The 42,303-nt window shown below is 54.4% G+C and carries 35 protein-coding genes and 1 pseudogene; 18 read left to right on the top strand and 18 right to left on the bottom strand.

What is annotated here, in order from left to right; genetic code table 11:
- Positions 1-109: 109 nt before the first annotated feature.
- Positions 110-2,110, bottom strand: coding sequence for a hypothetical protein (locus A4E33_RS04290; protein ID WP_292346450.1), 2,001 nt, complete (start codon positions 2,108-2,110; stop codon positions 110-112).
- A 343-nt stretch (positions 2,111-2,453) separates the two neighbouring features.
- Between A4E33_RS04290 and A4E33_RS04295 the strand changes: the two genes are divergently transcribed.
- The 14 genes from A4E33_RS04295 (at position 2,454) to A4E33_RS04360 (ending at position 16,603) form a co-directional block, all read left to right on the top strand.
- On the top strand, positions 2,454-3,410 hold the full coding sequence (locus A4E33_RS04295) for a hypothetical protein (RefSeq protein ID WP_292346451.1): 957 nt from the start codon (positions 2,454-2,456) through the stop codon (positions 3,408-3,410).
- 3 nt (positions 3,411-3,413) lie between these two features.
- A complete protein-coding gene (locus A4E33_RS04300; RefSeq protein ID WP_292346452.1) occupies positions 3,414-3,881 on the top strand; it encodes a flagellin in 468 nt (155 codons plus the stop codon).
- Between the two features lie 6 nt (positions 3,882-3,887).
- A complete protein-coding gene (locus tag A4E33_RS04305) occupies positions 3,888-4,376 on the top strand; it encodes a hypothetical protein (RefSeq protein WP_292346453.1) in 489 nt (162 codons plus the stop codon).
- A gap of 14 nt (positions 4,377-4,390) precedes the next feature.
- Positions 4,391-5,122 carry an ATPase domain-containing protein gene (locus A4E33_RS04310; protein ID WP_292346454.1) on the top strand — a complete coding sequence of 244 codons (732 nt, stop codon included), beginning with the start codon at positions 4,391-4,393 and terminating at the stop codon, positions 5,120-5,122.
- A gap of 1 nt (position 5,123) precedes the next feature.
- Positions 5,124-6,995 carry a type II/IV secretion system ATPase subunit gene (locus A4E33_RS04315; protein WP_292346455.1) on the top strand — a complete coding sequence of 624 codons (1,872 nt, stop codon included), beginning with the start codon at positions 5,124-5,126 and terminating at the stop codon, positions 6,993-6,995.
- Position 6,996: 1 nt separating this feature from the next.
- Positions 6,997-8,649 (top strand): archaellar assembly protein FlaJ, encoded by a 1,653-nt coding sequence (gene flaJ / locus A4E33_RS04320; protein ID WP_292346456.1) that lies wholly within the window; start codon positions 6,997-6,999, stop codon positions 8,647-8,649.
- Positions 8,646-9,932, top strand: coding sequence for a hypothetical protein (locus A4E33_RS04325; RefSeq protein WP_292346457.1), 1,287 nt, complete (start codon positions 8,646-8,648; stop codon positions 9,930-9,932). Before flaJ ends, A4E33_RS04325 begins: the two co-directional genes overlap by 4 nt.
- 57 nt (positions 9,933-9,989) lie before the next feature.
- Positions 9,990-10,805 (top strand): CheF family chemotaxis protein, encoded by an 816-nt coding sequence (locus tag A4E33_RS04330; protein WP_292346458.1) that lies wholly within the window; start codon positions 9,990-9,992, stop codon positions 10,803-10,805.
- A gap of 66 nt (positions 10,806-10,871) precedes the next feature.
- Entirely contained in the window at positions 10,872-11,234 is a 363-nt protein-coding gene (locus tag A4E33_RS04335) for a response regulator (protein ID WP_292346459.1), read from the top strand.
- Positions 11,235-11,239: 5 nt separating this feature from the next.
- Positions 11,240-12,271, top strand: coding sequence for a chemotaxis-specific protein-glutamate methyltransferase CheB (gene cheB / locus A4E33_RS04340; protein ID WP_292346460.1), 1,032 nt, complete (start codon positions 11,240-11,242; stop codon positions 12,269-12,271).
- Positions 12,268-14,229: a chemotaxis protein CheA gene (locus tag A4E33_RS04345; RefSeq protein WP_394334408.1), complete on the top strand. Its 1,962-nt coding sequence runs from the start codon at positions 12,268-12,270 to the stop codon at positions 14,227-14,229. The genes cheB and A4E33_RS04345 overlap by 4 nt, the downstream gene beginning before the upstream one ends.
- Before the next feature lie 9 nt (positions 14,230-14,238).
- The gene (locus A4E33_RS04350; protein WP_292346461.1) at positions 14,239-14,850 is read left to right on the top strand and encodes a chemotaxis protein CheC; all 612 of its coding nucleotides are present in this window, start codon (positions 14,239-14,241) and stop codon (positions 14,848-14,850) included.
- A gap of 15 nt (positions 14,851-14,865) precedes the next feature.
- Entirely contained in the window at positions 14,866-15,360 is a 495-nt protein-coding gene (locus A4E33_RS04355; RefSeq protein ID WP_292346483.1) for a chemotaxis protein CheD, read from the top strand.
- Positions 15,338-16,603 (top strand): two-component regulator propeller domain-containing protein, encoded by a 1,266-nt coding sequence (locus tag A4E33_RS04360; RefSeq protein ID WP_292346462.1) that lies wholly within the window; start codon positions 15,338-15,340, stop codon positions 16,601-16,603. The genes A4E33_RS04355 and A4E33_RS04360 overlap by 23 nt, the downstream gene beginning before the upstream one ends.
- Before the next feature lie 164 nt (positions 16,604-16,767).
- Here A4E33_RS04360 and A4E33_RS04365 read toward each other — a convergent pair whose 3' ends face one another.
- From A4E33_RS04365 to A4E33_RS04380, 4 genes are all read right to left on the bottom strand, one after another.
- Positions 16,768-17,961 carry a hypothetical protein gene (locus A4E33_RS04365; protein ID WP_292346463.1) on the bottom strand — a complete coding sequence of 398 codons (1,194 nt, stop codon included), beginning with the start codon at positions 17,959-17,961 and terminating at the stop codon, positions 16,768-16,770.
- A gap of 48 nt (positions 17,962-18,009) precedes the next feature.
- Positions 18,010-19,782: a ribosome biogenesis/translation initiation ATPase RLI gene (locus tag A4E33_RS04370; protein ID WP_292346464.1), complete on the bottom strand. Its 1,773-nt coding sequence runs from the start codon at positions 19,780-19,782 to the stop codon at positions 18,010-18,012.
- A gap of 18 nt (positions 19,783-19,800) precedes the next feature.
- Positions 19,801-20,166, bottom strand: a complete 366-nt coding sequence (locus A4E33_RS04375) for a hypothetical protein (RefSeq protein ID WP_292346465.1) — start codon at positions 20,164-20,166, stop codon at positions 19,801-19,803.
- A 219-nt stretch (positions 20,167-20,385) separates the two neighbouring features.
- Complete coding sequence (locus tag A4E33_RS04380; RefSeq protein ID WP_292346466.1) at positions 20,386-20,778, bottom strand: hypothetical protein; 393 nt, start codon at positions 20,776-20,778, stop codon at positions 20,386-20,388.
- 285 nt (positions 20,779-21,063) lie between these two features.
- Between A4E33_RS04380 and rqcH the strand changes: the two genes are divergently transcribed.
- Positions 21,064-22,956 carry a ribosome rescue protein RqcH gene (gene rqcH / locus A4E33_RS04385; RefSeq protein WP_292346467.1) on the top strand — a complete coding sequence of 631 codons (1,893 nt, stop codon included), beginning with the start codon at positions 21,064-21,066 and terminating at the stop codon, positions 22,954-22,956.
- Positions 22,953-23,981 carry an mRNA surveillance protein pelota gene (locus A4E33_RS04390; protein WP_292346468.1) on the top strand — a complete coding sequence of 343 codons (1,029 nt, stop codon included), beginning with the start codon at positions 22,953-22,955 and terminating at the stop codon, positions 23,979-23,981. The genes rqcH and A4E33_RS04390 overlap by 4 nt, the downstream gene beginning before the upstream one ends.
- Before the next feature lie 776 nt (positions 23,982-24,757).
- On the opposite strand, the gene A4E33_RS04395 is transcribed toward A4E33_RS04390, so the two are convergent.
- From A4E33_RS04395 to A4E33_RS04425, 7 genes are all read right to left on the bottom strand, one after another.
- Entirely contained in the window at positions 24,758-27,943 is a 3,186-nt protein-coding gene (locus tag A4E33_RS04395; protein ID WP_292346469.1) for a PKD domain-containing protein, read from the bottom strand.
- A gap of 53 nt (positions 27,944-27,996) precedes the next feature.
- Positions 27,997-29,382: a C2 family cysteine protease gene (locus A4E33_RS04400; RefSeq protein ID WP_292346470.1), complete on the bottom strand. Its 1,386-nt coding sequence runs from the start codon at positions 29,380-29,382 to the stop codon at positions 27,997-27,999.
- A gap of 208 nt (positions 29,383-29,590) precedes the next feature.
- Complete coding sequence (locus tag A4E33_RS04405) at positions 29,591-29,890, bottom strand: hypothetical protein (protein ID WP_292346471.1); 300 nt, start codon at positions 29,888-29,890, stop codon at positions 29,591-29,593.
- A 443-nt stretch (positions 29,891-30,333) separates the two neighbouring features.
- Positions 30,334-33,411 carry a PKD domain-containing protein gene (locus tag A4E33_RS04410; protein ID WP_292346472.1) on the bottom strand — a complete coding sequence of 1,026 codons (3,078 nt, stop codon included), beginning with the start codon at positions 33,409-33,411 and terminating at the stop codon, positions 30,334-30,336.
- Positions 33,412-33,452: 41 nt separating this feature from the next.
- On the bottom strand, positions 33,453-34,895 hold the full coding sequence (locus tag A4E33_RS04415; RefSeq protein WP_292346473.1) for a C2 family cysteine protease: 1,443 nt from the start codon (positions 34,893-34,895) through the stop codon (positions 33,453-33,455).
- Between the two features lie 208 nt (positions 34,896-35,103).
- Positions 35,104-36,066 carry a HEAT repeat domain-containing protein gene (locus A4E33_RS04420; RefSeq protein WP_292346474.1) on the bottom strand — a complete coding sequence of 321 codons (963 nt, stop codon included), beginning with the start codon at positions 36,064-36,066 and terminating at the stop codon, positions 35,104-35,106.
- A 12-nt stretch (positions 36,067-36,078) separates the two neighbouring features.
- Positions 36,079-36,471, bottom strand: a complete 393-nt coding sequence (locus A4E33_RS04425; protein ID WP_292346475.1) for a hypothetical protein — start codon at positions 36,469-36,471, stop codon at positions 36,079-36,081.
- On the opposite strand from A4E33_RS04425, the gene A4E33_RS04430 reads away from it, so the two are divergent.
- Positions 36,461-36,658, top strand: a complete 198-nt coding sequence (locus tag A4E33_RS04430) for a hypothetical protein (protein WP_292346476.1) — start codon at positions 36,461-36,463, stop codon at positions 36,656-36,658. The two genes, A4E33_RS04425 and A4E33_RS04430, sit on opposite strands and share 11 nt — an antisense overlap.
- Here the strand turns inward: A4E33_RS04430 and A4E33_RS14705 are convergent.
- From A4E33_RS14705 to A4E33_RS04440, 3 genes and pseudogenes are all read right to left on the bottom strand, one after another.
- Positions 36,640-37,059 (bottom strand): annotated as a pseudogene (locus tag A4E33_RS14705) (HEAT repeat domain-containing protein); the annotation flags it as partial. The gene A4E33_RS04430 and the pseudogene A4E33_RS14705 sit on opposite strands and share 19 nt — an antisense overlap.
- 91 nt (positions 37,060-37,150) lie before the next feature.
- The gene (locus A4E33_RS04435; protein WP_292346477.1) at positions 37,151-38,200 is read right to left on the bottom strand and encodes a hypothetical protein; all 1,050 of its coding nucleotides are present in this window, start codon (positions 38,198-38,200) and stop codon (positions 37,151-37,153) included.
- Positions 38,201-38,383: 183 nt separating this feature from the next.
- The gene (locus tag A4E33_RS04440; RefSeq protein ID WP_292346478.1) at positions 38,384-39,070 is read right to left on the bottom strand and encodes a peptidylprolyl isomerase; all 687 of its coding nucleotides are present in this window, start codon (positions 39,068-39,070) and stop codon (positions 38,384-38,386) included.
- Positions 39,071-39,126: 56 nt separating this feature from the next.
- Here A4E33_RS04440 and cyaB point away from each other — a divergent pair, with 56 nt between their 5' ends.
- A complete protein-coding gene (gene cyaB / locus A4E33_RS04445) occupies positions 39,127-39,669 on the top strand; it encodes a class IV adenylate cyclase (protein WP_292346479.1) in 543 nt (180 codons plus the stop codon).
- Positions 39,670-40,139: 470 nt separating this feature from the next.
- Here the strand turns inward: cyaB and A4E33_RS04450 are convergent, their stop codons facing one another.
- The 3 genes from A4E33_RS04450 to A4E33_RS04460 all read right to left on the bottom strand — a co-directional run.
- The gene (locus A4E33_RS04450) at positions 40,140-40,781 is read right to left on the bottom strand and encodes a metallophosphoesterase (RefSeq protein ID WP_292346480.1); all 642 of its coding nucleotides are present in this window, start codon (positions 40,779-40,781) and stop codon (positions 40,140-40,142) included.
- 6 nt (positions 40,782-40,787) lie between these two features.
- Positions 40,788-41,897, bottom strand: a complete 1,110-nt coding sequence (locus A4E33_RS04455) for a TIGR04013 family B12-binding domain/radical SAM domain-containing protein (RefSeq protein ID WP_292346481.1) — start codon at positions 41,895-41,897, stop codon at positions 40,788-40,790.
- 36 nt (positions 41,898-41,933) lie between these two features.
- Positions 41,934-42,303 (bottom strand): hypothetical protein (locus A4E33_RS04460; RefSeq protein ID WP_394334409.1); only part of this gene is annotated, 370 nt, incomplete at its 5' end.

The raw sequence follows: 42,303 nt of genomic DNA on the forward strand, positions 1-42,303 counted from the left end.
GAGACAATGTACCTTAGATCTTTCGGTCGGCTCCAGCACTCTTTTCTCTCGTTAGATAATGATTTCTACAGAGCAGGTTTTTTCAATAAAGAACAAGCATGATTATTTCTTACACCGGGGCCATATACTGAACTTCCAGAAACAGCCCCACACCTTCCCGTATGAGAGGTATCCAGAATGGATACCCGTTGGTCTTCATTAGCAGGCCATAGAGCGAGGTCAGCATGATCTGGAATGAGAAGGCCACGATAATGACGAGAACCAGGAAGAGCGGTACCATGCGGATGAAGGATCCGTCCGGGTATATTCTTGACAGGATCATCGCTCCTGCGCAGAAAGCAAGGGTAACGAGTACCGCAAGTTTAAAAAACAGTGAAAATCCTGCGTAATCCTTGGTAAACGGCTGGATAAAGATCATCACAAAGAATATGATCGGGATCAGAATGATACTTCCCCAGAAGGAATACCTGAGCAGTGCACGGGATGTCACGGCATCGTTTTTCAGGCAGGGCGTTTTGGTGAGGATGAAGACGGCGAGTATCCCGCAGGGAGCATAGGCCGGGGAGAGGTACCGCATATCCGGAAGGACGCCCAGACTGGTGTTCATGGAACTGAATTTCGTTGCGTAACTGAAAAATACTGCAAAGGTCATCAGGATGATAAATCCGATCACCTCTTTTTTTGCCTTCATCGCTGCAAGGACATTGTCCCACCAGAGAAGAAGGGCACACAGGCCGATGACGGCGAGCGGGCACATGATCAAAAATCCGATACTGTTATTCTGAGGGAATGTCAGGGTACCGGCAAGGCCACGGACAAGGTTATCATATGACAGGCCCCCGAAAATGGCCCGGGCGATCATCCCTCCAACTCGTACCAGGGTATCTGCAGGAGATAGGCTGCCGGCCTGGCTGATGATGGAAGGATCATTTATCACCTGGCTGACGGGAAGGGGTTCTGCGAGCGTTGCACCGGGTCCCTGGATATTCCTTGGCAGGTCAAATACCGGAATGAGCCAGTTGTGGCTGATGAGAATATTGTTGAGAATGAACGGAACAACGCCGATACAGATTCCTGCTGCCGGGAGTATGGATACGATGAGTTCCCTTGCTGGTATACCCATGCGCCGTGCTGCGCTGATGTGCGGGATGATGAAGGACAATCCCAGAAAGAGGGTAACGAAGAATCCCATTTCGGGCCGGATCCAGATCAGGAGCCCGGAGAAGACAAAGGCAAGCGCCGCATACCGGGATTGCCGGCCAAAGAGATAGAGAATAAACGTGTACAGGACAAGAAGGAATACCAGTGTCGTGAGGATGTGATCCTTTGCTGCCGCTGACCAGAATATGTAGGATGAGGACGAGACCGAGGCACATGTCCCGAACAGGGCCATCCAGGTGTTTTTTACCAGCAGGCGGATGATGGAAAAGATCACCGTTGCGATGAGGGCAAAAAAGATCTGGTTGGTGAGGACGAGGGCAGCGACCTCGAAGGGCGCGTCCGGGGCCGAGAAAGGGAACTGCTTGTACAGCAGGATATTCCCCATGAACAGGAACAATGCTCCTGCTAGGATAGGGAAGACCACACGTATCCCGCGAACGCGGGCATACTCCGGGTAGTATGCATCGATGATCAGGGCAATCAGTACGGGACACAGTGACCATGCGAGGATGACGATCAGGCGGAAATTATCGCCAAACAAACCGAAGAGTTTCACCATGGGAAGGGCCGAGACCGGGAACGCCAGGGAGTACATCAGGACGTTCTGCCGTGACGTGAAGTATGCGGAGACGGTCCCGTTCCAGGTTACGCCATACTTTGCCTCGGAAAAGGTCACCTGGTGGCCGATATCCAGCTGGTGGAGCTGGTTGGCCGTAATCCACTCGTCGTTCATGTAGATTGCCGGGTTGGAGATGGTTATGACAAAGAAGAATGAGAAGAGAAAGACAATAAGGGCCGGTGCAAGGCTCCTGAACATGGCGATCGTGCCGGGTCCGGTCTCGTCCCGGGAAACGGTACTCCGGCCTGTGTCCGTACAGTTTTTTGCCGGAGGATCCACCACGTCCCCTGCATGTGTTCCGGGCTGCTTGGAACGCTTTTTCCCAGCCATCGATGTACGTGTGGGAATCCCTCCTATATACTAGTACGTTTTTTGGCATCCACCTGTTCCAGGGACTCTCAGGATCTTAAATCGTCATATCGGCCGGAAAATCGACCTGAAAAAACATGGAATGCCTGGATTCACCGTAAACCCGAACGTGCCGGATGAAGCGCCCGGCACATGGTAAAGAGCGTGCATAAGATCAGCATATGGCCTGAAACGGTATTCCTGAGGCGCCGGTCTTTCATTTACCCAATTTTTTCTTTTTATTTCTCCGGACACCCTGAAATATCATTGTTTCCCGATACATACCATTATTAATAAGGAATGTAATATAACGAATAGATACTGTATGGCGGTAAACCAGTCTCAGGTCGACCATATCATTACTGCCGCATCAGAGGATGATCCGGAGGTCAAGCTCCAGAACCTTGAGCGTGAGGTGGATCTCATCAAGACATCCATCAAGCGCCTGCTCATGGATATCCGGGAGCGGATGAACGAGCTGGAGAATCCTTTCACGCTTACAGCGGTAGCCGCAGGAGCACCGGCACCGGTTTCCCCGCCCCAGCAGCCCGCTTCTTCGGATTCGGAAGCGGAAGAAGCAAAGAGATCCGCCATGGAAGCCCGGGAAGCCGCACTCGATGCCCGGGAGTCAAAGCTGGAAGCCACCGAGGCCAAAATCGAGTCGGAGAAGAAGACCGAATCTGCCAGTAGGAAAAAGGAGCCGTCACTTCAGGCCGCAGAAGACGGGTATCACCCGGTTATCGATGAACAGGTCCTTGCCCTCCTGCGATCCCAGGTCTCCCCCCAGAAAGTCCCGGCAGGTATCATGGCAGGTCCGGCTTCCCCGACAACACCCCCGGTAAACGAGAAGCTCCGGCTCCAGAAAGTGTATAAGCTCTTCAAATGGACCAGCCAGTCGGTAAAGAAATTCGGCCACGATCGTCTTGAGATCATGCTCGAATCATACCGTGCGATGGGGTACATCACCAAGGAATCCTGCGACGAGATACGGGAGATATCCCGCCTGATGCCGGCGAACCTCGGCGAGGAGCACGAGGTCGGGCCCGATGAGTTCGTGGCAGAGCTCTACGCCCTGAACCGAATCCTGTCCCCGAGCGATACATCGCTCGACCGGGATATGATTGAAGTGATGATGGAGAAGCGCCAGCAGGAACCCGCCATAAAAGAGATCAAAACCAGCGACCTGCCTGAAATCCAGAGCGCTCCCCTGCGGGATGTTCCGCCTTTAGTACGGAAGAAAGAAAAAAATGACGAATGGATGAACCTTCCGGACAGGATCTGATCGATGTCAGCCGAGACAATCACCACGGCATTATTCCTGATCACGGCAGTCATAGCTGCCGGTGTCCTGATAAATGCCGTATATCCTGTTGTCTATAATATGGCAGGGACATTCTCATCCGCAACACATGAATCGGATGTCCGGATGCGCACGGATTTCAAGGTTATTGCAACTGCAGGTTCAGGATCAGCCGCAAATATCTGGATGAAAAATATCGGATCTGAACGGATTCAGGAAGCGGAAATCCAGAACGGTGACGTTTTTTTTGGTGAAACGGGCAATTTCGATCGTATCGAATATGGTGACTGGACCTACCAGCTTTCCGATACCAACAGCAATAACATATGGGACTCTGGCGAGACGGTGAAGATCACCATCACTGGAGTATCACTTTCCAGCGGTCATGAATACTATTTCCAGTTTTCACTCCCCAATGGAGTATGGAGGTCGGACACATTCACAGCGAGCTGACAGGCTATGGCTGTATCTGAAATTATCGGGGCAGCGGTAGGAGTCATTCTCCTTATTATCGTAGCCTATGTCATCGTCAGTGGCACGCTCATTGCCGGGGAGACCATGGCAAATTCGCAGAAGGACCTTACCATTCTGCAGGAAACCCGTCTGCGAACCTCTCTGGAGCTCAGCAGTATTGAGCAGAACAAGTCGATCATCTATGCTAATATCACCAATACCGGCAGTGAGATCATCGGCGATTTTAAGCATATGGATGTACTAGTGTATGATAACGATCTGACCGACCATTACCAGATTTTCCCGTATGCTCCCGGAGGGGTGCCGGAAACCCCTCTCGCATGGGGAATCGATAACCGGTATGGCGAATTTATCCACCCGTACGAACTGGATCCCGGAGAGGTGTACCGTATACGGATAAATTCCGCTGGTGACAACCCGGGCTGGTTCCAGATCACAACAGCAAACGGGGTCTCTGCATCTGCATTTACCTGAAGGAAGAGGGTACCATGGCAAACATTTCCGACCTGATGGGAGGCGAGGACAAGCAGATCATCTCGACCGGCAACAGCGAACTGGACAAGAAGATTGCCGACGGTCTTCCGCTGGAGTCCCTCACCCTCATCGAGGGCGAGAACGATACCGGAAAGAGCGTTCTCACCCAGCAGATTATCTGGGGAGCGATGAAACAGGGCCTCTCCGTTGACCTTTTCACAACCGAGAGCACGAGCAAGAGTTTCATCAAGCAGATGGAGTCCATGAGCCTTGACATCTCTGAATACTTTGCCTGGGGCTACCTCAAGGTATTCCCCCTCCATGTTGTGGGCTTCGAATGGAAAAAGGAGGAGATGACCGGGATCCTCAACCATCTGATCGGCCATTTCCAGAAGAGCAAGGCCCAGGTCATCGTGGTCGACTCGCTCACCCTGTTTACGGAATATGCTGAAACCGATTCCATCCTGACCTTCTTTACCAACTGCAAGTCGCTCGTCGACCACGGCAAGACCATCCTTGTCACCCTCCACACCTATGCGTTTGAGGAGGACACGCTCGTCCGCGTCCGGTCCATCTGCGATGCCCACCTGAACATGAAAAAAGCCCTCGTCGGCGACAAGTACGTCATGGTCATGGAGGTCGTCAAGGTCCGCGGGGCCCGCAAGACAACGGGGAATCTCGTCAGTTTCGAGGTCCACCCGGGGTATGGCATGAAGATCATCCCGATGAGCTTTGCGAGGGTCTGACATGGGCACGCCCACGATGGCAGTCAACCTGCCGTTCAAACCGGAGCCGGTTGATTCGAACATCGACTTTTATTCCGATATCGAATCCAGCGCCCTGTACAAGATGCTCCCGGCGAATGCCAAGGAGTACGTGAAAGCCAGCCCCCACCTGCTCGAATATCTTCACGTCTTCCCGGTCAACACCTATGGCATCCCGCTCTTCATATCCGAGCTGAAAAAAGACCTGCGCTCCATGAAGAGCCCGAACATCATCTACCCGGTGAACGATACCACGTTCGTCCATATCCTCCCGGACCCGGATGATGTGAGGAACTACTATATCCCGATCGAGCCCTCGTTCCTCCATTCCGTCAGCATGATGCTCCCGACAATCGAGACGAAACTTATCGACCTTATTGACGGGCTCGAGGACGATCCGATCAGCGACAAGGAGCGTGCGGAAGTCATCAAGAAGATGCTTGCTACGGTTGCCGTGATCCGGCCCAAAGGCACTGACCTTGCTGTCATGACCGGGTCCAGCGGGCAGGGATCTCAGGACCTCAAGACAAAGATCGTTACGTTCCTGAACACCGACTTCACCGCCCAGAAGAAGATGAAGGATACCAAGAAGAAGCACCAGGTCCCCCTGACACCGGACGGCAAGGTCATCCTGACCGACGAGGAGTACCGGGCAATCGAGTACCTGCTCATCCGCGACAAGATCGACATGGGCGTGCTCAAACCTTTCCTTTCGGACCAGTACATCGAGGATATCTCCTGCGACGGCGTCGGCCCGATCTTCATCGAGCACAAGATCTTCAAGGGACTGAAATCCGTTATCGAGTTCAAGGTCTCGAGCGAACTCGACGAGTTCGTTGTCAAGATGGCAGAAAGAATCAAGCGCCCGATCACCTACCGCAACCCGGTCGTGGATGCGACGCTCCTTGACGGCTCGCGTATCAACATCGTATACGGAACTGCCATCTCCCGCCATGGCAGCAACTTTACTATCCGTAAGGTGAACGAGGTCCCACTCTCCATCCTCAACATCGTCGAAAGCAACGGTATCGACTACACGGCGGCCGCGTATCTCTGGATCTGCGTTGAATATGGTATGTCGCTTTTCGTTTCCGGCGAGACAGCGAGCGGGAAGACAACCCTCCTGAATGCAATCACTACGTTCATCCCGCCGGAGAACAAGATCGTGACCATCGAGGACACGCCCGAGCTGAACGTGCCGCACCGGAACTGGATCCGGGAAGTTGCACTTGCCAAGGGCAAAGGGGAAGGTGGCGGCAGCGGGGGGGAAGTTTCCATGTTCGACCTCCTGAAAGCCGCGCTCCGCCAGCGGCCCAACCAGATCCTTGTCGGGGAGATTCGCGGAGTGGAAGGGGCCGTCGCTTTCGGTGCCATGCAGACCGGGCACCCGGTCATGAGCACGTTCCACGCAGCATCCGTGGAAAAACTGATCCAGCGCCTCTGCGGTGACCCGATCAATATCCCCAAAACCTATGTCGATAACCTCAACCTCGTCGTTATCCAGAGTGCCGTGAAACGCCCCGACGGTCAGCTGGTCCGGCGCATGATCAGCTGCAACGAGCTGGTCGGGTTCAACCCGGAGACGCAGGGGTTCACGTTCGTGCAGATGTTCACTTGGGAACCGGTATCGGATACCTTTGTCTGGACCGGCAAGGGCAGTTCGTTCCTTCTCGAGAATAAGATTGCGACCATGCTGGGCATGCCCGAGAGCAGGAAGGCTGAGATTTATCTCGAGGTCGAAAAACGGGCAAAGATCCTGGAACGGCTCCACAAGGCCGGGTATACCAAGTTCTGGGACCTGTTCCACATGATGACCAAGATCAAGAAACAAGGACTTCTCACTATAGGTTCCTGAAATGGCTGAAATCCCCCAGCTCCCGGCGCCACCGGTTCAGGAGAAACGGCAGGTCCCGTTTGCCGGTATGGTTGCCGACCTGAAGGCAAAGATCGCCCAGATATCCGAGGACCGGAAGATGGGTGCGGACCTCCTGTTCACCACAACCTACATGGCATCGCTCTCGCTTGCCAACGCCTCACGGCCGGAGATGTTCTCGTACGCGGCAAACCGGAAGGAGTACATCTCGTCGCGGTATATCACGAAAGTGGATACATACGTGAAAAAGTGGGGATACAGCTATGCCGAAGGACTGAGCATTGTCGCGGAACGCATCAGCAATCCCATCCTCAAGAGTTTCATGAGCCGGTATGCCAACGCGATCGACTCCAGTGTCCCTGATGATGAATACCTGAAAAACGAACTTTCCACGGTTCGGAGCGTGTACCGGAGCCAGGTCGAGCAGGGCCTCGAGATGGTGACCAAGTGGGGGGATGCCTATGTTGCCATGCTCCTGTCGGGAACGGTCATTGCCGTCACCCTGATGATCTCCATTGCCATCTACTCCCCCACCGGCATGGAGACAACCCTTGGTATGTCCTATGCCATCACCTTCGCGATCTGTTTTTTTGGCAATCTCCTCATGTTCATATCGGTCCCGGACGACTACAAGACTCACGGACTCACGACCCGTGCTTCCAAGGAGCAGCAGACCATCCATGCCATGGAGCGGGTGATCGTTCCCCTGGCCATTCTCGCTCTTATCGTCATGATCCTGCTTGGCGTGAGTGCCGGTCTGATCTTTCTCCTTATCGGTATTCTCATGGCTCCCATGGGAATCATCGGGTTCATTGACGACAGCAACATCACCCTCCGGGACACGGATTTCTCTACGTTCATCCGCAGCCTGGGGGCGGTGATGGGGGGGCAGGGGATGACTGCCGTCTATGCCCTTGCAACGATTGACAAAAAATCCCTTGTGGCCCTAGAACCCCTTGTCAATTCGGTATACTCCAAGATGAACCTCGGCCTCGATGACAAGCAGATCTGGGAAAAATTCATCGGGGAGTCGGGAAGCAATCTCATCAACAAGTACCTCAACATCTATCTCGACACCATCATGCTGGGCGGCCCGCCCGATGCCATCGGGACCGTGGTCGGGTCATCGATGCTGGAACAGACCCTCCTGCGGGAGAAGAAGGACATGCATGCCCGCAGCTTCATCATCCTCCTTGTACCAATGCATATCGCCATGGCAGGGATCTTCGTTGTCCTGTACCGGATCATGGTCGTGCTCACCAGTTCCGTCGCGGTCATGATGACGAAGTTCCAGGAGAGTTCGATCTCGCAGGGAGCGACAGGCACCCTCTCCGGGGGCGTTTCGGCGTCGAGCTCCCTCGGGGGCATGTCGATGTTCACCAATTTCCCGGAAAAGGAAATGGGAATCTACGTGGTCACGAGCCTGACCATCATCACGATCTCCAATATCGTTGCCGCACGGGTTGTTGGCGGTGGAGACAGGTATATGTTTTATCTCTACACAGCGATATTCTGTTCACTGACCGGTCTTGTGCTCATCGTCTCGCCCATCCTTGTCGGGATATTCTTCAGTCCTGAAGGGCTGACGAAAATGGCCGGGTCGGGTGCAGGGGCGCTGGGGATGTATCTGGTATGAAAGAGAACCTGCGAAAACCGATCCTGTTCCTCATCATCGTCGTGGTCGGATCAGTACTGGTTCTGTTCGATTTCCCTCTTACTGCCCTCCTGCCGCTGCTCATCGTCATCGGATTCGCCACCCTTCTCGCACTCGGCTCCATAACCATACCCGAGATCCGGGGGGGTATTGCAAGTCTCGGCAAATCCGGCATCCTCAAACGCCTCAATGACATAAAAATCTTTGAAAAAACCCCGGCCGGTGCGCAAGCGGCAGCGGCAAAGCCTGTTCCCGCCCATGCCCCCATCAAAAAGGAAGAACCGAAAAAGAAAGGATCAGAGGAAAAACCCGGGCTGGCTTCCCACATCTCAACCTTATTTTCCTCCATCCGCTCGGTGGGGTCGATCCTGCAGCAGAAGGGAAAACGGGAGAAGAACGTCGAGGAGATCGACAAGATTCTTGACAGGACGGTTACGGAGAAAGTATCAGCCCCGCCACCGGCTGCGGCGGCGCCGGCAACTCCTGCCAAAGCGGGTGGGGCGGGTGGCGCTCAGCTTGACATGGATGATCCGTTCATGTCACTGTCTGCTGATGAGTTTGATGCAGGCCTGCTGGACGGCCTTGGCGACGACGAGGCGCAGGTGCAAGCCTCTCCGGCGCCGTCCGCTCCGGTACCGGATACCGGGGGACTTCTTCCGGTCTCCCCTGCTGAAGGCCCGGATCTCCTGGCCCCGGAGCTTGATGTCGATTCCGCAGCCAGCGATATCCTCAAACAGGCCGGTGAGGGTGCCGGTGGGACCTCTGACGAGTTCAGCGGTCTTGACAGCGGCAGTCTCTCGGATGAGGATTTTGGCGACCTTGATAACCTGAATCTTGACGATGTCAGTCTTGACGCTGATCTTGAAGGAGGGGATGCCGTTCCTGCGCCTTCGTCTGCACCGGCTGCACCCGTACCGCAGGCACCGGCCGCTGCACCCGGCTCCGACAGCAATGCAGTAAAAACCGCGTGGATACCGTCCGATGCCCCAAAAGATGCGGGAGAGGTCGAAGATGAGGTATCAACACAGGCCGACATGGCAGCCTTCGCCAGCGGCGCCGGCGGCGACGAGGATCTGCTCAGCTCCCTTGCTGCGGATGTCAAGCATGTCAAGAAAGAGCAGGACCTGAGCCTGTTGCGGGAACTCAAGGATTTCAGGGCGCCGGCAACCGAGATCGAGAAAGAACTCAGCGGGATGTACGAGCGGATGGGCGCCGGAAAACCATCCCGGAAAAAAGAACCCCCTGCCACAAAGGGAATAAAATAGATGCGGGTGTACTATTGTGATAGGGGATTTGTCCTGCATACGGACGGAGGATTGTGAGTGCCGCTCAAAGAAGTTCCGGTGAAAATCGAATATAATAACCAGTGGATCGTGACGAAACTGGGTCTCGCGGAGGACCGCATCGTTATCCCTGCGCCGGTCAACCGGGAGATCCTCTTCAAGACGGTCACTGATGTTGAGGAGCGCAAGAATATCCTCATCATCACCGCCAAGACGGACGTGGAGGCCAAATACAAGATCCTGTCTGTAGAAAAGGTCCTCCAGGTCCTTAAGAAACTGATCCTTGCCCTCTGTAACGCGTACCGGCTGAAGGCGTATTTCATGTCGCCGGCAATCCGGGGCGGTGTCCTCGTCAAGGATGCAAAATGGGAAGAGGGCAGCGTCGTTGTCGTCCTCTCTGGGATTTGGTTCTCTTCAGGAGTCAAGCAGATCTGTGTCCCTGTGGTTGATGTCGCCGCCATCGAGCTCACAAAACGCGATGTACAGGCAAAACCAACCGACGTCATCCGGATCGATCACCTGGAGTCCGGTGAAGTTGTATCCAGTTTCGTGCTCTGCCCCCTCTCCACCCTCCAGGTCCTGTATAATTTCCTCAAGGAGACGACAAAAGGCATGGATATGAAGGGAACCGAGCTGGACAGTATCGACCAGCAGGTTGCCATGCTTGTATATTCCGGCATGGATTCCCATGCCATCGAGAACATGCTCAACATCCCGCCGAAACAGCTGGATGCCATCTACGACAAGATCTTAAAACTCGGGCTTGCCGAGGTTGTCATTGTCCGCAGGGAGATCCAGCTGACCACCAAAGGTGTACGCTACATTTCTGATGCCACAAAAGCCCAAACAAACTGATTTTTTCCTTTTTTTCCCCCAGAAACTTCTTTATGTAATAATACACCAATCAGTTATTTGATCGTCATGGGAAAGATTCTGATCGTGGATGATACACTGTTCATGCGGACCCTTCTGAAAAATATCCTCTTCTCCGGCGGGCATACTATTGTGGGCGAGGCCGGGGATGGTGAAGAAGCCGTCGCAAAGTATCAGGAACTGAAACCCGACCTTGTGACCATGGATGTCGTGATGCCCAAGCAGAACGGGATCGAAGCACTCAAGGCCATCAAGGCGCTTGACCCGGCGGCAAGGGTTGTCATGTGCACGGCAGTGGGACAGGAACAGATGGTGAAGCTTGCAATTAAAAGCGGTGCCAAGGGATATATCGTCAAGCCGTTCCAGGCACCAAAAGTGCTCGAAGAAGTCAAGAACGTCCTTGCAGCCTGAGTTCTATGGTCAAAGTACTCACAGTCGATGATTCCGTGTTCATGCGCACGATCATCCGGGATATCCTCTCAAAGGATCCTTCAATCGAGGTAGTGGGAACGGCATCCAACGGCCTCGAAGCCCTGGAGAAGATCCAGGAACTGAAACCGGATGTCATGACCCTTGATATCGAGATGCCGAAGATGAACGGCCTTGAGGTTCTCAAGGAACTGAAAAAGATCAGACCCCGTCCCAAAGTCCTGATGCTGAGTTCCCTGACATCCAAAGACGCAGAGGCCACAACCGAGGCGATCAGCCTTGGTGCCGATGATTTCATGCTCAAACCCAAGGATATCCCCCATGTGCGGGAGATCGGGGACGAGCTGATCGGTAAAGTAAAACACCTGATGACACTCCCGTCGTTCGAGGTTCCCCATAAATCAGTCGAATCCGGCGGCGCTGCCGACCGGGTGGTCCTTATCGGGTCATCCGCTGGGGGTCCCCCGATGCTCGATACCCTGCTTGCAGCCATCCCGCCAACCCTTCCGGCAGGAATCATCGTCACGCAGCATATGCCCACCGGGTTCACGGCGGCACTGGCAGCCCGGTTCAACCGGATCGCACCGTTCCCCGTAAAGGAAACCGACAACGGGGACATCGTTGAGAGCCGCAGGATCCTCCTCTCAAAAGCCGGAGTCCACACGGTTATCAGCGGTGTCATCGGCCCCAACGGTACAAAGAGCGGACGGATAGTCCATTCCAATGCACCCCCGATGCACGGGGTCAGGCCTGCAGTCGACAAGACGTTTGAGTCAGCTGCACACGTCTACGGGAAGCGTTGCGTATCGGTCATCCTGAGCGGTATGGGCAATGATGCCGGAGAAGGAGCCCATGCCATCCGCGATGCCGGCGGCGTGAGTATCATCTGCGATGAGAAAGACTGTCTCGTATACGGGATGGCCCGCTCCGCAATCAACAAGGAGGCGGTCGACAAGGTCCTCCCCCTGAATAAAATTGCACAGGAGATTGAACGTGTCGTGTTACAGATGGAGGGATGATGGCATCCGAATTTGAAGCCTACCGGGGTCTGTTTGTTGCAGAATCCCGGGAAAACCATGAAAACCTGGTCAAGAACCTCCTTATTCTGGAGAAAGGGCCTGACCAGAATGCCATTGATGAGATCTTCCGCTCGGTCCATACCCTGAAAGGAGCTTCGGCATCCATGGGGTATGCCGAGATGGAACGGCTCTGCCATGCCATGGAAGATGTTTTCCAGCTTGTCCGGAGCGGAAGCGCGGAGGTATCCGAGGATCTGGGAAACCTGCTCCTGGCCTGTTCGGATGTCCTTGAGGAGATGATCGATGATATCGAGGGTGGCGGGGACTCGTCGTCCAAGAATGCGGACGATCAGGTCTTTGCTCTCAAGGACTGGCTTGGGCAGAGGGGAAAGGTGACGGAGGCGAAAAAAGCACCCGCAAAGGGCAAAAAGAAGGAGATGACCCCGCCCGATGCTCCAGCCGGAAACGGGGAAACCCCCGCAGGGAGTATGCCCGAATACACCATGGTCATTACGGTATCCCCGGAATGTGCCATGAAGGATGTCCGGGCTATGCTTGCAATCGGCAATCTCGAGGCGCTGGGGACGATCCGGTCAATGACTCCCTCGAAAGAACAGGTGGACGAAGGGAACTTCGACGGGGTCCTGAACCTGACCATCGCAAGCGATGCCGGGGAGAATGCCCTCAAAACGGCAGCGCAGGGAACCGAGATAGCTTCGGTTGAGATACGACCGGCACACGGGGTGGCACCCGAGGAAAAATCCCCGGCTGCTGCTCCCCGGAAGCCTGCCGAGGCGGACCGGAAACCCGGTGCTGCGGACAAGAGCCGGGAGATCAAGAACCTCCGTGTTGATATCGCCCAGCTTGACCACATCATGAACCTTGTTGAGGACCTGGTCATCAACCGGGGGCGGCTCAAACAGATCGCGGAGCAGCACAAGATCAAGGAGATGGACGAGGCCATCGGTATGGTGGAGCGATCGGTCTCCGAGCTCCAGAACCTGATGATGCTCATCCGCATGATCCCCCTCAACCATATCTTTAACCGTCTCCCCCGCGTGGTCCGTGATGTTGCCCAGTATGACGGGAAAGAGGTGGAGTTTGTCATGGAGGGTGGCGAGACCGAACTCGACCGGAGTGTCATGGACGGTCTCAATGATCCGCTTCTTCACCTCATCCGGAACGCGGTCAACCACGGTATCGAAGCACCCGATATCCGCGAGAAGGCCGGCAAACCCCGGAAAGGATTCGTCAAGCTCTCTGCCCACCGCGACCGCGACAATGTCATCATCGAACTCATCGACGACGGTGCCGGCATCAATATCGAGAAGGTCAAGCGCAAGGCCGTGGAGAAGGGTCTGGTAACGCAGGATGCTGTGGATACCTATACGATCGACCAGGCAATCGATCTCCTTTTCCAGCCTGGTTTCTCAACGGCCGATAAGATTACCGATATCAGCGGCCGCGGTGTCGGACTTGATGTTGTCAAACGTTCTATCGAAGCGCTGAAAGGCACGATCCGGGTAGAGACCACGCCGGGCAAAGGCAGCCGCTTCGAGCTGCTCCTCCCGCCAACGATGGCGATCGTGGATATCATGATCGTCAGGGTCAATGGAAGGAGGCTTGGTATCCCCATCAGCAGCATTGTCGAAGTTGCCAATTATGAGCGGGAAGGGACCCACACTATCGGGAAAGGCGAGGCGGTCCTGCTCCGCGACGAGGTGCTCCAGCTCCTCTGGCTCACCGATATGGTCGGTGCGTCAGATGTATGCGAGATCCTCATCGTGGTGCAGTACCAGAAGCGGAAGTGCTGTATCCCGGTCGACCTTGTTGAAGGCAAGCAGGAGGTTGTGGTCAAGCCGCTCTCCAGCTTCATCGGAAACACCCGTGGCGTGAGCGGGGTAACCATTCTCGGGGACGGAGAGGTTATTCCGGTCCTTGATGTAAATACGATGTAGGAGACAATCATGAAATTATCAGCAGTCCAGGCAGATGCAATGCAGGAACTGGGAAATATCGGGGCAGCCCATGCTGCCACTACGCTTTCCCAGATGATCGGAAGTCCCGTCCATATGAGCGTACCGGCAATCAAGGCCGTGGACATCTCGGAACTCGGGAAATATATGGGCGAAGAGTCTGCGGCAATGGTAGCTTTCGAACTCCAGGGAGAGATCCCGCATGGCGGCTTTGTCATTTTCTATATCACCCGGCAGTCTGCAATCAGGCTGACCAACACGATGCTGGGTCTTACTGATATGAACCGGCCGATGAACGAGATGGACGAGAGCGCCCTGCTCGAAGTGGGAAACATCATGGTGTCTGCCTTCCTTGATGCAACTGCCGAACTGCTCGGTTTTGTCATGCTGCCGTCGCCACCGGCCATGACCATCGACATGGTCCATGCAGCAATGTCGACCCTGATTGCCAGCATGGGTGATGAGGTCAACGAGGTACTGCTCTTTTCGACCGAGCTCACCTGCGAGGAACACAAGATCGACAGCGACATCATTATGATGCCGGAATCCAATACCCTTGCCCACATCGTCGAGCTGATGGAAAAGATGATGAAACCTGCATGAACTGTTGTGAACCTGATGCCTGACCAGCCCTCCACGGACGGACAAACGGTAATGATCGGTATCGGCGAATACCGGGTGGGATCCTTTCCGATGATGACCATCGGCCTCGGCTCCTGCATCGGCCTGACGCTCTACGACGAATCCCTGAAGGCCGGGGCTATGGTCCATATCATGCTGCCGGACAGCTCCGGGAGGACTGATCGGCCGGGAAAGTACGCGGACACCGCCATCCCACTCCTGCTGAATGAGCTTTCGAAGCTCGGCAGCAGGAAAGGATCCTCCATCGTTGCAAAGATGGCAGGTGGCGCGTGCATGTTCGAGTATTTTGGTGCAAACCTCAATATCGGCGAGCGGAATGCTGAACGGGTGAAAAACATCCTGAAAGACCATGGCATCAAACTTGTCGCGGAAGATTGTGGCGGGAAAGTCGGCCGTTCTGTTACGTTCATCCCTTCAAATCACGGGAAATTCACTATCCGGAGAGCCGATGGTACGACCTGCGATCTCTGATGGTTTTGCTTTTCTCTTTCTCCTCCTGCTTATCGTACCGGTTACTGCTGCCGGTATTGCCCCATATATCATTACGACTACGCCAGCAGGGGATGTCAGCCAGAGGCCGTATTCCATCCTGCTGTTCATCCCGAAGCAGACGATGATCCACTCCGATCAGATCAACGATATGACAAACGGGCCGGGCGGGGAGACGATCATCGGAACCTCGTTTGGCCTTTCAACCTATAACGGGAGCTGGAGCACACGTCATACCAACCTCCAGAACATCTCGGAAGGCCTTATGGACGATTATATCACGGCTGTCGAACGCGATAGTGCCGGTAACCTCTGGATAGGATATTCCGGAGGCCTCCAGATCTATGACGGGAACTCATTCCGGTCAATCCGCGACCAGCAGATCCTCAAGGAGACCCGCATCAAGGATTTCCAGCGGTGGGGTGCCGATATGTGGATCGCAACCGGCCATGCCGGTATGCACCGGTACCGCAACGGAACCTGGACGTGGTACCAGCCGATGAAACGGACCGGGCCGGGCTTCTATGAAGTGAAGAGTATGGCCCTTGATACAGGTGCAGACGCGATGGTCATCACCACGGAGGTCGAGGGAATATGGCTTCTCCGGACACCGGAAGACCGGGCCACGTTCGAGGAGATCGCACCCCGCTACAGCACATGGGGTTTTCTCGAGACAGCCCGGCGCGATCCCCTTGGGGGGGTCTATCTCTTCAATACATCTGTCATTGTCCGCTATGCTCCGGATGATGGCTTTGTCCCGGTCCTGTCAGCTGCTGACCTTGCACCCGGGACCATTGTCATCAACGATATCACCGCCGCACCTGACGGGCGGCTGTTCATCGCAACAGACACCGGGATATTCATCTGGAAGGATGGCAGGGTGCTCGACCACCTGACACGGACTGAAGGTCTGGGAACCTCCCCGGTCATCCGGACTGTCACGATCGATGCAAAAAACCGGGTCTGGTTCTCGTCGACGGGATACGTCGGATATTATACTGACCAGGCAGCGTCCACAATCCCGATCGAGATCGTTCAGTCCGTTGCAATCCCGAGCACAACACCGACGCCCCTGCCAACCACCCGGCCGACAACAGTACCTGTCGTTACGACCGTTCCGGTTCCGGAGCCCCATTTCTTTCCGGAGGATTCGTTTTTTACATTCCTCAATCCCCTCATTGATCCGATCATGAAGGCGATCGGAGCAGCCGGATCGCGGAACTGACGTTGAAGTGAATCATTGCACTCCCTGTCGTTCACTCCCGTCAATAATCCGAAAATTTCCGTATCTGTTCCCGGACATCTGCATGGAAGATCCCCTGCATCCGGGCTGCAGAGATGCCAAAACCCGTGGCTGGAAATCCCCTGCTGGGGGGATACACGACCTGACTATTTTTTCCTGTTCAGTTCGTCAAGGCAGAACTGGTCCACGGAATCGAGAAGTGCTTTCTTTGCTTTCTTGATCCGGACATCATTGCCGGATGAAACCTCGGAGGCGATGTACTTCAGGATCGTTGTGTAATACCTGAGGTGGGGATATTCAGCCTCGATGTCGGCGATCCTCGCTGATGCCTCCTGTGTTTCGTTGTTGAGAAGGTCGAATACGAAGTCGAGGAGTTCGAGTATGTATGGTGGCATTCCTTTCGTTACTGCAAGTTTCCGGAAACTGAGAAAGGAATTCTTTTTCATTGCCAGGAGTGACAGTTTCAGACCGAGGTATACGGGTTCCAGTTCGTCGGGATACTGCTTGATCAGCTGGTTGACCACACCGGCAGCCCCCCCGGCATCGCGGTTCTCGAGGTTGTAGTAAAACATCTCCCGCAGGAAATGGATGTCGGAATAAAAGCGTTCCGAGCCAATCTCCAGGAGCCGTTTCCTCATATCCGCGTTGCCGGTGAAGACTGCATTCCTGAGGCCGACATCGATGAACCATTTCTCGCTCGGGAACCATTCGAGACCAATAAACACCATCTGCCAGAAGGTCTTTTCAAGAAATGCCGGGTCGTCGACCTTCAGCTGGGGGAGGCTATTCACCGGCGGACGCAGCCGTGTCAGGTTCAGGAGGGTTTCCCGTGCCAGCAGTTCCATCTCCCCGGGGCGGTAGTTCCGTGAGGACGTGTCGTCGGTTTTAAACTCGCGGAGGGAGAGGGCATAATAACAGTATGCCACCGCGGCGCCGATCTTTGCATCGAGAGCGATGTATTTTTTCAGGTAGTCCAGTGCATGAACATAGTCCCCGACCTTGACCAGCTTGAGGCCGACAACGATATTGACACCCATCTCGGCATCCTTCTTCTTCTTGAACCGGATCGCGTTGGCAATCACCTTCCGGATATACTCTGCATCGCCGCTGCTGCTGCTGACATCCAGGACCTTGAAGGTAATGCTGTCGATGAATTCGTCATAGACCTCGTCAGAGATGTTGGGGAACGATGCATCCACCGCGGAAATGACATAGCCGTAGAAGACCGGCAGGTTGGTGTCGACCTTGGCAGTATTGCGCTCAATATATCCGAAAAAATCCCTTTTCAGGAGCTTCAGCTTATCGTAGACAATGGCGTCCGACAGCTTCTCTCCCCGCATATACAGGTGAGTAGCATGTGAAACGTATTAAAAGTATGACAGGGAGGGCTACTCGTCGTCAGCGGTATAATAATAGAATTCCCTGGATGCCTTCTGTTCCCGGTCCAGGAATGACCCGGGTTTGTTGATCCGCGGCCGGCCGCTCTGGTCCCTCCGGAAGGTGACATCGAGCTCGTCAAGGAAGCGGTTCATGCCTTCGCGCATCCCGAACGGTCCGGCAGCCGTGCCGCTGACGCCCGGCTCCCCTTCGAAGACAAGGATCCGTTCGCTGATCATGTCGATGAGGTAAATATCGTGGTCGATGACCATGATGCCTGCCTCCCTTCCCTCAGCATGGTGCTTGATCATCCGTGTCACCTTGACCCGCTGCTCGACATCGAGATGGGCGCTCGGTTCGTCCAGGATGTAGATATCAGCGTCCCGCGAGAGGCACCCGGCGATGGCCACTCTCTGGAGTTCCCCGCCGGAGAGCGAGTCGACCGGGGACTGGAGGATGGGAGCGAGCGAGAGCGGTTCCAGGATCTCGTGCTGGTAATGGGAGGTGTCGAACTTTGTCGTGCAGCGACGGAGGTGCATCTCGACCGTATCGGAGGTGTCCGCTTTGATGTACTGGGGCTTGTACGAGATCCGGAGCGTTGTTTCCAGCGTACCGGTGGTCGGTTTTTCAACACCGGCAAGGAGTTTGGCATAGGTACTCTTGCCCATGCCGTTTGCCCCGACTACCCCGAGAACCTCGCCGCTCCGGATCGTACCCCCGCTGATGGTGAGACGGAACCGCTCGTATTCCTTGGTCATGGGGGGGATCCTGAAGAGATCCTCCCGGTCCGAGCCTTTCTCGTGCGCCCGTTTCTCAAAGACCACCTGCGTATCGCGGAAGCGGACATTCTCCTCATGAAGGTACCCCTCGAGGTACTGGTTGATTCCAACCCGGACCCCCTTGGGCCTCGTAATAATACCGAAGACCGCCGGCTTGCCGTACCCGACATGTACGGTATCCGCCAGCATGTCGAGGATGGCAAGGTCATGCTCCACGATAACGACCGGTCGTTCCTGCGCCAGCTCCCGGATCAGTTTTGCTGCGGCGATCCGCTGGTAGATATCCAGGAACGGGGTGATCTCGTCGAGGAAATACAGGTCGGCGTCGCGTGCGAGGCAGGCAGCGATGGCAACCCGCTGGAGTTCGCCGCCCGAGAGCGTGGTGATGTCGTGCCCGATGAGGGAGTTCAGTTTCAGTACCGGCAGGAGCCCTTCGAGGCGGTTGCGCTCGTCCGTCTTTTTCAGGAGCTCGCCTACGCTGCCCGAGAAGACTTTCGGTATATAATCAATATACTGGGGCTTGGTGGCAATCTTCAGGGTCTTTTTCGATACCGTCTGGAGATAATCGAAAAGTTCGGTGCCGGTATACTGTTTCAGGATCTCATCCCATGCGACCTCTGTATCGAAGTTACCGAGGTTGGGCCGGAGCTGGCCGGAGATGATCTTGATCGCGGTGCTCTTCCCGATACCGTTGGCGCCAAGGACACCGGTGACTTTACCCTCGACCGGGACGGGCAGGCCATAGAGGGCAAAACCGTTCTTGCCGTAGCGGTGGGTCGGGTGTTCGAGCTCTTCGGGCAGGCTGACGATATCGATGGCATCGAACGGGCATTTCTTGATGCAGATACCACACCCGACGCAGAGTTCTTCCGATACGACCGCCTTTCCTTCAGGTCCGATGACAACGGTCTCGTCACCGGTACGGACACGGGGACAGTAGATGATGCATTCGGTGCCGCATTTCTTCGCATGGCACCGGTCTTTGTGGACAACAGCGATTCTCATGGGGGATCAAAAACGTATTCAGGGGTGGGATGAGGTCAGGAGGATTGTCCAGGTCATAAACCAGAAGGCAAAGGTCATGAAGCCCTGGTAGAACCAGTCCTTCCAGCCCAGTTTGTCGGTATCCATTCCCGTGATCATGAAGATGTGCTTCTGGAGGACGATCCCTGCAAGCATCAGTACCAGCCCGAGGAGCCCCACATCTTTCTGGAGCCCGGCTGCATCCGGCACACCCCCCAGGGAGAATGCCAGAGCCCCGGTTCCGATACCCATGAACGATGCAATGAGCGTCCGCTTGATACGGGCGATGTGTTCTGCCTGCTTGTCTTCCCGTGTCTTTTTCTTCTTTACCGGTACAGGCTTTTCCCCGTCCACCTCTTCACTCAATCGCGCTCCTCCGTCTTCTTATTTTTTTGCGCGCAAGCCATATGTAATTTGGTATCGTCGGGAGCCGTCATGTTTCGGCGCTCCGCTCAGGATCTCTTCCCTGCATCCGTGATCTGAACAAAAAAGTCATGTTTCCCGGAAAGGGTATTGGCAGGAATCCCGGAATGACGGTAATCCGCCCTGCCACACGGTAAACCACGGAATCAGATCGCGGTAAATTTATTCTTTCAGCCTGCGCACAAGAGTGGGGAAACCCCTTCGGTAAATACAGTCTGATCCCGGGACGAATATCCATTCCGATGAGGTAACATTTCTTGACCGGTCTACTGTCGAGGGCTCATCCCGGATAACAAAATAGGAATTTTTCTCATCCCTGTTCGCCCGCCATGTGGTAAAGCCGTCGCTCCCGACAGTGCCGTTCCCGTAAAAAACCATGCCGTTGTCCCATGCACCGATAATCGGATCCCTGTCTGAAGGGGTGGCGGTTGTTGCCGGTACTGATGGCAACGGTGTTGGCTGGGTGGTGATGACAACCGCTTTCTGGGGCCCGCTGACACATCCCCCCGTGACCAGGGCTGTAACAAGCAGGAGAAATAACAGAGGGTATCTCATATTCGCCGTTCTTTTTTCATAGGGTATGAATTTTATTACTTATTATTCCCGCCGGATGATTTATCGTCCGGCAGCCCTCAACGATCATGACAGCCTCTTTATGATTCCCTGCCGGGCTGCCATTATATGAGCTGAAAAATACTGAAAAAACCACTTTGCTGCGGCTGGTATGGATCGCCCGGTACATTCCGTATCCGATGTTCCCTCGTACGGTATGTTCACGCAGCGTCTGGATATTTAGCGTACAATAACCAACCTTGAACTGATATACGAACAGGAAGAACCATGGCATCCGAACAGGGAATGAGCGGGATTGATACACGGGCGATCGCGGCAGAACTTGCTGAGAAGCTCCCGCTCTGGATCGACAAGGTGTACCAGTTCGACAGCCATACCCTTGCGATGCGCATGAACGGCGAGAACAAGGCGCACTACCAGTTCATCATCGAAGCCGGCAGGCGGGCGCATTTCGTCCGGGACATTCCCGAACCCCCGAAGAACCCTCCCCAGTTTGCCATGCTGCTCCGGAAATATATCTCCGGGGGGAAAGTCCTCGGGGTCCGCCAGCATGGCCTCGAACGTATCATCATCTTCGATATCGGCAAGGGTACGATAACGTACCGCCTCATCATCGAGTTATTTGATGAGGGAAACGTCATCCTTGCAGATGAGACGTACGAGATCATCAAGCCTCTGCGCCACCACCGGTTCAAAGATCGGGAAGTGATTCCCCGGGTACCATATACCCTGAGCCCCCGGGATCCCACCGCGTCACAGGAGAACCTTGCAGCTACCCTGAAGAGCGACGACCGTGACCTGGTCCGTGCCCTTGCTATTGGCTGCATGCTGGGCGGGACCTATGCGGAATATATCTGCAGCAAAGCAGGGCAGGATAAGGCCATGCCCGCAGCCTCGGCGGATCCCGCAGCGTTATACCCGGCACTCCAGACACTTTTCAACGCCGTCCTTCACAAGCGGGACCCGGTCCTGACAAAGAAACACTGCGAACCGGTTGATCTCTTCAGGGAGCCGGATGCACAGCATTTCCCGACGTTCTCCGAAGCGCTCGAAGCCTTCTTCCCGCTGACAAAAAAAGAGAAAAAGACCGCTGGTGCCCATCCCGTACTTACCAAAGAAGAGCGTATCCGGAAATACCAGGAGTCAGCCATCAGGAAATTTGACGACAGGATCAAAAAGACCGAGGAGATCGTGGCGGCCATCTATGAAAATTACCCGTTCGTGACGCAGGTGATAACATCGCTCGACGCGGCCAGCAAACGGCTCTCGTGGCAGGAGATCGAAAAACACCTGAAGGGCACCCAGTCTGCCGATGCAAAAAAGATAATTGCATTCCACCCTGAGGAAGCATCGGTCGATCTCGATATCGGAAAAGTCGTCAGGATCCATGTCCATGAAAGCCTTGAGCAGAACGCTGGCAGGTACCACGATATCATCAAGAAGTTCAAAAAGAAGAAGGCCGGTGCCCTTGCCGCAATGAAGGACGTCCCGGTAAAAAAGAAGGTGCAGAAGCGTGAATTTGTCCCGATGAAGAAACTCTGGTACCACCGCTTTCGCTGGTTCGTGACAAGCGACGGGGTCGTGGTTCTCGGTGGCCGGGACGCCTCCCAGAACGAGGAACTGGTCAAGAAATACATGACCGGCGGCGACCTGTTCGTCCACGCTGACGTGCACGGGGCGAGCGTTGTCATTGTCAAAGGGAAGACGGAACGGATGGACGAGGTGGCTCAGTTCGCTGCCTCGTACTCCGGTGCATGGCGGAGCGGGCACTTTTCAGCTGACGTGTTCAGCGCCCTGCCGTCGCAGGTGAGCAAGACGCCGGAGTCCGGCGAGTTTATCTCCCGTGGCTCGTTCATTGTCCGTGGCGACCGCACCTGGTACCGGAATGTCCCCCTTGCCGCTGGCATCGGGCTGATGCTTGAACCCCATGCGGCCGTCATTGGCGGCCCGCCTGCGGTCGTGAAGGCAAAGACCCGGATCTCCGTGGAGCTCAGGCCCGGGCAGTTCGAACCGAACGATGTTGCAAAGAAGGTCCTCCGCATGCTGAAGGGTAAGGTGACGCCCGACGAAGAAAAAGCACTGAAGGCAGTCCTGAACACCGAGCAGGTTGCAGCGTTCGTTCCGCCGGGCGGTTCGGACATCGTTGCGGGGGCATCATGAAGGCCGAGTACGGGGAGCTGAAGAAAGGATACGGCGAGATCCGGTTGTTCCCGGAGAGCATCGATGATCTCTGGCACCTCCGGCACCTTATCGACGCAGGTGACCTGGTGTTTGCCACAACCTTCCGGAGCGTGGAGAGTGCAACCGACAAGATCCGGCCCGAGAAGGTAGAGAAGCGGCCGGTCCGGCTCGGCATACGGATAGAAAAGGCCGAGTTCTCCGAGCATGGTGTCCGGCTCCGGCTCACGGGGATCATCGAGCACGGTGCCGACACGGGATCGCACCACACCATCAATGTCGAGACCGGTTTTGAGATATCCGTCATCAAGCAGTGGCGGCCTATTGACCTCGAACGGGTGGAACGGGCCGTGAAAGCCTCCGTTTTCGGCGTAATCCACATCCTCACGATCGAGGAGGGGGAGGCCGAACTCTTCCGGCTCCGCCAGTACGGGCCTGAGAGTGTTATCACCGTGACCACCGGAAGCGGGAAGGGGGCGGATACCGATTCACGGACAGCGTTTTTTGAAACCCTCCTCGACCATGTCCGGAATATCTCCGGCCCGCTGATCATTGCCGGTCCCGGGTTTGTCAAGGACGATTTTGTGAAATTCGCAAGGAACCGTTCCTGCCCGGGCATCGACCGGGCCGCTGTAGTCGAGACGCGGCGTATCGGCCGCGGGGCCGTGCAGGAGGTTGTCGGCAAGGGGGCGCTGGAGAAACTGATGGACGATATCCAGCTCTCCCGCGAGGTGAGGCTGATGGACGAGGTCCTGCTCCGGATATCACGGGACGGTGCGGTTGCATACGGTATCCGCGAAGTCCGGGAGGCCGTCGGCTACGGCGCTGCCGAGCAGGTGCTCATCGCCGATACTCTCCTGCGGGACGCTCAGGTCGCCCGCCTGATCGATGAAGCTGAAGCGATGCGTGCAACGGTCGTCGTCCTCTCCTCGTCGTTCGAGCCCGGCGAACGTCTCGTTGCGCTCGGGGGTATTGCAGCACTGTTACGATACCGGATGCAAAAATAAAACGAGACGGCTCTCGATATACGGGCTTGAATGAGGGTTCAAACCCGAAAGATGAAAATCATATGATATCTGGTTTTTGAGTGCCTCCTGGATCCGGGCAGATTCGTGGCATGGCAGGATATTTCCAGGCTCTTTAAAACCAGGTAATTGTACCCGCAGAGGGGCGCCCTTTCAGGTTGGCAGCCGGTTATCATGTATGGGGACATGGGGGCATCAGCCCCATCATTGATCAATCTGATTTTTGCCACTGCAGATCAGTCTCGAGTTTTTTTTCAATCGACCCCTCCCCGCCCGCCCGGTTTTTTTCAATCATGATCCGATTGTACAGTCAGGTCGCTCACCCCGGAAAAAGGAAAATTTTGTCGGATAATCAATTGTTTTGTCGGATAATTATCCGATAATCGGCAGAGTTACTGACTACGGATTTTCGCGAAAAAAGTCATTCTGAAAAATCTGCGATGCCCGTGACCGCAGGCATCATGAGCATATTCCTGGAAAACCTTCCCGGAACACTCAGCAGAATTGCGAAGGTGATGCCCGGGCTCATCGAAGAACGCTGATGACCTTGTCCTGCCGCAGGTCAGATGACCTATGGCATTCTGCGACCTCCCCGCGGTTGAACACCCCGGGAGGAAGGCAGCATGCGGGAGCGGCCCCCCCCTGATCCCCCTATACGGCCTGCTCGACGGGACGGAGGTCGGCAGATCCCGATCGCCCCCGGCCCCACCACTATCAGATACGATCCCTGCCGTGTTTACTCGGGAATCATACAACAATCATTCCCACTTCGGCCTTCTTCCCCTCATCACGAAAAAGCCGGCAACGGCAAGGGCTGCAGCCGCCACGATGAGAACCAGGTTCTGCAGGGCAAGGCCTGCAATCCACCCCATCATGCTCATAAAGATGCTGACGGCAGTTGTCGGGGGCTGGGCTTTTACCTGCTGCGGAATGACGGTCGGGGGAATCGTCGTTGTCGCGATAGTAGGAGGTGGTGTACTGGCACTGGTGAACAGGGCATGGATACTGAAGTGGGATACCGGTGCCGTGACAATACCCGTTGATCCGTCAAAGGTTGTCGGCAGATCCTGCCAGGTCCCAATTTTCCTGTCAAAGGTTTTTACCGAGTAATCGCGCCCCCACCGGGGCTGCACCGGGGATAACGTGAGGGAGACCGGCGGAGAGAAGGCTGCACCGTCCGGGCCGATCTCGTACGCAATACCGTCGAAGACAAACACGGAAGCAGATGGCACCGGGGGGAGGTCTGCCATGGAAAGAACCCGTATCGTTACACTCTCAAGCGGTTTGCCTGCCGCGTCGCGAGCGGTTATTCCTTCACCAATGGTGATTGTTGCACGGCTATCGGATGACGTGAGCCGGGTCTCCTGCGATACGACTCCCTGTGCATTGGTATAGACCTTAGCCGAAACGCCGGGATCTGCCGTGACTTTTGGCTCCTGTGTCGCGGTTGGCGAAGGAGTCGGAACTGGGGCGGTTGTTGTCGCTGGTGACACGCCTGCAGCCGGCATCCCGGTGTCGGATTCGGAAACGGGATTGTATGGCTCAGACGGGCCGACATGGCTCGTGACGGAGAGGGTGATCAGCTGGAGCGGATTACCGGAGCCGGAGAGCTGGGTGATATAATAATTGGTGAAATAGGAGAATTGAGCCGGTATATCTGCTTCAAAATAATCCAGGTCACTGTCTGAGACTATATACCGTGTCACAAGGACAGAACCAACCCTGGTGCCTGAAGCAGGATCTGTTCCGTATGCGATGATGTATGTTTTGTCCCTGCCGGCCGCGGCTCCGCCGGTTCCGGCAACCCATGCTGATCTGATACTCATGTTCATGGTGGAGGATCCGATATTTCCGAGTGATGTCCGTGTGAACCTCGACGAGTAGCCTACGGTATCGACAGATGTGAAACTGCTCGATAAAGCGATATCTGACAGGAGCGACCTGTCAGATGCTATTGCCCCCTCCCAGATTTCCGCATTGAGAGATCCCGATGACGGGTACCTGCTGAAGGTAAGGCGTTCACTCACGTATACGGGATCTCCTACCGAGGGGGAAAATCCCCTTACTGCAATATCCGAGGTCTGGAGGGAACTGACCGATAAATTCCCGAACAATGTTCCGTTTCCTGTATCGGAAAATCCGATTGCATCAGATCCTGCAAACGTGATGTTCTGCCACCCGAATGACGGAGGAGGATGGGAGATAAGTACTCCTGATGATGGAAGGACAGGTATTCCTGCCATCGAACTGTTATAGATCAGGAACTGACCTCCGAACCTGTTGTCAACAATAATGCCTTCTACCGGTGTGAATGCTGTTTCATGGGCACCCGGCAGGGCAGTGATATATGCAGTTCTGACGCGTGTTCCGGTACCGTAACTGTTCGTGGCATCGTGCCTGACGTTGTATGTTCCCGGGATGGTGAATGTGTGGGTGGCATTCCGTTCGCTGCTGTCAACCGTTCCGTCGTTTTCAAAGTCCCACGCGAACGTGTCCGGTGAACCGGTCGAAGTATCATTGAACTGGACAACGAGCGGCACGACTCCCGATAACGGACTGCCGGTGAAATCTGCCGCGGGGCTTCCTGCCGTGATCGTATGGTCTGCAGATACATTCCGGCAGTATTCATCGCTGATGGTGAGGTTCACGACGTACTGGCCGGCAGAAATAAAGACGTGATCCGGGTTCTGCTGGTAGGATACCGATCCATCGCCAAAATCCCAGTACCAGTGTGATGGTCTGGTAATCCCGGTTTCATCAGTGAAATGAACGGCCAGGGGATCTCCGCCGCTTGTTGCATTCTCGGAGAAGAGAATTTCAGGACAGGTTTCTGGTGTCCCGTAGGTAAAGAGATGGATCTTTGAGCTGCCTGCATTCTCTTCGATCCAGATAATGCGGTTGCCGGAGATCCGGGGCGATTTTTTTGTGTTTGTTCCGGAGGACAGGAGCAGCTGCTCAGGGGGAAGACGTGCCGTGTCATTGATATAGATGTCACCTTGCATCTGGTCCCGGTAATCGATCCAAACGATCCGGTCACCATCAACAGAAGGGAACATCACCGGATCGATGCCGTAACCGGCGGGCAGGTTGGCAGATACGAGGTTATCAGAGATACGCTGTTCCCCTCCTATGGGATCGTAACGGTAGATGTTTGGCACCGGGAACGGGTCGGTGTTCCAGTTGCGGTTATCTTCCCACACGATGGTGTTTCCTGAAACTGAGGGTGCATCCTGCCACGCCCCGTCTGTCGATCCATCTGTCCCGACTCCAAGACCGTTATCAGGTGTGATGAGCGACTCCGTCCAGGTTGCGGTATCGTTCATGTAAATCTCCCGGTCGCCATTCAGGGTATTGCGGTAATCCTCCCAGACAATCCAGTTACCGGAAACTGCCGGATAGACCTGGTCGGATCCGGAGGTACCTGGCGTGATGAGGTATTCCGTATCAGAAGCGAGATCGTACAGGTAGATATCCAGATCACCATTCCTCCTGTCCTGCCAGACGATCTTATCCCCGGATAAAGCCGCATACTCCGGTGTGTCCGCATCGTTGCTGGTTATCCGGGTCAGGAGACTGGTGGTCAGGTTAAAAAGATAGATATCGCCCGAAGCACGGTTCCGGAGATCGTGCCAGAGGATCCGATCTGAAAAAACTGCAGGATTCTTCTGGGTATTCATGTCGTTCGTAACGTGCGTCACATTACCTGTGGCAATATCGTAGAGGAATATATCTCCTGCATTGCTGGTGGGGTCATCCCAGACAATACGGGAGCCATAAATGGCCGCATGCTGCTGGTACGTTGAAAAATTGGTCGGGATCAGGGTTTCTGTTCCAAACGGGTTCGCCAGGGCTGATGGGATAAGTAACAGGAAGAGAAGTGCTCCGCAGAGGGCCCGAAAAAATGCTCTGTATTTTTTTCCCTTCCCCTTACGAGCTTCATTCATCCGGACAATGGTAATAATTGTTGATTTTTTGGGAAGGATACTGGTTCTTTCCCCTAGCTTTTCCATACCCATCCAAATCCTTTGAAATGCCACCGGAACTTATCAACTGCAAGGGCAAAGATCCCGTCATTGAGGCTGAGGTCGATTTTTATCTCAGTCTTGTTCAGGGTCTTTGTGTAGTTCTCGGTATTTACCGGGACTGTCCAGGTTCCGGTATACAGGGCAGCGCCCATCTGCGTGTAATAAATAATATCCTCCTGTGTGGATCCCGCAGGAGCGATAAATTTCGGATCACCTCCGAATGCACTGGGTATCGCCATTCCCCATGGATTGCGTAAAACGATGTATTTCCGGTTATTTACATAATGAACTCCGAGGATCGAATAGGAGTGACGGGCAACGATACTGTCATTGGTATATTTCACGCTCTTTTCCGGGTTGATCTTCGGATCAACCTTGTTGGCAGCATTGGCTTCTTCTGCTGTGGTATATGTCCATGCTGTCATCGGGTAAAGCGTCATGCCGGGGACAAAGGGCGCAGGATTATTTGCGCTGACAACAATATAGCACCGCTTGTATATAGTATCAAAAACCGTGTCGCCTTTCGTATCTGCAGGATCGAACTCCGTCATATTAAAAGCAGACTGGGTCTGGGTCTTGTCATTGTCATAATCCAGTTTCGTATAATACCGTTTCCCGGTCAAGTGGGTAAGGCTGTTCAGCGGGTTTCCGGTATCAAATTTTGCAATGTTGGGAGTGTCCTTTTCATAACCATCCAGTTTATAGAAATCAGCATAACATTTCTCGTACAGTGCAGACCAGTAAGCGTTGGGATTGGCAGTCGAAGGCCGGCAGTACACCCAGTCGCCAGGACCTTTCGCTCCCCATGGTAATGCATAGCTGGTCTTGTCATTTTCCCTGACCGGTGTAAATTTTACACCAGCAGCGGGCATGTAGGGTGGCTGTATGATGGCAGGATCACCTTTATACAGATACAGATAACAGGTGGCATTGTTGACAAGCGATCTCTTTACGAGATCCGGCCAGGTCCATGCGTACGATGCGAGGGCAGCAGTAAACCAGCAGTTCAGGGAACAACCCTGGTTCACGTCATTGATATCTGGTGGTGGACATGCAAATCCTCCGGCATTGTTTACGCTCCATATACTGACGGCAGATGAACAGCGGGGGACAGAATCACCGGTCCTGGCCGACTGCGGGGAGTTCTTGTCAGCCTTTGTGATATCCGGGAACAGGGGAGATCCGTTTTTTGGATCGAATAACTGGTCAAACGGCAGCTGAAGCTCTTCTTCAATGATCTTTTTCCTTTCGGCCGGGTCCAGGCTTTTCCAATCGATATTTGATCCTTTTCTTGAGCAAACCAGTGCGTAGGGATTGATAGCACCTGTTGCGAAAAGATCTGTTTTTTTACCTACCATTCGGCATCACACCTCTATCTGAATACTACAGTCCGGGCATAATAAATATTTGTATAACAATTTGGAGAAAAAAATCCTGAATATGTGATTAAACCATAGTGTATGTTAATTCTATCTTTATATTGCAGACATCTGGCGTTATCCGATAATTTACGTGAAATATCTGAAAATTGACGTAAAAATAAAAAATTTTCCGTCCGCAATGTTTTTATGCCGGTTCCTCCGGCATGTTCTTTGCCAGGTACCATGCATGGATGGCAAGCAGGAAATAGACCGGGAAGAGCAGGCCGTAGGTATTGGTCTCCCCCATCTCCTTAAAAGTCCAGACCGTGACGGTGATATCGATCTGGAAGATCATGATGCCCCACCATTTCCCGAGATACCCGTACCCGAGTCCGGGCAGGAGGAAGTTTAAAAACCCGGCTATGAGCGGGTTCTTCTGTATGCGCGGTCGCTGGTACAACCCGCGGGGGAGGATGAGGGGCGGGATGGCATCCTTGCTGTTCATGCTGCCCAGTGCAACGGCTGCCTGTCAGTGGGCCTCGCTGACCGGATCGAGCATCATACCGGCTAGGGCGGACACCGCGGCGGGATCCCCTGTCTGGGTGAGTGCCCCGATGGCACCAAACGGAATCTCTGGTTCTTTCTTTTCAGGGCCGGGACGAGCAGCGCGACCGTATCATGCCCCATCTCTCCCCCGGAGGAGGCATCATGCGGGACAAGCCGTCTTGACCCCATATACGGCCTGCTCCACGGTTCGAATGGTCATCAGACCCGTGAGGATGATAAGTGTTGAGAGTCATCGGACCTGAGACACAAGAAGACCATCAGGTCTTCGCAGGACTCATCAAAGTCCTTCGCAGGCAAGGGTTAACAGACCCCAAGCCCCCGTGGTCCCATCATTATCAGATACGATCCCTCCTGGTTTTTCCGCCGATCTAAAAAAACCGTTCACTCCCACTTCGGCTTTCCCCCCCGCATCATGAAAAAGCCGGCAACGGCAAGGGCTGCGACCGCTGTTATGATTACCAGGTTCTGCGTAACAAAGCCTGCAATCCATTCCATCATGCTCATAAAGATGCTGACGGCTGTTGTCGGAGGCTGGGCTTTTACCTGCTGCGGCATGACCGTCGGGGGTACTGTTGTTTCGGGGATGGTGGGAGGTGGTGTACTGGCGCTGGTGAACAGGGCATGGATACTGAAGTGGGATGCCGGTGCCATGACAGTTCCCGTTGATCCATCAAAGGTTGTCGGCAGATCCTGCCAGGTCCCGGATTTCCTGTCAAAGGTTTTTATCCAGTAATCGCGCCCCCACCGGGGCTGCACCGGGGATAATGAGAGGGAGACCGGCGGCGAGAAGGTTGCACCATCCGGCCCAATCTCGTATGCAATGCCGTCAAAGACAAAGACCGGATCGGAAGGCACGGGGGGGAGATCTGCCGTGGAAAGAACCTGCATCGTGATACGCTCAAGCGGTTCACCTGCCGCGTTGCGTGCGGTTATTCCTTCGCCGATGGTGATGGTTGCGCGGCCATCGGATGACGTGAGCCGGGTCTCCTGCGATACGACTCCCTGTGCATTGGTATAGACCTTTGCCGATACGCCGGGATCCGCTGTGACTTTTGTCTCCTGTGTCGCGGTTGGTGATGGTGTCGGGACAGGGGTGTATGTTATCGATGGGGATACGCTCCCGGCCGGCATCCCGGCATCGGATTCCGATACGGGAATGTATGGTTCAGGTGGACCGACATGGCTTGTTACGGAGAGGGTGATCAGCTGGAGTGGGTTGCCGGAACCTGCAAGCTGGGAAAGACCAAATTTTGATAATCCACGTGGTGAATCTGCCACAAAGTAATCAAGGTTTGTATCCGGATCGCGGTACAGGAATTGGGTCGGCAGCACCTGCCCGATATTATCGTCACCGATCCGTACAAGGTAGGTATGTTCCCGGCCCTCGTGACTTGCGACCCACGAGGAATTAACGCTCACGTATAATCTGGCTGGCCCGCCCGGCGTGAATGAAGTAAGGGTATTCCGAATCGTGTATGCAACACCAAGGACATGAGAGAAACCGCTGCTATGTCCTATATAACGGAACGTAGTCAGATCCGGATCAAGGACACCTTCCCAGACCTGTGTATTCATGGTTCCTCCTGCCGGATATAAGGGTAGTTCCAGCATGTAGAAAATTGAGCTGTCCGCTCCGGTGGCCGGCGAGAACCCGGCCGGATGAATAACATCAGAATAGAAAACCACTCCAGAAAGGTTTCCCATAATGGTTTCGTTGCCGAAGTTACGGAACCCGCTGTTATCATTTGACCGGAAGGTGATGTTCTGCCAGCCATACTCAGTCAACTCCGGTGTTGTGAGAACAGAAACAGATGGCATGGAATACCCGGGGAGGGTAGTTCCGTTGTAGACAAGGAACTGGCCGCCGAAACGGTTTACGATGATAAACCCTTCAATCCCCGTGATGAAATCCTGGTTTGCACCAGTCAGTGCATGGATGGTGGTCGTTGCTGTTGAATTCCCGTACTCGTTTTCATCGATTAGACGAACCGTGTAAACCCCACCGTTACTGTAAGTGTGGGAAACGGGATTTGTCTCTGCATATGTTCCATCGCCGAATGACCAGTTCCATGCCGTTGCTGCTTCCGATGTATCCGTGAAAGTGACATCAAGAGGAACCATTCCCGAAAGAGGGATGGCTGATATACCGGCAATCGGGGCTGCCCCTGCTGTTATCCGATAGGCCGGATCGATCTCAGTTGCGTTCCTGCACAGCGGGTTATCGACGATCAGCTGGACATCATAATTACCAGGTTTGTCATATGTCCAGACCGGGTTTTGGAGGGAGGAATAATTACCGTCTCCGAATGACCAGTTCCAGTGCGCTATCGGATTCGTTGGCGAAACAACTGAGGCATCGTTGAACGAGACTTCGAAGGGTACAGCACCGGCCTGCGAAGGGGCGATGGTGAAATCGGCATCCGGACAGACCTCCTCAGTGCCAATGGTGTACAGGTAGATCATATCAGGGCTACCGGAATCACGCCATACGATACGGTCACCGGAAATTCTCAGGTTCTCTTTTGTGGTTGAACCATCGGTATTGGAAACCTGCGTTTCGGATTCAGAGATGGCGGTATCATTCAGGAATACATTCTCATATTTCTTCCAGATAATCCGCGATCCATCGATATCCGGGAAATAATTCTCATCCAAGTTCGGCGTAATATCGGAAATATCCCCGGTTGCCAGATCCATCATGTAAACAAGATAGGTCCCTTCATGTGTATCTACCCAGACAATATGGTTGTTGTCAATTGCCGGCTCTATCTGCTCTTCATCCATCCCAAAATTGACCGGCTGGAAGATTGTCTGGTTGCCGGCGTAATCATAGACGGAAACCATCGGAGGCCAGTAACTGCCATTTTCCCATACAATCACGTTGTCAGAGACATGGGGCATTATCTGTGAGCCATCACTATCACTCACTTGAAGGACAGTATCTCCTGAAATAGAATACAGGTAGATATTATCGGTAAAGTCACCATTCCGGGCATCCTGCCAGACCACAAGGTCGCCATCAATATCGGGATTGGTCTGATCACCGGTCTCATTGCCGATACGGATTGTGATGCCGGTATCGAGGTCGTACAGGACGACATCATACTCATTGCCAAAGGAGGAGAACCGGTCATCTACCCATGAAAGATAATGTCCGGAGATGACCGGTTGGAGTTCCCCGACTGGCCCATCCGTTATCTGATATTCGGAACCCGTTGCGATGTTATACAGGTATATATTCCGGTCTCCGGTCCTGTCATCACTCCAGACAATATAATCCCCGAATATTGCAGGTTCCCAGTGGCGGACACTCGTGTTCGATATAGTAACAGGGGTGAGGGTGCCGGAAATTGAATCACTCGTTACAGGATAAACTATGAAAACAATTAGAAAAAAACTGACAAAAAAAAGAGAATTTTTCTTCTTTCTTCGGGGATCTTCGAACATGATCAGTGACATCCCTGATTCGTCTTCAATTATCACAATAATTTATTTTCAAATCACCCTGTCCAGCCGAAGGACTCAAAGTACCTCATAAAACACTCGCTTTCCAAACCGAAGATACCCTCAGAGCCAGGATTTGGGGGGAGAATTGCCGGCAGGTTCGTTGTGAGATGGGCCTGCGTATATGCATCAAAATTTGGAAGCGAGTGGGTTCCCCAGGGATTTCGCAGAACTACGTATCGTTTTTCTTGATTAACCTGGTACACTCCAAGGATGGAGTACGCATGATTTGCTGGTAGACCTGAACATCTCGCATACGTAACGATGGATCCATATTTTCCATGGTTAGCGGCAGCAGGGACATCATTTTCTGTCAGATAGGTATACGCTGTGACAGGTTTTTTTACGGGAAGAAATATTCCATCACTGAGATTTTGACCATCACAGGTATATATTCTGAGATCTTCAATAATCTGATTATCAGAATCGGGATTCGATCCGCCCAGATAGTTCTCAGTATTTTTAATAGTTGTATCTATTACATTCACTCCCGTCAAATCCTCTGTTGCGAGAAATGGACTTCCAAAATCCAGACCCGAATAAATAGGATTGTTATTTGTATCGAAATGAATTGGGAGGGGTGTCAGGTCAGGTATTCTGTTTTTTTGTACATATCCTGCAAAACACTTCTCATAAAATGAAGGCCAGCATTCGTAATAACCAGGTACAAGATTATTCGGATTTGTTTGTGCATAATAAGGGATTGTTACCAGGTTATCTGTAAAAAAATTCATAGATGTGGTGATCTTTGACGGATAAAATGTAGTAACCGTTTTTGGAGCATAAAGGGTTATGGTGGTGCTTCTCGATAGTTTTCTTGGAAACCCATTCGTTTCAGCCCATGCAACAGATGAGATCGCGGATATCAGCCAGCAGTCTGCAAGACATCCCTGTTGCGGATCATTAAATTCAAGATCATAGTTATCTTTTTCAGGAGCAGCAGTGTCCCGATATTTGAGGGGTGTCCCTGCAGGAATCTGATTTTTCATTGTATCACTTTTTGTGATATCGTCACAATAGCAGGGAACCTTGCCGACTTTTCGGGCAGGATCCTTTTGGAGATAATACAATGATTCCGCATATTGCTTTGGGCATACCTTCGCTAAACCGAGAGTTGCAGAAAAAATCCCATGATAAACAGGGGATCCGAACTTGGGATCAAACAGTTCGTCATATGCATAATCCTTAAAAGCAATTTCCATCATTTCTGGCAAATTTTCAGGATGGTATTCAGACACGTCCATGCCCATCATCTGCAACTTGCGTTTTGCGATTACGAAGGGATTCCTTGCTCCGACATTTTGCCGGAATTTTAGGATTTTTTCTGGATTGATCCGTTCCATTTTTTTGTTATTTGTCTTTTCAGGAACTTCTTGCCGTGACCATTCAGGGTCTTCATGTTTCTTTTTTTGTACACCTGAACGCTTCCTCTCAACCATCACCACACCTCACATTAGGTGAGTAATCAAACTATGTGGTATTAAATATTTGTATAACAATTCACTCTAAAAAATCTATGAATAGTGTTAATAATTCTCAATATTCTTCGTATGGCTTTTAATTCGGGCAGAAGGAGAAAGCTGACTGATTCTTGAAAATATTCATGAAATTCAGGAATTAATCAATTATTTTTCCCGCGCAATATTTTTATGCCGGTTCCTCCGGCATGTTCTTTGCCAGGTACCATGCATGGATGGCAAGCAGGAAATAGACCGGGAAGAGCAGGCCGTAGGTATTGGTCTCCCCCATCTCCTTAAAAGTCCAGACCGTGACGGTGATATCGATCTGGAAGATCATGATGCCCCACCATTTCCCGAGATACCCGTACCCGAGTCCGGGCAGGAGAAAGTTTAAAAACCCGGCTATGAGCGGGTTCTTCTGTATGCGCGGTCGCTGGTACAACCCGCGGGGGAGGATGAGGGGAGGGACACCGCACTTCCGTGAGGCAAGGGCAGCCTCCCACCGGACATTCCGATCGGGATCGGCAAGCATGCGCACAATGGCAGGACCGGAACTACGGTCTCCGATATCGCCAAGGATCTGCACGGCGCGGACCCGGACGCTGCTGTCAGTATCCTGACAAAGGGTTGCGAGAGGGGCAAGCGCGGCCGTTCCCGAGCCCTTCAGCCGCTCCCAGTCCTGCATGGCGGCATGGTACCACGCCCAGCCGGTCTCATCGGAGGGCTGGTACCCGATCCGGGCAAGCGATATCGCTGACCCGTACCGGACATACTTGTCCGTGTCTTCCAGTCCGTGGATCAGGGGCGGGATGGCATCCTTGCTGTTCATGCTGCTCAGTGCAATGGCTGCCTGCCAGCGGACCTCGCTCACCGGATCGAGCATCATACCGGCCAGCGCGGGCACGGCGGAGGGATCCCCTATCTGGGCGAGTGCCCCGATGGCGCCGAGCCGGAGGTTCCGGTCCCTTTTTCTGAGTGCCGAAACGAGCAGCGCGACCGCTTCAGGCCCTATCTCTCCAAGGGCATGTACTGCGTCGGACTGGATATCCGGATCGCGGTACGACAGTGCCCGGACAAGCCCCGGGATATCCCGGTTCCTCTGCAGTGTTCCGATATCGGGTTTTTTCCTCGGGATCAGGTCGAGCAGCATCGGTACTATCACCTACAGGTCTGACATTCGTTCCGCAAGGTAGTACGTGTGGATTGCGGCAATCGCGGTCAGTGGATACGCGATCAGGTAGGGGAGCCAAGGTCCCATGGCGAGCTGGGCGAGAACGAGGATGCACATGTAGGCCATGAAGACCGGGAAGCCCCACCACCTGCCGATGTAATTGTACCCGATACCCAGGAAGAGGAAGTTCAGGATCGCTGCCGCGGCAGGATCCGGCCCGGTACGTTCCCTTCCTGCCACCATCAGGGGGATATCGTGGGAGGCAACCCCGCAGTCCAGTGCCGCCAGGACTGCCCGCCAGCGGACGCGGGGATCCCGATCCCTCAGCGCACCCTGGCAGGCTGCCTGAGCCCGGTGGTCGGCATTCCCCCCGATGAGCGACACGATGGTTGCGCGGGTCCCGGGATCATCGTCCCTCAACAGGTCCCAGAGAACGGGCAGGGCCGCGGAACCAAGTTTTTTTACCCCCTCCCAGTCATACCTGGCGATCAGCAGGTATGCTGTATCGGTCTCGTTCTCCGGTTTCCAGCCAAGCCTGCAGAGCGCTGTTGCAGCCCCGTACCGCAGGTAGCGGTTACGGTCCCGCAGGAAGGGGAGCAGCGCCGGTATCGTCTCCGGAGAGCCGATCTCGCCGAGAGTAAGGGCAGCGGCCCACCGTACCTCAAGAGAGGCATCGCGGTTGAGGAGTACAGCGACCCGGTCTGCTGCCCGAAAATCCCGGATGGCGCCAAGTGCTTCAAGAGCACCGAGCCTGACCGGGACGGACGGGGAACCCAGTGCCTGGATCAGCCGGGGGACCGCTTGCCTGCCACACCTGCCAAGCGCTTCGGCAGCCTGCCACTGTACCTTCGGATCCGGATGCCCGAGATCCCGGACCAGGGCCGACAGGTCATTTTCAGAAAGCCGGTGCCCGCTCTCTGCAGCTGTCGTTCCAGGATCATTTGGGGGGATCGTGGCAGAAAAAATACAGATGCTCCTGAATTCAGTATGCCGCGATACTCAATATCAACTTTATGGAAATCAGGGGAAATGGAAAGGACGCGGGAAAAAGAGGGATGAACGATCAGCTGATGGTGAAGGCACCGTACCAGATCCCATAGGACCCGTCAGTATTCACAATCCTGATGTCCCAGACCCCGTAGGATCCGGCAGGCGGATTCAGGAAGCATTCCAGCCGGGTATCGCTGCTGACAATGACGTTCGTTGCCTCGATATCCGGTTTATCGCTCCTCTTGAGAATGACCTTGGCATTGTTCTTGAAACCCGAACCGGTGATTGTGAACTTGCTGTACTGGGAAGAGAAGGTGTTGGGCGGATCGATATAGGTAATGCCGACAGTTCCGGCATGGGTGGCATAGGTTGTCGATTGTGCACCCGGCGTACGGTGAACCGAGAAGATATTGGTATACCGGTCGGACTGGCCGTCCGGGTTCGTGACAACGACATCCCAGCTTCCTGCCGGGGCATCTGCCGGGATTGCAAAGGTGCAGGTTATCGACTGGGGTGTCACTGCCCTGACCCCGGTTGCCCGTATCTCATTGCTTCCGGCACGGGAAAGGGTGACGTTTGCCCCGTTTTTGAAATTATCTCCCACAAGGTCAGTGACCTGGACGGTTGTCCCTGCATCGCCTTTGTCCGGGATGATCTTCTTGATCATCGGACCCTTTGCTGCTGTCGCCGTTGTCGTGACTGCTGCCGGTTTTATTGTTTCTGCACTTGTGGCCGCTGTTACGACGGCGGGTGTTTTTACCGGTATGGCTGAAGGGGGCCGGTTGGTGACGATCTCGGTATTCACTTTCTCCATAAGGGCCCGGCTGACATGTTCAGTCCGCTCATCCATCCGGTATCCCCAGGTGCCCTCGTCATTCAGATACACGAGGGCCCGCTCGTACGTGTCCGATGCACTGTCGTATCCGATGACCAGCCAGGCATTGTCCCCGGTCGAAGATGGATTCCTGACAATATCGCCTTCGGAATAGAGCGGGCCGGGCGTTGTTGTGAGTACAGCGGTTGTTCCGGAACCGGTGGTTGTCGTGTCATTGCAACCCGCTGTGACCAAAAACAGGGCGATGAACACGAGAAAGACCGGTGCAGGGAGTGCAGGTCTGTCCATACACAGTATTGGTTTCGTCACTTTTTAAAAAGGCCGGTGCCGGGCGGTTCGGATGCTTTTTGGAATTCCGGCCTGCCAAATCAGATCGGAGGATCGCCGCTGTATTCCGGACGGTCTGTCGGAAGTCAGCCGTGCCGGTCCGCATCCGCAGGCCGGTACCTGATCAAGGAATGGTAAAAAAGATTATTCGCTCTTCTCTTCTTTCTTCTCCGGCTTTTTGAAGGTCTCAACAAGGACGATCTCGGAGATACCCTTAATCATCTCAAACCCTTCGTGGATGATGCGCCCGCGCCAGAGCAGCCAGCGGCGGTCGTAGATGATACCCGGCGGGAGGATGAGGGTTGCCTTTCCGTCATCAAGCGTCATCTCCATGTCCCGCCCGGAATAGAGCCTCACAAGGCCTTTGAGCTGCTCAAGCGGTTCTCTGACAATCTCCTCGATGGTGTACTCGTAGGTCAGTGTCTGGCCCGCGAGCGGTGCATTGAAATCGACGATGACCTTGCTGCCGATAACATCGACAACGGTCCCCTCGCCCTGCTCCTCGAGCCGGACCGGCATGCCGCGGACGGGTTTCTCCTTGAACTGGCTCTTCGGGAATGACCGAACGCGTTTGGGATCGCGCTGGCCGAAAGCCTTCTCGGGCGTGACGGTGACCGTTCCCTTTGATCCGGCCTTCTTGCCCACGAGTTCCTCGTCAAGGCCGAGGATGACATGCTTCTGGCCGACACAGATGGTAACCGGGCCGTACGTGGCATTCTGGTTGTGGATGCCAGCCTTCTTTGCCTCGTCCTCATCCGTGGTATCGAAAACATTATTCCCGACCTTCCCGGTATAACTGAGCCGGATAAAATCTCCATCCTTTATTGCCATGATTCACCTGACTATATTAAGTCCTCATCAAGACAGATAAAGGGTGTGGCACAAGAATGCTCGAAGTTGAACTCAAGGTACGGGTCCCGTCGCTCGATTGCGTGCGGGACCTTCTCAGGAAGAACGGGGCAGAACAGCTCGGCAGGGTGCACGAACACGATATATTTTATAACGCCCCGCACCGCGACTTCGGGAAGACTGACGAGGCGGTCCGGGTCCGGTACACGGACGACCATGCGGTTGTCACGTACAAGGGACCCAAAATAAAGAGGTTCGGGCTCAAGGCCCGCGAGGAACTGAACTTTGCCGTAGAATCGGGCGGGACCTTTGAGAAGATGCTCGAACGGCTGGGGTTCACCCGGACGCTGGAAGTGAACAAGTGGCGGGAGAACTACCGGCTCGGGAATGTATCGGTCTGCCTCGATGATGTAGCGGGGCTCGGCACCTTTGCCGAGATTGAAGTGATGGCAGAGGATGGTGCGGATAACCCGGCATCCGTGATCGAGAAGATGGCAAAAGAGATCGGCGTGACGGGGGAGCCGATCCTTGAATCATACCTCGAGATGCTGCTTGCGAAGAAGGCAGGAAAGGAAGTCTGATTTCTCGGATTTATCGATACAGAAATTCACGAGCGTTCACCCCCAATGCATGAAAATAATAAAATCCCGGCACTTTTTTTTTTACGAACTGTAAATCTGATTTGTTTTTATTTTTATAGGAAAACCTCCCAAGGCGAGCAACAGGTTTAGATAGAGCCACGGGTACTCGGGGTCTGTCGACCCTCGCCCAACGAAGAATCCTTTGGATTCTTCTCATCCTCCCGGTCCTTGGGACCAGTCAGACCGTGGAGCATTACGTTTCCGGGAAACCGGGTAATTGAAGCGCCGCGGGGGCGCCCTGTCGGGGGTGGAGCAGTTTATCATAACCGGGGGTATGTGGGCATCAGCCCCCATCATCGGATTTTACAGACATATAACAAGACCCCATCATTATTCTGATTACGTCAGGAAGGGATTCTGGTAAAAATCTAAAAAAAAAGATTTCAACAAAAAATGGAACCACTGCCGGCCTAGACCGTCAGCAGCTCGACCTTGATGTCCTTTGCATCGGTGCCGAAGTGGAGCATTGCACAGTGGCCGTCCATAGCGGGACCGGGGTTAACGACTTTGACGCCTTCAACGTCCATGACACCCCGGGCCTCGTGGATGTGGGCGCAGCAGACAAGGTCAAATGCCTTCATGTGCTTCCGGATGCTGTGGCTGCCGACATGCTCTCCGCCCGGTTTGTCGAGTGTCTCGTAAGGAGGCGCATGGCAGAGGAGGATGTTATGCACGGCTTTCTCCATCTTCTTCATGGCGGAGGTCAACACGTCGTCGATCTGCTTGTCGGTCATCTCGAACGGTGTGCCGAAGGGGGTCGGGTTGGAACCCCCGACACCGACAATCGTCATCTTCCCGAGGTTCATCCGGTGTCCGTGCATGCACACGGTGTCCGAGTGTTCGATCGTATCGATGATCTCGCGTGGGTCGCAGTTGCCGGGCACTGCAAAACACGGCACATCGATACGTGAGAGCACGTCATCGACCGTGTCAACCGGACCCATGTTCGTAATGTCGCCTGCGATAAATACCGCTTCCGGATTGAGTTCCAGAAATGAATCAATTTTACCGAATTGACCATGGAGATCTGCTATGAGAAGCACATCTGTCATGGTATATCATTTCGGAGTATGCCTGAAAAACCTTACCGCCGGGTCATTCCACGAACCGGTCAGTCTTCCCCGTAACGCAAGACTTCCGAGCACAGTCTCTGTTTCCGGAAGCAGGTCACGCGCAACGCTCCCGGCAAGCGGGGTACCGGGCAGCGGGATGAAGCGGTGGACATGGACCATCCCGTTCCGGGCAACCTCCTGTATCATGGCGAGGGTGGCCCGCTGGTCGTCGTCCGTTTCGAACGGGAACCCGACAATGAAATCGACCACCGGTTCAAGGCCCTGCTCCCGGCACAGGTCGCAGGCATGGAGGATATCGGAGACTGTATGCCCGCGCCGGAGCATGCCGAGGACACGATCGCTGCCGGACTGGGCGCCGAAATGGAGCTTTTTGTTTGCACAATACCGTGTCACCAGCTCAAGGGATGTTTCGCAGACAAACTCAGGGCGGACTTCGCTGGGGAACGTTCCGAAGAAGATCTGGTTTTTGCAGGCTGCAAGGAGACGCTCCACCCGGTCCCATCGCGGGTGGATGCCGTCAGAACCGTACGCGAATGCATTCGGGGTGACAAACCGCAGCTGCGAATGCCTGCGGGCAAACCGGGCGATCTCGTCCACCGAACGGTGCCGCATGCAGCAGCCGAAGATCCGGGGGGTCTGGCAGTACCCGCAGGTATGCGGACACCCGCGGCTGATCTCGATATATCCCTTGATCTCGGAAAATGCGGGGTACGCATCGAGCCGTACGGATGTTGTGGCGGGTTTGAACCAGTCCCCGGCCATCACGCCGGGGATCCGGCCATCGCCCCCATTGCGGAGGTTCTCAAGCAGCCGCGGGAGGGTATACTCCCCCTCGCCAACGACAACATAGTCGGCGTACCGGGCAACCTCCCGCGGGCAGGCCGTTGCATGGGGCCCGCCGACAACCGTGATGCACCCGGTATTGGCAATCTCGTCCCGGAAGGCCGGTTCGCTGATGGAGTTGAGGCTGTAACAGGTTATATCGTCTGCCGGGCTCTCGACGACCTGCAGGGGAAAACCTTCGCGTTCGCAGGCAGCAGAGAGGACCGCACAGGAATTCCTTGCCGCCTGGATCCACCGCCAGTTGACCTGCATTGTCGTGAATGATCGGAAAAAAGGGGATTTTTGGCGTTACCGGGTGCGATACTCACTCCTGACATCGGCGACTTTGTATGTCTGCCCGTTTACTTCCGAGACATACGCGACGACCCGGTCGGTCTGCTTTGTCCCACGGAGGTTGACGAGATCGCCCTTCTTGATACCGAGGGTTACGGTCTCCATTGTCCCGTCAGAGCGGTATATGGTAACGGACGCGGACTTTACAAGGTACTGTCCTTTTCCTCCGTCGAATACGACCGGGATATTCGCATTGTACTCCTTCTCCTGCACAATCACGCTCACAGCATTGTTGTCGGGAACAACATCTGTGGGAGAGGGCTCGAGGCTGAAACCAGAGGGGGACGCAGCTGCCTGGGTTGCAGCCGGTCCTGATGGCTGTGCC

This window comes from Methanoregula sp. PtaB.Bin085 (assembly GCF_002067035.1).
In the GTDB taxonomy this organism is placed as follows: Archaea; Halobacteriota; Methanomicrobia; order Methanomicrobiales; family Methanospirillaceae; genus Methanoregula.

Bases quoted from the DNA above. Each gene is read 5' to 3' on its own strand.
- cyaB (WP_292346479.1), top strand. From the start codon at position 39,127: ATGCTCGAAGTTGAACTCAAGGTACGGGTCCCGTCGCTCGATTGCGTG.
- A4E33_RS04450 (WP_292346480.1), bottom strand. From the start codon at position 40,781: ATGACAGATGTGCTTCTCATAGCAGATCTCCATGGTCAATTCGGTAAA.
- cheB (WP_292346460.1), top strand. From the start codon at position 11,240: ATGGTCAAAGTACTCACAGTCGATGATTCCGTGTTCATGCGCACGATC.
- A4E33_RS04405 (WP_292346471.1), bottom strand. From the start codon at position 29,890: ATGAACAGCAAGGATGCCATCCCGCCCCTCATCCTCCCCCGCGGGTTG.
- A4E33_RS04370 (WP_292346464.1), bottom strand. From the start codon at position 19,782: ATGAGAATCGCTGTTGTCCACAAAGACCGGTGCCATGCGAAGAAATGC.
- A4E33_RS04305 (WP_292346453.1), top strand. From the start codon at position 3,888: ATGGCTGTATCTGAAATTATCGGGGCAGCGGTAGGAGTCATTCTCCTT.
- A4E33_RS04315 (WP_292346455.1), top strand. From the start codon at position 5,124: ATGGGCACGCCCACGATGGCAGTCAACCTGCCGTTCAAACCGGAGCCG.
- A4E33_RS04325 (WP_292346457.1), top strand. From the start codon at position 8,646: ATGAAAGAGAACCTGCGAAAACCGATCCTGTTCCTCATCATCGTCGTG.
- A4E33_RS04310 (WP_292346454.1), top strand. From the start codon at position 4,391: ATGGCAAACATTTCCGACCTGATGGGAGGCGAGGACAAGCAGATCATC.
- A4E33_RS04400 (WP_292346470.1), bottom strand. From the start codon at position 29,382: ATGGTAGGTAAAAAAACAGATCTTTTCGCAACAGGTGCTATCAATCCC.
- A4E33_RS04440 (WP_292346478.1), bottom strand. From the start codon at position 39,070: ATGGCAATAAAGGATGGAGATTTTATCCGGCTCAGTTATACCGGGAAG.
- A4E33_RS04355 (WP_292346483.1), top strand. From the start codon at position 14,866: ATGCCTGACCAGCCCTCCACGGACGGACAAACGGTAATGATCGGTATC.
- A4E33_RS04380 (WP_292346466.1), bottom strand. From the start codon at position 20,778: ATGAGATACCCTCTGTTATTTCTCCTGCTTGTTACAGCCCTGGTCACG.
- A4E33_RS04420 (WP_292346474.1), bottom strand. From the start codon at position 36,066: ATGCTGCTCGACCTGATCCCGAGGAAAAAACCCGATATCGGAACACTG.
- A4E33_RS04335 (WP_292346459.1), top strand. From the start codon at position 10,872: ATGGGAAAGATTCTGATCGTGGATGATACACTGTTCATGCGGACCCTT.
- flaJ (WP_292346456.1), top strand. From the start codon at position 6,997: ATGGCTGAAATCCCCCAGCTCCCGGCGCCACCGGTTCAGGAGAAACGG.
- A4E33_RS04415 (WP_292346473.1), bottom strand. From the start codon at position 34,895: ATGGTTGAGAGGAAGCGTTCAGGTGTACAAAAAAAGAAACATGAAGAC.
- A4E33_RS04395 (WP_292346469.1), bottom strand. From the start codon at position 27,943: ATGAATGAAGCTCGTAAGGGGAAGGGAAAAAAATACAGAGCATTTTTT.
- A4E33_RS04360 (WP_292346462.1), top strand. From the start codon at position 15,338: ATGGTACGACCTGCGATCTCTGATGGTTTTGCTTTTCTCTTTCTCCTC.
- A4E33_RS04350 (WP_292346461.1), top strand. From the start codon at position 14,239: ATGAAATTATCAGCAGTCCAGGCAGATGCAATGCAGGAACTGGGAAAT.
- A4E33_RS04300 (WP_292346452.1), top strand. From the start codon at position 3,414: ATGTCAGCCGAGACAATCACCACGGCATTATTCCTGATCACGGCAGTC.
- A4E33_RS04295 (WP_292346451.1), top strand. From the start codon at position 2,454: ATGGCGGTAAACCAGTCTCAGGTCGACCATATCATTACTGCCGCATCA.
- A4E33_RS04345 (WP_394334408.1), top strand. From the start codon at position 12,268: ATGATGGCATCCGAATTTGAAGCCTACCGGGGTCTGTTTGTTGCAGAA.
- A4E33_RS04430 (WP_292346476.1), top strand. From the start codon at position 36,461: ATGAGCGACACGATGGTTGCGCGGGTCCCGGGATCATCGTCCCTCAAC.
- A4E33_RS04290 (WP_292346450.1), bottom strand. From the start codon at position 2,110: ATGGCTGGGAAAAAGCGTTCCAAGCAGCCCGGAACACATGCAGGGGAC.
- A4E33_RS04365 (WP_292346463.1), bottom strand. From the start codon at position 17,961: ATGCGGGGAGAGAAGCTGTCGGACGCCATTGTCTACGATAAGCTGAAG.
- rqcH (WP_292346467.1), top strand. From the start codon at position 21,064: ATGGCATCCGAACAGGGAATGAGCGGGATTGATACACGGGCGATCGCG.
- A4E33_RS04390 (WP_292346468.1), top strand. From the start codon at position 22,953: ATGAAGGCCGAGTACGGGGAGCTGAAGAAAGGATACGGCGAGATCCGG.
- A4E33_RS04410 (WP_292346472.1), bottom strand. From the start codon at position 33,411: ATGTCACTGATCATGTTCGAAGATCCCCGAAGAAAGAAGAAAAATTCT.
- A4E33_RS04435 (WP_292346477.1), bottom strand. From the start codon at position 38,200: ATGGACAGACCTGCACTCCCTGCACCGGTCTTTCTCGTGTTCATCGCC.
- A4E33_RS04455 (WP_292346481.1), bottom strand. From the start codon at position 41,897: ATGCAGGTCAACTGGCGGTGGATCCAGGCGGCAAGGAATTCCTGTGCG.